This window comes from Marinobacter pelagius, assembly GCF_900114925.1.
In the GTDB taxonomy this organism is placed as follows: Bacteria; Pseudomonadota; Gammaproteobacteria; order Pseudomonadales; family Oleiphilaceae; genus Marinobacter; species Marinobacter pelagius.
The window spans coordinates 115344-172184 of record NZ_FOUR01000004.1; the positions used below are offsets into that span (position 1 = coordinate 115344).

General features: G+C 58.9%; 56 protein-coding genes (2 of these 56 running past the window's edge). 34 read left to right on the plus strand and 22 right to left on the minus strand.

The annotated features are described in order from the left end of the window. The 3 genes in view from queF to BM254_RS09960 are tightly spaced (at most 14 nt apart) and all read right to left on the minus strand, a layout consistent with a single transcriptional unit that may run on beyond the window. Nucleotides 1-15, minus strand: partial view of an NADPH-dependent 7-cyano-7-deazaguanine reductase QueF gene (gene queF, locus BM254_RS09950; protein ID WP_092002572.1) — the start only. 810 nt of this gene lie to the left of the window's left edge; only the first 15 of its 825 coding nucleotides appear in the window; its start codon is at nt 13-15; its stop codon lies beyond the left edge, outside the window. 14 nt (nt 16-29) lie between these two features. Further along, nucleotides 30-803 carry an ABC transporter permease gene (locus tag BM254_RS09955; RefSeq protein WP_092002575.1) on the minus strand — a complete coding sequence of 258 codons (774 nt, stop codon included), beginning with the start codon at nt 801-803 and terminating at the stop codon, nt 30-32. Next, nucleotides 800-1750 (minus strand): ABC transporter ATP-binding protein, encoded by a 951-nt coding sequence (locus BM254_RS09960; RefSeq protein ID WP_092002578.1) that lies wholly within the window; start codon nt 1748-1750, stop codon nt 800-802. Before BM254_RS09960 ends, BM254_RS09955 begins: the two co-directional genes overlap by 4 nt. A 251-nt stretch (nt 1751-2001) precedes the next feature. Between BM254_RS09960 and BM254_RS09965 the strand changes: the two genes are divergently transcribed. After that, on the plus strand, nt 2002-3120 hold the full coding sequence (locus tag BM254_RS09965; protein ID WP_092002581.1) for an organic solvent ABC transporter permease: 1119 nt from the start codon (nt 2002-2004) through the stop codon (nt 3118-3120). Here BM254_RS09965 and BM254_RS09970 read toward each other — a convergent pair. Beyond that, nucleotides 3110-4432: an HD-GYP domain-containing protein gene (locus BM254_RS09970; RefSeq protein ID WP_281248047.1), complete on the minus strand. Its 1323-nt coding sequence runs from the start codon at nt 4430-4432 to the stop codon at nt 3110-3112. The genes BM254_RS09965 and BM254_RS09970 overlap by 11 nt on opposite strands. Nucleotides 4433-4581: 149 nt before the next feature. Next, a complete protein-coding gene (locus BM254_RS09975) occupies nt 4582-5172 on the minus strand; it encodes a hypothetical protein (protein WP_245777422.1) in 591 nt (196 codons plus the stop codon). A gap of 190 nt (nt 5173-5362) precedes the next feature. Here BM254_RS09975 and BM254_RS09980 point away from each other — a divergent pair, with 190 nt between their 5' ends. Together BM254_RS09980 and BM254_RS09985 are read left to right on the plus strand one after the other, a co-directional pair. Continuing rightward, on the plus strand, nt 5363-6379 hold the full coding sequence (locus BM254_RS09980; RefSeq protein ID WP_092002587.1) for a Fe(3+) ABC transporter substrate-binding protein: 1017 nt from the start codon (nt 5363-5365) through the stop codon (nt 6377-6379). Nucleotides 6380-6540: 161 nt separating this feature from the next. After that, a complete protein-coding gene (locus BM254_RS09985) occupies nt 6541-8229 on the plus strand; it encodes an ABC transporter permease (protein ID WP_092002590.1) in 1689 nt (562 codons plus the stop codon). A gap of 25 nt (nt 8230-8254) precedes the next feature. On the opposite strand, the gene BM254_RS09990 is transcribed toward BM254_RS09985, so the two are convergent. Then, nucleotides 8255-8740 (minus strand): thioesterase domain-containing protein, encoded by a 486-nt coding sequence (locus BM254_RS09990; RefSeq protein ID WP_092002593.1) that lies wholly within the window; start codon nt 8738-8740, stop codon nt 8255-8257. A 143-nt stretch (nt 8741-8883) separates the two neighbouring features. Beyond that, nucleotides 8884-10551 (minus strand): AMP-binding protein, encoded by a 1668-nt coding sequence (locus tag BM254_RS09995; protein WP_092002596.1) that lies wholly within the window; start codon nt 10549-10551, stop codon nt 8884-8886. Between the two features lie 263 nt (nt 10552-10814). On the opposite strand from BM254_RS09995, the gene BM254_RS10000 reads away from it, so the two are divergent. The 3 genes from BM254_RS10000 to BM254_RS10010 all read left to right on the plus strand — a co-directional run bounded on the left by BM254_RS10000 (nt 10815) and on the right by BM254_RS10010 (nt 13564). Beyond that, nucleotides 10815-11789, plus strand: coding sequence for an ABC transporter substrate-binding protein (locus BM254_RS10000; RefSeq protein ID WP_092002599.1), 975 nt, complete (start codon nt 10815-10817; stop codon nt 11787-11789). A 68-nt stretch (nt 11790-11857) separates the two neighbouring features. Then, on the plus strand, nt 11858-12760 hold the full coding sequence (locus BM254_RS10005) for an ABC transporter permease (protein ID WP_092002602.1): 903 nt from the start codon (nt 11858-11860) through the stop codon (nt 12758-12760). Between the two features lie 9 nt (nt 12761-12769). Then, nucleotides 12770-13564: an ABC transporter ATP-binding protein gene (locus BM254_RS10010; protein ID WP_092002606.1), complete on the plus strand. Its 795-nt coding sequence runs from the start codon at nt 12770-12772 to the stop codon at nt 13562-13564. 79 nt (nt 13565-13643) lie between these two features. On the opposite strand, the gene BM254_RS17785 is transcribed toward BM254_RS10010, so the two are convergent. Continuing rightward, nucleotides 13644-13796 (minus strand): hypothetical protein, encoded by a 153-nt coding sequence (locus BM254_RS17785; RefSeq protein ID WP_175497250.1) that lies wholly within the window; start codon nt 13794-13796, stop codon nt 13644-13646. A gap of 304 nt (nt 13797-14100) precedes the next feature. Here BM254_RS17785 and BM254_RS10015 point away from each other — a divergent pair, with 304 nt between their 5' ends. The 7 genes from BM254_RS10015 to BM254_RS10045 all read left to right on the plus strand — a co-directional run bounded on the left by BM254_RS10015 (nt 14101) and on the right by BM254_RS10045 (nt 20614). Beyond that, nucleotides 14101-16239, plus strand: a complete 2139-nt coding sequence (locus BM254_RS10015; protein ID WP_092002610.1) for an adenosylcobalamin-dependent ribonucleoside-diphosphate reductase — start codon at nt 14101-14103, stop codon at nt 16237-16239. A gap of 28 nt (nt 16240-16267) precedes the next feature. Further along, complete coding sequence (locus tag BM254_RS10020) at nt 16268-16966, plus strand: TSCPD domain-containing protein (RefSeq protein ID WP_092002613.1); 699 nt, start codon at nt 16268-16270, stop codon at nt 16964-16966. 295 nt (nt 16967-17261) lie between these two features. Continuing rightward, the gene (locus BM254_RS10025) at nt 17262-17774 is read left to right on the plus strand and encodes a DUF6680 family protein (protein ID WP_139227059.1); all 513 of its coding nucleotides are present in this window, start codon (nt 17262-17264) and stop codon (nt 17772-17774) included. Between the two features lie 22 nt (nt 17775-17796). Beyond that, a complete protein-coding gene (locus BM254_RS10030) occupies nt 17797-18678 on the plus strand; it encodes a putative phage abortive infection protein (protein ID WP_092002620.1) in 882 nt (293 codons plus the stop codon). An 83-nt stretch (nt 18679-18761) separates the two neighbouring features. Then, nucleotides 18762-19721 (plus strand): 5'-nucleotidase, encoded by a 960-nt coding sequence (locus BM254_RS10035; RefSeq protein ID WP_092002623.1) that lies wholly within the window; start codon nt 18762-18764, stop codon nt 19719-19721. A gap of 54 nt (nt 19722-19775) precedes the next feature. Beyond that, nucleotides 19776-20315: a CPBP family glutamic-type intramembrane protease gene (locus BM254_RS10040; RefSeq protein WP_092002626.1), complete on the plus strand. Its 540-nt coding sequence runs from the start codon at nt 19776-19778 to the stop codon at nt 20313-20315. Between the two features lie 68 nt (nt 20316-20383). Then, entirely contained in the window at nt 20384-20614 is a 231-nt protein-coding gene (locus BM254_RS10045) for a ChaB family protein (RefSeq protein ID WP_092002629.1), read from the plus strand. Between the two features lie 75 nt (nt 20615-20689). Here BM254_RS10045 and BM254_RS10050 read toward each other — a convergent pair whose 3' ends face one another. After that, nucleotides 20690-21013 carry a thioredoxin family protein gene (locus tag BM254_RS10050; protein ID WP_092002632.1) on the minus strand — a complete coding sequence of 108 codons (324 nt, stop codon included), beginning with the start codon at nt 21011-21013 and terminating at the stop codon, nt 20690-20692. Nucleotides 21014-21107: 94 nt separating this feature from the next. Between BM254_RS10050 and BM254_RS10055 the strand changes: the two genes are divergently transcribed. The 10 genes from BM254_RS10055 (at nt 21108) to BM254_RS10100 (ending at nt 28259) form a co-directional block, all read left to right on the plus strand. After that, the gene (locus tag BM254_RS10055) at nt 21108-21374 is read left to right on the plus strand and encodes a DksA/TraR family C4-type zinc finger protein (RefSeq protein ID WP_092002635.1); all 267 of its coding nucleotides are present in this window, start codon (nt 21108-21110) and stop codon (nt 21372-21374) included. 158 nt (nt 21375-21532) lie between these two features. Further along, nucleotides 21533-21967, plus strand: coding sequence for a GFA family protein (locus BM254_RS10060; RefSeq protein WP_092002638.1), 435 nt, complete (start codon nt 21533-21535; stop codon nt 21965-21967). A 71-nt stretch (nt 21968-22038) separates the two neighbouring features. Then, the gene (locus tag BM254_RS10065; RefSeq protein WP_092002641.1) at nt 22039-23067 is read left to right on the plus strand and encodes a DUF2235 domain-containing protein; all 1029 of its coding nucleotides are present in this window, start codon (nt 22039-22041) and stop codon (nt 23065-23067) included. Between the two features lie 95 nt (nt 23068-23162). Further along, entirely contained in the window at nt 23163-23495 is a 333-nt protein-coding gene (locus tag BM254_RS10070; RefSeq protein ID WP_092002643.1) for a YnfA family protein, read from the plus strand. A 176-nt stretch (nt 23496-23671) separates the two neighbouring features. Continuing rightward, entirely contained in the window at nt 23672-23911 is a 240-nt protein-coding gene (locus BM254_RS10075; RefSeq protein WP_092002646.1) for a hypothetical protein, read from the plus strand. 126 nt (nt 23912-24037) lie between these two features. Then, entirely contained in the window at nt 24038-25294 is a 1257-nt protein-coding gene (locus BM254_RS10080) for an MFS transporter (protein WP_092002648.1), read from the plus strand. Continuing rightward, nucleotides 25291-25983: an aspartate/glutamate racemase family protein gene (locus BM254_RS10085; protein ID WP_092002650.1), complete on the plus strand. Its 693-nt coding sequence runs from the start codon at nt 25291-25293 to the stop codon at nt 25981-25983. Before BM254_RS10080 ends, BM254_RS10085 begins: the two co-directional genes overlap by 4 nt. Before the next feature lie 13 nt (nt 25984-25996). Beyond that, nucleotides 25997-26746 carry an SGNH/GDSL hydrolase family protein gene (locus BM254_RS10090; protein ID WP_092002653.1) on the plus strand — a complete coding sequence of 250 codons (750 nt, stop codon included), beginning with the start codon at nt 25997-25999 and terminating at the stop codon, nt 26744-26746. Nucleotides 26747-26782: 36 nt separating this feature from the next. Beyond that, nucleotides 26783-27409 carry a class I SAM-dependent DNA methyltransferase gene (locus BM254_RS10095; RefSeq protein ID WP_092002656.1) on the plus strand — a complete coding sequence of 209 codons (627 nt, stop codon included), beginning with the start codon at nt 26783-26785 and terminating at the stop codon, nt 27407-27409. Beyond that, nucleotides 27390-28259 (plus strand): AraC family transcriptional regulator, encoded by an 870-nt coding sequence (locus BM254_RS10100; protein WP_092002662.1) that lies wholly within the window; start codon nt 27390-27392, stop codon nt 28257-28259. The genes BM254_RS10095 and BM254_RS10100 overlap by 20 nt, the downstream gene beginning before the upstream one ends. On the opposite strand, the gene BM254_RS10105 is transcribed toward BM254_RS10100, so the two are convergent. Both BM254_RS10105 and BM254_RS10110 read right to left on the minus strand, forming a co-directional pair. Continuing rightward, nucleotides 28218-28811, minus strand: coding sequence for a LysE family translocator (locus BM254_RS10105; protein WP_092002665.1), 594 nt, complete (start codon nt 28809-28811; stop codon nt 28218-28220). The two genes, BM254_RS10100 and BM254_RS10105, sit on opposite strands and share 42 nt — an antisense overlap. Before the next feature lie 81 nt (nt 28812-28892). After that, the gene (locus tag BM254_RS10110; RefSeq protein WP_092002668.1) at nt 28893-29804 is read right to left on the minus strand and encodes a pirin family protein; all 912 of its coding nucleotides are present in this window, start codon (nt 29802-29804) and stop codon (nt 28893-28895) included. Between the two features lie 169 nt (nt 29805-29973). On the opposite strand from BM254_RS10110, the gene BM254_RS10115 reads away from it, so the two are divergent. After that, entirely contained in the window at nt 29974-30540 is a 567-nt protein-coding gene (locus BM254_RS10115) for a CBS domain-containing protein (protein WP_092002671.1), read from the plus strand. A 73-nt stretch (nt 30541-30613) separates the two neighbouring features. Here the strand turns inward: BM254_RS10115 and BM254_RS10120 are convergent, their stop codons facing one another. Beyond that, nucleotides 30614-32632, minus strand: coding sequence for an oleate hydratase (locus BM254_RS10120; RefSeq protein ID WP_175497251.1), 2019 nt, complete (start codon nt 32630-32632; stop codon nt 30614-30616). Between the two features lie 140 nt (nt 32633-32772). Here BM254_RS10120 and BM254_RS10125 point away from each other — a divergent pair, with 140 nt between their 5' ends. The 5 genes from BM254_RS10125 to BM254_RS10145 all read left to right on the plus strand — a co-directional run bounded on the left by BM254_RS10125 (nt 32773) and on the right by BM254_RS10145 (nt 37437). Next, nucleotides 32773-33804 carry a threonine aldolase family protein gene (locus tag BM254_RS10125; protein ID WP_092002673.1) on the plus strand — a complete coding sequence of 344 codons (1032 nt, stop codon included), beginning with the start codon at nt 32773-32775 and terminating at the stop codon, nt 33802-33804. A 54-nt stretch (nt 33805-33858) separates the two neighbouring features. Continuing rightward, nucleotides 33859-34647: an alpha/beta fold hydrolase gene (locus tag BM254_RS10130; protein ID WP_245777423.1), complete on the plus strand. Its 789-nt coding sequence runs from the start codon at nt 33859-33861 to the stop codon at nt 34645-34647. Nucleotides 34648-34775: 128 nt separating this feature from the next. Next, nucleotides 34776-36350: a glutamate synthase-related protein gene (locus tag BM254_RS10135; RefSeq protein WP_092002679.1), complete on the plus strand. Its 1575-nt coding sequence runs from the start codon at nt 34776-34778 to the stop codon at nt 36348-36350. 16 nt (nt 36351-36366) lie between these two features. Continuing rightward, the gene (locus BM254_RS10140) at nt 36367-36873 is read left to right on the plus strand and encodes a methylated-DNA--[protein]-cysteine S-methyltransferase (RefSeq protein WP_092002681.1); all 507 of its coding nucleotides are present in this window, start codon (nt 36367-36369) and stop codon (nt 36871-36873) included. A 159-nt stretch (nt 36874-37032) separates the two neighbouring features. Next, nucleotides 37033-37437, plus strand: coding sequence for a bacteriohemerythrin (locus BM254_RS10145; RefSeq protein ID WP_092002684.1), 405 nt, complete (start codon nt 37033-37035; stop codon nt 37435-37437). 13 nt (nt 37438-37450) lie between these two features. On the opposite strand, the gene BM254_RS10150 is transcribed toward BM254_RS10145, so the two are convergent. Then, nucleotides 37451-39505, minus strand: a complete 2055-nt coding sequence (locus tag BM254_RS10150; protein WP_092002686.1) for a dehydrogenase — start codon at nt 39503-39505, stop codon at nt 37451-37453. Nucleotides 39506-39661: 156 nt separating this feature from the next. Between BM254_RS10150 and BM254_RS10155 the strand changes: the two genes are divergently transcribed. Next, nucleotides 39662-40681 (plus strand): class I fructose-bisphosphate aldolase, encoded by a 1020-nt coding sequence (locus BM254_RS10155; protein ID WP_092002689.1) that lies wholly within the window; start codon nt 39662-39664, stop codon nt 40679-40681. Between the two features lie 9 nt (nt 40682-40690). Here BM254_RS10155 and BM254_RS10160 read toward each other — a convergent pair whose 3' ends face one another. The 7 genes from BM254_RS10160 to BM254_RS10190 form a co-directional block, all read right to left on the minus strand. Further along, nucleotides 40691-41686 carry an MBL fold metallo-hydrolase gene (locus BM254_RS10160; RefSeq protein WP_092002691.1) on the minus strand — a complete coding sequence of 332 codons (996 nt, stop codon included), beginning with the start codon at nt 41684-41686 and terminating at the stop codon, nt 40691-40693. A gap of 157 nt (nt 41687-41843) precedes the next feature. Next, nucleotides 41844-42821, minus strand: a complete 978-nt coding sequence (locus BM254_RS10165) for a tRNA dihydrouridine synthase (RefSeq protein ID WP_092002694.1) — start codon at nt 42819-42821, stop codon at nt 41844-41846. 137 nt (nt 42822-42958) lie between these two features. Beyond that, nucleotides 42959-45130 carry a catalase/peroxidase HPI gene (gene katG / locus BM254_RS10170; protein WP_092002696.1) on the minus strand — a complete coding sequence of 724 codons (2172 nt, stop codon included), beginning with the start codon at nt 45128-45130 and terminating at the stop codon, nt 42959-42961. A gap of 490 nt (nt 45131-45620) precedes the next feature. Continuing rightward, entirely contained in the window at nt 45621-47513 is a 1893-nt protein-coding gene (htpG, locus tag BM254_RS10175) for a molecular chaperone HtpG (RefSeq protein WP_092002699.1), read from the minus strand. 224 nt (nt 47514-47737) lie between these two features. Then, nucleotides 47738-48172: a PaaI family thioesterase gene (locus tag BM254_RS10180; protein WP_092002703.1), complete on the minus strand. Its 435-nt coding sequence runs from the start codon at nt 48170-48172 to the stop codon at nt 47738-47740. Further along, nucleotides 48169-48639: a PaaI family thioesterase gene (locus tag BM254_RS10185; RefSeq protein ID WP_092002705.1), complete on the minus strand. Its 471-nt coding sequence runs from the start codon at nt 48637-48639 to the stop codon at nt 48169-48171. The genes BM254_RS10180 and BM254_RS10185 overlap by 4 nt, the downstream gene beginning before the upstream one ends. An 18-nt stretch (nt 48640-48657) precedes the next feature. Continuing rightward, complete coding sequence (locus BM254_RS10190) at nt 48658-49395, minus strand: DUF599 domain-containing protein (protein WP_092002707.1); 738 nt, start codon at nt 49393-49395, stop codon at nt 48658-48660. Nucleotides 49396-49557: 162 nt separating this feature from the next. On the opposite strand from BM254_RS10190, the gene BM254_RS10195 reads away from it, so the two are divergent. The 4 genes from BM254_RS10195 (at nt 49558) to BM254_RS10210 (ending at nt 53662) form a co-directional block, all read left to right on the plus strand. After that, complete coding sequence (locus BM254_RS10195; RefSeq protein ID WP_245777424.1) at nt 49558-50832, plus strand: M48 family metalloprotease; 1275 nt, start codon at nt 49558-49560, stop codon at nt 50830-50832. A 172-nt stretch (nt 50833-51004) separates the two neighbouring features. Further along, the gene (locus BM254_RS10200; protein WP_092002713.1) at nt 51005-51550 is read left to right on the plus strand and encodes a hypothetical protein; all 546 of its coding nucleotides are present in this window, start codon (nt 51005-51007) and stop codon (nt 51548-51550) included. Then, nucleotides 51551-52738 (plus strand): iron-containing alcohol dehydrogenase, encoded by a 1188-nt coding sequence (locus BM254_RS10205; RefSeq protein WP_092002716.1) that lies wholly within the window; start codon nt 51551-51553, stop codon nt 52736-52738. A gap of 153 nt (nt 52739-52891) precedes the next feature. Beyond that, the gene (locus tag BM254_RS10210) at nt 52892-53662 is read left to right on the plus strand and encodes a substrate-binding periplasmic protein (protein WP_092002719.1); all 771 of its coding nucleotides are present in this window, start codon (nt 52892-52894) and stop codon (nt 53660-53662) included. A gap of 6 nt (nt 53663-53668) precedes the next feature. Here the strand turns inward: BM254_RS10210 and BM254_RS10215 are convergent, their stop codons facing one another. Both BM254_RS10215 and BM254_RS10220 read right to left on the minus strand, forming a co-directional pair. Continuing rightward, nucleotides 53669-56155 carry an ABC transporter permease gene (locus tag BM254_RS10215; protein ID WP_092002723.1) on the minus strand — a complete coding sequence of 829 codons (2487 nt, stop codon included), beginning with the start codon at nt 56153-56155 and terminating at the stop codon, nt 53669-53671. After that, a protein-coding gene (locus BM254_RS10220) for an ABC transporter ATP-binding protein (protein ID WP_092003134.1) crosses the window boundary here: on the minus strand, nt 56155-56841 show its 3' portion. Its footprint extends 33 nt past the window's final position; only the last 687 of its 720 coding nucleotides appear in the window; its start codon lies off the right edge, out of view; its stop codon occupies nt 56155-56157. The genes BM254_RS10215 and BM254_RS10220 overlap by 1 nt, the downstream gene beginning before the upstream one ends.

Below are 56841 nucleotides of genomic sequence, written 5' to 3' on the forward strand. Positions count from 1 at the left end.
GTTATGCAAAGCCATATTTGTTCCTGAAATCAGTGGCGGATGCCCTTGCCGCGCTCGAGCATACGCAGGGCAACGAACGCCAGTACAACGATGAAGACCAGAATCATACCAAGAGACACGAACGGATTAACGTCCGAAACTCCCAGTATGCCGAAGCGGAAGCCGTTCACCATGTACAGGATCGGGTTCGCCATGGACACGCCCTGCCAGAACCCCGGCAGCATGTCGATGCTGTAGAAGACACCACCCAGGTACGTCAGCGGGGTCAGCACGAAGGTGGGCACAATCGAGATGTCGTCGAACTTGGTCGCCAGCATCGCATTGATAAATCCGCCCAGGGCAAACAGGGCCGAGGTCAGGAACACCGTCACCACCACCATCGGAAAGCTGTGAATCGACAGCTGGGTGAACGCCAGGGACAGCGCCGTGACAATAACGCCGATACCCAGGCCACGGGCCATGCCACCGGTCACATAGCCGGCGAGGATCACCCAGTTCGGCACCGGGGATACCAGAAGCTCCTCGATGCTGCGCTGGAACTTCATGGAGAAGAAGGACGACACCACGTTGGCGTAGGAATTGGTGATCACCGCCATCATGATCAGGCCAGGCACGATGAACTGCATGTAGTTGAAGCCGCCCATCTCGCCGATCCGAGAGCCGATCAGGTTACCGAAGATGATGAAGTAGAGCGTCATGGTGACCGCCGGCGGCAACAGCGTCTGCGGCCAGATCCGGGTAAACCGGCGTACCTCACGCAGAACGATGGTGTAGAACGCGACCCACAATGCATCAAGCTTCATGCCGCACCCTCCACGTTCTTGCGGGCTTCGGCGGCATTCTCTTCCACCATCCGGATAAACAGTTCCTCAAGCCGGTTGGCCTTGGTCCGCATGCTGACCACCTTGATCCCGAGCTGATCCAGCTGGGCAAATACCGCATTCAGGGCCTGACCTTTCTCCACGTCCACTTCCAGGGCTCCCTCGTCATTGATACGGCAGATGACATCGTCCAGCTCCGGCACACCGGAGAGCTCTTTCTCGGTGTCCAGCACGAAGGTCTCCACGCTCAGCTGCTGCAACAGCTCACGCTTGCTGGTGTGCTTGAGAATCTTGCCATGGTCGATGATGGCAATGTTCCGGCACAGGGCTTCCGCCTCCTCCAGGTAATGGGTGGTCAGGATGATCGTGGTGCCCTCCCGGTTCATCTCTTCCAGGAAGGTCCACATGGACCGGCGCAGCTCGATATCCACGCCGGCGGTGGGTTCATCGAGAATCAGCAGTTTCGGCTCATGTACCAGAGCCCGGGCAATCATCAGGCGGCGCTTCATGCCGCCGGAAAGCATACGGGCCGGCGTGTTGCGCTTGTCCCAGAGCCCCAGCTTCTTGAGATACTTCTCGGCGGACACCGAGGCCCGGCTGAGAGGAATACCGTAATAGCCCGCCTGGGTGGTCACGATGTCGAACACCTTTTCAAACTGGTTGAAGTTGAACTCCTGGGGCACAACCCCGAGGTTCAGTTTCGCATCCGCCAGGTTGGTGTCGATGTCATGGCCGAACACGCGGACCTTGCCGGCGGTCTTGTTCACCAGTGAGCAGACGATGCCCAGCGTCGTGGATTTGCCGGCGCCATTGGGGCCCAGCAACGCGAAGAAATCCCCTTCCCTGACATGAAGATCAATCCCTTTCAGGGCCTGGAACCCGTCACCATAGGTCTTGGTGAGGCCCTCAATTTCCAGTGCGTTGGTCATAGCTCATCCCGGATCCGATGGATTTCGGTGGCAGCCCGCACAGCCGCCCACGCCAAAAAGTAGAGTGCTATTCATTGTGGCAACCTCGTGAAATTCAAGGGTATGCCGGGTAGCTCCGGCAAAACCGCCAAACTGCGACAGGAATCGCGATATCGGCCAATCGCCATCCCTATAATGCAGTTACAACAACTTACAAAACGCTGGCCAGACTCTCCGCCGCCAGCTTTCAAGACCGGGATGTACGCCGAAACATGAAATTCGTTCACCGAACTGCGCCCCTGACCGTCCTCCTGAGCACCCTTGCCCTGGCCGGCTGCCTGGGCAGCGATGACGGCGGCGGCACGGCCGCGGACACCGGCCAGCTCAATTTCAATGGATTCAGCGGCCTGGACTTCCGGACGGCGAGCCAGAGCGGCACCACCAACGTCGACGGCCAGTTCCGCTATTATCCCGGCGAGACTTTAAGCTTTCGGGTCGGAGATCTCGTCCTGGCAGACGGGGTCCCTGCCAGACCCCACGTTACCCTGCTGGAATTCTTCCCCGACCTTCGCAGCGCCCTCCAAACACCGACGGTCGACGCGGAAGGCCTTCGCACCCATACCCGGACGGAGCTGAACCTGCTGGACAATGGCCCGCTGATGAACATGACCCGCCTGCTGATGTCGCTGGACTGGACCCAGGGCGTGCAGGAAGACGAGGGCATCGAAATCCGCCAACGGGTGATCGATCAGCTGAACGCGGCCTTACCCTTGCTTGATGCTCCTATTGATTTCAACGTACCGACCACAGAGTTCACCGCCATGGGCACAACGCCCTCACCTGCGAACCAGCTACTGGCCAGGATCTGCTTCCATCCGAAGGGAGATGAACTCTGCGAATCGCCTCCCACCCCCGAGCAGATCCAGAATGCCCCGGAACGGCCGGAAAACGAAGAAGACTGGGACCCGGATGTGGAATACCGGCAGGACCTGCAGGCCAAGCGGAATCGAATCCTCGAAGCCATCCGGACCCTGGATGAGATCGACAACGAAGATGCGCGGACCTACCTGCGCCGGGAACTGAAGGACATCACCACCACTGTCAGCAACGGCTATTACCTGGATGAAGACGTGGCCAGCCACCCCGCCAGTGACACCGGAATCAAGAGCGTCCGGGTGCAACGCATCGGAGGCGACACGGCCCTCGCGGAGATCGAGGCCATCAGCACTCGCCCAGAGGATGTCACCATACACGCGTGGAGCTGGCAGAGTGCCGAGGTGGACTATTTCGTCAGTGGGGACAGCGGTGGTGAATCGGAACTGGTGATGAGCTTCCGCCCCGAAAACACCTACCGCTGGGTACGCAAGAGCCTGCGGGTGATTATCCGCTGATCAAACGACTGAAATTCCAGCGGGATTCCGCGCCGGTGACGTCATACCGAGAAGGATCCAGACCTTCCGAACCGTGCGGCAGACATTCCTTCACGATCAGCGCTTCGTTGACGTCCCGGCTTTCATTGTAACGGGCAAGGTCAATGATGTGCGCAGACTTCAGGGGCTTGTGCTCCTGGTCGGTCATCACCATAACCTTCGGCCACAACCGGCGTTCCGGGGAATGGGAAACCACGATGCCACGCTGGCCGTCGCTGAGTTCCACCAGGCTGCCTGTCGGATAGACACCAATCGCCTGGATGAAATTCTCCACCAGGTCTTCCTGGAACTCGATATTCCTCATGTCATACAGCAGGCTGACGGCCTTGGCCGGTGTCATGGGGTCGTCGCCACCATCCCGGGGACCGATCAGACTCTCGAAATACTCGGCAATACCGGCGACTTTCGCCATCAGCGGAATACGGGTACCGCGGACACCCTGGGGGAAACCGGAACCGTTGTGCCGTTCCCGGTGCCCGCCTACCACGCTGAGCACGGCACGGGACACGCCAGTGCCCTCGAGCATGGCGAGACCCTTCTCAACATAGGTGCGGTAACGGGCATAATCCTCGGCGCTGAACTGCCCTTCGTGATTCAGCAGGGAGCGCGGCAGAACCGTCTTACCAACCTGGGACAACAGGCAGCCCATGCCCAGGTGATTCAGGAGTCCTTCATTCAGACCGAGGTGACGACCGCACACCAGGGCCCAGATCGAGGTATTGAGCGAGTGGCGGTATATGTAATCATCGTGGGCACGGATCCGGCTCAGCCACAGCAGTGCATCGGGGTGACGAATCACACTGGCGACCATTTTTCGGGTTATCTCAGCTACCGGGCGAAGATCAGCCTCACCGCCTTCCTGCAGGGATTCGAAGGCACGCTCCAGGGCAAGCTCGGCGTCGTCGAGAAGTTGACGGGATACCTTGATTTCTTTTTTCAGGGTGGTGGTGGTCTCGTACGTGACCGGTTCCTGGATCGCGAGTGGCGGCAGCTTGAGCTCCTCGCGATCACCGCCTCGCCTGAGGGTACGGCGCCCGAAAGCCGGCTTGATCTCGCCCTGCTCGAATTTCGTGGTATCGCGCACTTCAGCGACGTCGATCATCACCCAGCGGCAATGGGATTTCAGCGCCCGGATGTCGTCCTCGGAGCGAATGTAGAAACCCTGGATCGGAAACGGTGTCTGGTGCCAGGGCCGGTCCAGATCGGACACAAACATGCCCACTTCCAAGTCATGAACCGCAACTTTTCTCTGTTGGACGCCCACGAGAGTCACCCCTGAAACTTATTCATTTTTAGATGTTTGACATTCTGAACCAGCTTACACAAGAGTCCATTACAGTTTCGTACCCCAAAAGATCCAGAAAGTAACGTAACGTAAACAGACTGTAACGCCGTGACCTGAATCACACCGCCCAGCCCTGCCTATTCGCAGGCGGATTCATCGAAGGCCGGTAGACTGGCACGCAGGGATCCGCGCGGTATTTTACGAGTATAGACAGTGTAAGGAACCGGCGACGCACGAAGATAATCCATATTTTCGGTCTCGCCTTCGCGCTCTGACTCAGGCGCTACCGGCTCACAGGCAACCAGTAGCTCAAGGCGACCCTCGATGTCTGCAATTTGGGCATTGCCCTGCCCCGGGTTCACCACGATGCAAGCCGATGGATCCAGGTCTTCCCGACGGACTACCACCCGATCCACCCCGGCTTCCGCGCAGGCCCGGATCCCGTTCCCGCACTTACCCGCATCATCGTGGGAGTCATCCCGTAAGCGCCATATCCGGGCGCTGCACTGGGTTTCCACCTTCAAAGCGGTGGAACGGTCGTCGAGGATCCACCAGTCCGGATACTCCGCCGACTCCCAGGACACCCGTACCTGGCGGGATTCACCCTGCGAGGTTTCGGCCGGAAACATGGCGAAATGGCTGTAATAACTGGCGCAGCCCGGCAAGACGGCGACCATTGGTATAAAAAGAAAGAAGACTCTGTACATCATCCCTGCTTTGCCAGTCATTCTGGAATCCCTGTATTACGAAAAACTTCATGTTTTTTAGAGTGTTCTGAAGAATACCACCATTTTGCCTGAAATATTCCAAAGGGGATATTGACTCTGCCGCCAATACAAATGAGAATGGTTGCTGTTTTTAGATGCTTGTGACTCTTACAAGCGAAACAAACTCATATCAGGCAGAGGTAACACCATCATGCGCATGAAACTGGCAGCAACTGCAGCGATGGCCCTGGCGGCCATGCCACTCTCCGCATCCGCTGACGGCGAAGTCAACATCTACTCCTACCGCCAGGCATACCTGCTTGAGCCGTTGCTCAACGCATTCGAAAAAGAGACCGGCATCGAGGCCAACGTGGTCTTCGCCAAGCAGGGCCTTGCCGAGCGCCTGGAGCGTGAAGGCCGCAACAGCCCGGCAGACGTGGTCATGACGGTGGATATCTCGCGCATCAACGAACTGGTCGAGCGCGATCTGGTTCAGGGCGTTGAAAACGATGTTCTGAACAAGAACATCCCGGAGAACCTGCGTCATCCGGACGGCAAGTGGTTTGCCCTGACCACCCGTGGCCGCCTGATTTTCGTCTCCAAGGATCGCGTGGAAGAAGGTGAAATCACCACCTACGAGCAACTGGCGGATGACAAGTGGGAAGGTCGCATCTGCACCCGCAGCGGCAAGCACCCGTACAACATTGCCCTGTTCTCTTCCATGATTGCCCACCACGGTGAGGCCGAAACCGAAGAATGGCTGAACGGCCTGAAGGACAACCTGGCCCGCAAACCACAAGGTGGCGACCGCGATCAGATCAAGGCCATTGCCGAGGGCGTGTGTGACGTTGCTATCGGTAACAGCTACTACTACGGCAACATGCTGCAGGACGAGAACCAGCGCCCGATCGCCGAACAGGTTCGCCTGGTGTTCCCGAATGCCGATGATCGCGGCACCCACGTGAACATCAGCGGCATCGCCCTGACCAACAGCGCGCCGAACAAGGAAAACGCCATCAAACTGATGGAATTCCTGTCCTCGCCGGAGGCCCAGCGCATTTACGCCGAGGCCAACACCGAGTACCCGGCCAACCCGGAAGTGAAGCCTTCCGGTTTGGTTGCCGAGTGGGGTGAGATCAACCCGGACCAGTTGTCCCTGCAGGAAATTGCCGACAACCGCAATGCCGCAGTGAAACTGGTTGACCGCGTTGACTACGACGGCGAGTAATCGCCTCGGAATGACAGCATGAGACGAGGGAAAGGGCGCTGCGGCGCCCTTTCCTGTGTCAGCCCTATCCGCTCCGAAAATGACGCCAGTCATTGCAGGGCAACTGACAGCTGACTACAATCCTCAATCTTTCTCAATTCCATTTGACAGACGGGAGCACTATGACCGAGGCCGTAACCGCCGCTGATCCGGGGCTTTCCCAGCCCTTGCTGGCAAAACGCGCTTCCCGTCGCTGGATCATTGCCGCCGCCCTGATCACCGCCATTGTGGCGCTCCCCGTGCTCTCGGTGATCTTCCTGGCCTTCTTCCCGGAAGAGAACATCTGGCCTCACCTCATCGACACCACCCTGCCACGCTACCTGTGGACCACCATCCAGCTGATGGTCGGCGTTGGCGCCATTACCCTCGCAATCGGTCTGTCCAGCGCCTGGGCAGTGACCATGTGTGAATTTCCGGGGCGCAAGTTCTTCGAATGGGCCATGCTGCTGCCCTTTGCGGTTCCGGCTTACGTGATTGCCTATGTCTACACCAGCCTGCTGGACTATGCCGGCCCGGTTCAGCGCACTCTGCGCGACTGGTTTGGCTGGCAGAATGCCTCCGACTACTGGTTCCCGGAGATCCGCAGCCTGGAAGGCGCCACCCTGATGATCGGCCTGGTGCTCTACCCCTATGTTTACCTGCTGGCCCGGGCCGCCTTCCTGGAGCAATCGCCGTCCCTGTTTGCGGTCAGCCGCAGCCTCGGCCATTCGGCACTGAGCACCTTCTTCCGGGTGGTGTTGCCCATCGCCCGGCCTGCCGTCGCCGTTGGCCTGTCCCTGGTGTTGATGGAAACCCTGAACGATTTCGGCACCGTCGATTTCTTTGCTGTCCAGACTCTCACCGCCGGGCTTTTTGATACCTGGATGAATCTTGGGAACCTGGGCGGTGCTGCGCAGATTGCCACCACCATGCTGGTGTTCGTGGTGATTCTGGTGACTCTTGAGCGCTACTCCCGTCGCCGGCAGCAGCAATATGCCGCCCGCGACAACCGTGATCCGATCCGCCGCTTCACAATGTCTTTCCCCCGGCAGCTGATCTGCGTTGCCGTTTGCGCCATCCCGTTCGTCCTCGGTTTCGTAATACCCGCCGGAACCCTCGGACTATACGCCTGGGAATATTTCGAAGAGAGCTGGAACCCGGACTTCGTGCAGAACACCCTGAACAGCCTGTTCCTGTCCAGCGCTGCCGCCCTGACCACCCTGCTGATCGGTGTGATCCTGGCTTACAGCCGGCGCCTGCATAACACCCGTGGCATGCAGATTCTGATGCGGCTCTCCAGCCTGGGCTATGCCATGCCGGGGGCGGTTCTGGCGGTGGGCGTGATTGTGCCCCTGGCGGGCTTCGATAACTGGCTGGACAGCCTGATGCGCAACACCTTCGGTTTCAGCACCGGCCTGCTGCTCAGCGGCACCGCTTTCGCACTGGTGTTTGCCTATACGGTCCGCTTCCTGGCGGTGTCTGCCGGCAGCGTGGAGAGCGCCCTGCAGAAGGTCACGCCCAGCATGGACATGGCCTCGCGCTCACTGGGCTACACGCCGGGCAAGACCCTGGTGAACGTGCACCTGCCGATGCTTCGGGGCACCCTGCTGACCGCCGCCCTGGTGGTGTTCGTGGATTGCATGAAAGAGTTGCCGGCCACGCTCATCCTGCGGCCGTTCAACTTCGAGACCCTGGCGACCTACGTGTACCAGTTCGCCTCGGACGAGCGCCTGTTCCACAGCGCCCTGCCCTCATTGATCATTGTCCTGGCGGGCATTGTGCCGATCATCCTGATGAGCCGCTCCATCTCCAACACCCGGAGCATTGCCTAGGACCAGGCGGCCTGGAATTGCGGAATTACAGGTCCACCCTGGACCGCACATCCTGAACCACAAAACGACCCTGGAACACCGCCACCGGATCAGTCTTCGGCAGTACCGTGGGCTCACCACAGAACACTTCAGCGGTCAGATCCAGCCGCCCCTTGCCATGGCGGGCAAGACTTTTGCGGAAGCGCTCGGGAATCTCCTCCCCGGGCAACCGGCACACCACATAGAAATCGCTGTTGACCGGTTCAAGGTAATCGATGTTGCCACTCTGCACGACCACGGCGCCTCTGAGCCCGAGATCGGCAAGGGCCAGCTCGGTGAGGCTCCAGGCCGCGGTTACCGCAGCGGAGTAAACACTGCCACCAAAACCGGTGCCCTGATGGTTGCGGTTGGGCTCTAGCGGTGCGCTCAGCACCAGGGCATGGCCGTCCCAGGAATGCAGCTGAATACCCAGCGCACGGGACAGGGGAATATCTTCGTTGATTCGTTTCTGGAAAAGGGCCAACTGGGTCATAACTTCCTCCTGATTAACAGAAGTTTAGGCCCGAGCCGGCGTTTTCAACATGCGACTAACGTCGGCCAGATATAGCCGGATAAAGAAAGGGCCCGGGAAATCCGGGCCCTTTCGTTGGAGCGATGGTGCGGAAAAGCGCTGCTTTACTGCCAGATCACAGGCTGCTTCTGGGCGTACCAGCTGTCCACTTTTTCCTGATAGGCATCCTCCACCACATTCCGCTTCAGTTTAAGCGTCGGGGTGAGGAAACTGTTCTCGATCGACCACTCATCGCTGACCACGGTGATGAACGCCAGTTGCTCGTGGGGGTCGACAGTCTTGTTCACGTCCTGGATCAGGTTCCTGAAGCTATCCTCCAGCTGCTTGCGGTAATTCTCGTCCGCAAGCTTCGGCCGGGCCTCCTCACCGAGCATCACCAGGGCGTGGGGCTGGGTCTGGTTGGCACCGGAAACACACACCATCTCGATGGCGTCGTGGGACATCAGACGGTTCTCGATGGGCGCAGGCGCAATGTACTTGCCCTTGCTGGTCTTGAAGATTTCCTTGATGCGGCCGGTGAGTTTCAGGCGGCCCATCTCGTCGATCTCGCCCTTGTCACCGGTCTTCAGGAAGCCATCCTCGGTAAAGGTTTCCCGGGTTTTCTCCTCGTCCTTGTAGTAGCCCATCATGGTGGCCGGGCTCTTGACCAGCACCTCACCTTCCTCGCTGATCTTTGTTTCCACACCCGGCAGGGACTCGCCCACATAACCGGTACGGGTCCGGCCCGGCTTGTTCATGTGGGAGTAGGCAAAGTTCTCGGACATGCCGTAACCCTCAAGCAGCTCCAGGCCGAGATTGCGGTACCAGTCCAGCACATCGTGGGACAGCGGCGCCGAGCCACTGCCGGCCAGCTTTACCTTGTCCAGGCCCAGACCCTTGAGCACCTTCTTCTTGATCAGCCGGTTCACCAGCGGGATCTTCATCAGGCGATCCATCTTTTCCTTCGGCAGCTTCTGCAACACGCCGTGCTGGAACTTCACCCACAGGCGGGGTACCGACAGGAACAGCGTGGGCTGAGCCCGCTGCAGATCCTGGACAAAGGTATCCAGGGACTCGGCGAAATACAGCTGAAAGCCGGAGTACAGGGAGCCCAGCTCCACAAAGGTGCGCTCGAACACGTGGGCCAGCGGCAGATAGGACAGCATCCGCTCGTTCGGGCCGACGCCCAGGGTCTCGATGCCACCGGCGGCGGCAAACGCCATGTTGTTGAAACTCAGCATCACGCCCTTGGGCCGGCCGGTACTGCCGGAGGTATACACGATGGTGGCCAGCTCCTCCGGATCACGCTGAACGTTCTCCTCCAGCGGCGGGTACTTGCTGACGATATCGTCCCAGGTCTCGAAATCGTTGGGCGGGCTCAGGGGGTAGGAAATACAGCGCACAGACTCGGGCACGCCGGGTTTCATCATGTCCCAGTCGTCCAGCTTGCCGACGAACAGCACCTCGCACTCGGCATGGTTGAGGATGTAGTTGACGGTATCGGCGTTCAGCGTGGGATACAGGGGAACGGAAATGTGGCCGGCCATCCAAATGGCCCAATCTGACATGACCCACTGGGCGCAATTCTTGGAAATGATGCCCACCCGGCTCTTTTCCGGGAGGTTCAGGGATTTCAGATAGGCGGCCATCCGGCGCGCCTCTTCGACCGCACGACCCCAGGTGTATTCCACCACCTTGCCATCGCCCACGGGCTGGGTCATGTAGAGGTCGTTCTTCTTCGCCTTCTCCCAGTGATAAACCATATCCAGGGGAAGCTTGTTTGTTGTGTCCATGGACCTTCCTTATGCGTCACAGTGCTTTTAATTGTTCGCCTTATCAGGCGTATTATTAGACTTTCGTAGGGTATTTCAACATACATCGGCCCGTCAAAACGTGACGGGCGCAAAATAATTAGAACTTACAACTTCTTCGGGCAAAAACCTCTCTGCCTGCAAGTTCCCCTACCCCCTACGGCCCCGGGCTGTGATAAACTCTCGCTCTTTCCGGACGTCAGACCCGACACACCTGAAACCACCAAAAACTCGGAGATGGGTATATGGCCAAGAGAACTCTGCGCACTCTTCTGGGTGCCTCCCTGCTGGCAGCGGCAAGCCTGGTACAGGCCCAGGACGCCAAGACGGTTGCCATCACGCAGATCGTCGAACATCCGGCTCTGGACGCCGTTTACCAGGGCGTGAAGGACCAGCTGGCCGAGCAAGGCTACAAGGAAGGCGAGAACCTGACCGTGATGCACGAGAGTGCCCAGGGCAACTCCGCCATCGCCTCCCAGATTGCCCGCAAATTCGTGGGTGAGAGCCCTGATGTGATCGTCGCCATCGCCACTCCGTCCGCGCAGACCGTCGCAGCGGCCGCCCGCGAAATCCCGGTGGTGTTCTCGGCGGTGACCGACCCGGTCGGTGCCAAGCTGGTTCAGAGCCTGGAAGCCCCCGGCGCCAACATCACCGGCGTCAGCGACATGCTGCCGATCGACAAGCACCTGGACATGCTCCAGCGGGTAATGCCGAATGCCAAGCGCATCGGTACCGTCTACAACCCGGGTGAAGCCAACGCCGTCTCTCTGGTCAACATGCTCGAAGAGCGTCTGGCCGAGCGTGGCCTGGAACTGGTCAAGGCTGCTGCCACCAAGACTTCCGAGGTTCTGGGTGCTGCTCGCTCCCTGGTGGGTGAAGCCGACGCCATCTACCTGACCACCGACAACACCGTGATCAGCGCCGCAGAAGCAGTGATCTCCGTGGGCGAGCGTGCCGATATCCCGGTGTTCGCCGCTGACACCGCCACTGTCGAGCGTGGCGCCGTGGCCGCTCTTGGCTTCAACTACTACGAGCACGGCCGCCAGACCGGCAAGATGGTCGCCCGCGTGCTTGAAGGTGCGGAAACCGCCACCATGCCCGTTGAAACCATGGACACCCTGGACCTGTTCGTGAACCCCGCCGCCGCCGAGCGCATGGGTATCACCCTGTCCGAAGATTTCGTCAAGGAAGCGAAAGAAGTCGTCAAAAACGACAAGTAAACGCCCTGACCAATACGGGCGGACCCCACAAGGGCCCGCCCGTTTTTCTTTCACAGTGAATACTACCCATGCTCAGTGAAATCGCTTTTTACGGCGCCCTGGAAACCGGCCTCATCTATGGCCTGGTTGCCTTCGGCATCTACATCTCTTTCCGCGTTCTCGACTTCCCCGATCTCACCGTTGACGGCAGCTTCCCGCTGGGTGCCGCCGTGGCCGCCATGCTCATCATCGCCGGCTGGAATCCCTGGATTGCCACCGGTGCGGCCGTGCTTGCCGGCATGGCCGCCGGTGCCGTGACCGCGCTGCTTAACGTCAAGCTCAACATCCTGAACCTGCTGGCCTCGATCCTGACCATGATCGCCCTGTACTCGGTGAACCTCCGGATCATGGGCCGGCCCAACGTGGCGCTGTTGACCGAGGAAACCGTACTCACCCCCTGGTATGAACTGGACCTGGCGTTCCACCAGGTGCCGGTACTGCTGTTCGTGGTGGTGGTCTTCATTTCACTGATTCTGCTCTGGCGCTTCATGAAATCCGAAACCGGTCTGGCCATGCGTGCCACCGGCGCCAACCCCCGGATGGCCCGGGCCCAGGGTATTGCTACCGGCGGCATGATCGTTCTCGGCGTTGCCCTGTCCAACGGCCTGGTGGGCCTCGCTGGCGCGCTGTTTGCCCAGAGTCAGGGCGCGGCGGATGTGACCATGGGTGTCGGCGTGATCGTTATCGGCCTGGCCTCCCTCATCGGCGGTGAAGCCCTGGTTACACCCTCCACGGTTATCCGGGCACTGATTGCCTGCGTGGTGGGCGCCATCATCTACCGCCTGGCCATTGCCTTTGCCCTGAACGCCGACGTGCTTGGCCTGCAGGCCCAGGACCTGAACCTGATCACCGCCGTGCTCGTGACCCTGGCCATTGTGTTGCCGGGCGTGCGCAACTCCGTAATCGGCAAACTCACCCGCAAAAAGGCCTGAGGAATCGACATGATCAGTGCAAGCGATCTCCGACTGACTTTTGGCAAGGGAACGCCGCTGGAAAACCCCGCACTCCGGGGCATGAGCCTGACCGTCAACCAGGGTGAATTCGTCACCGTGATCGGCAGTAACGGCGCCGGCAAATCCACCTTCCTAAACGCCCTTGCCGGCGAGGTAATTGTGGATACGGGCCAGATTATCGTGGACAACCAGGACGTTACCCGCCTGCCCACCCACAAGCGTGCGGCCCGGGTGGCCCGGGTGTTCCAGGACCCGCTCGCGGGCACCTGCGAGAATCTGTCCATCGAAGAGAACCTGGCCCTCGCCATCAAGCGTGGCCAGCGCCGTGGGCTGACCTCGGCGGTCAAGAAACAGTACCTCGGCCAGTTCCGGGAAAGCCTCTCCTCCCTGAAACTGGGGCTGGAGAATCGCCTGGGCGACAAGATGGGCCTGCTCTCCGGGGGTCAGCGCCAGGCCGTGAGCCTGCTGATGGCCAGCCTGACCCCTTCCAGCATCCTGCTGCTGGATGAGCACACCGCTGCCCTGGACCCGAAAACCGCTGCCTTCGTGCTGGAACTGACGGAAAAGATCATCGAGGAGCAGAAACTCACTGCCCTGATGGTCACCCACAGCATGAAACAGGCACTGGAAGTCGGCACCCGTACGGTGATGCTGCACCAGGGCCAGGTGGTGTTCGACATTGCCGGTGAGGATCGGGAAGGTCTGGAAGTGAAGGACCTGCTCGGGCTGTTCGAGAAACAGCGCGGCCTGGAAGTGGACGACGATAGTCTGCTGCTGGGCTGATTCTCCCTCCGGAACCGAGTAACAGAAAGCGGGGCGAGCAATCAGCCCCGCTTTTTTGTTGCCCGAATCCGGATCTGCATCACATTTTGGCGGTTTTCTGACCACAATATGTAGTGTTTTTGAGCAATCTTTCCCAAGCGTCGGTTTTTACGCGGCTTTCGGTATTTTCAAGCCCTCTTCCATTGATTTTCTTTGCCCCGCATCCCCAATCAATAGTTGCGTTCTTATTCACACAATACTATATCCTGTTATACTCCTTGAAAAATAAGCCCATATATAGGGCCACAAGGACAAACCGGACCTGCCCACCCGGCAGGCGCGAAAGGGCCTCAGCCAGGGCCGCAGCAACGATCACACAACGGGAACGGCCATAAAAGCCGGCAGGGAAGACCCCCACATCTTGTGGTCTTCTTCCCTATCAGCCCAAGCCGGGCCCGCAAGACACAGAAACTGACAGACGCAACACGACTCAAAGGGGTATGGCACCGGAGACGGCGCCATCGAAAAGAGACATACTGGAAGAACCGAGGGTGGCAATGAACGCTAAGGCACAGGCAGTGATCACAACGATTCCCATGCAGGAAGCTTCACTGGATATCTGGAGCAGCAAATACCAGCTGAAAACCAAGACCGGTGAACCCGTCGACAAGGACATCAACGCCACCTACGAACGTGTGGCCAAGGCCTTGGCGGAAGTGGAAAACAAGTCCGTGCGCACCAAGCACATGAAGGACTTCATCTGGGCCCTGCAGAACGGCGCCATCCCGGCCGGCCGTATCACCTCCAACGCGGGTGCCGAAGCCCACAAACCGGCTACTTCCACCATCAACTGCACCGTCTCCGGCACCGTCCATGACTCCATGAACGACATCCTGGAGAAGAACCACGAAGCAGGCCTGACCCTCAAGGCCGGCTGCGGTATCGGTTACGAGTTCTCCACCCTGCGCCCCCGTGGCGCCTACGTAGCCGGCGCCGGCGCCACCACCTCCGGCCCGCTGTCGTTCATGGATATCTTTGACCGCATGTGCTTCACGGTGTCCTCCGCCGGTGGCCGCCGCGGTGCACAGATGGCCACCTTCGACGTTCACCACCCGGACGTAATCGAGTTCATCCAGGCCAAGCGTGAAGACGGCCGCCTGCGCCAGTTCAACCTGTCCCTGCTGATCACCGAGGACTTCATCGAAGCCGTGCGCAACGGCGACGACTGGCACCTCTCCTTCCCCGTCACCAAGAAGGAAGTGGAAGACGAAGGCCTGGACCTGAGCGATACCTCCCAGTACCTGTACCGCGATTTCCCGGTGCAGGACGGCTACGTGGTCAACGATGAAGGCAAGGTTGCCTGCCGCATCTACAAGACGGTGAAGGCCCAGTTCATCTGGGACACCATCATGACCAGCACCTACGACTACGCCGAGCCAGGCTTCATCCTGATCGACAAGGTCAACCAGATGAACAACAACTGGTTCTGCGAAGACATCCGCGCCACCAACCCCTGCGGCGAGCAGCCCCTGCCCCCGTACGGTAGCTGCCTGCTCGGCTCAGTGAACCTGACCAAGTTCGTGGAATACCCGTTCACCGACAAGGCCAGCTTCAACTACGAGAAGTACCGCAAGGTAGTGGGCATCTTCACCCGCATGCTGGACAACGTGGTTGAGATCAACGGCCTGCCGCTGGCCGAGCAGCGCCACGAGATCACCCACAAGCGCCGCCACGGCATGGGCATCCTGGGCCTGGGCTCCACCCTCGCCATGCTGCGTATGCCATACGGTTCTGACGAGTCCGTACAGTTCACAGAGGAAGTCGTGCGTGAGATGGCCGTGGAAGGCTGGCGCCAGTCCCTGGCCCTGGCCGAAGAGAAAGGCCCGGCGCCGATCATGGACGAAGAGTTCGAAATCACTCCGAAGATGATGACCAAGTGCCCGGAGCTGGCCAAAGAAGGCTACAAGGTCGGCGACATCCTCAAAGGCAAACTGCTGCACGCCCGCTTCAGCCGTTACATGCAGCAGATCGCCCACGTGGAGCCGGAACTGGTGAAACAGCTGGCCGAGAAAGGTGGCCGCTTTACCCACCACACTTCCATCGCGCCCACCGGCACCATCAGCCTGTCACTGGCCAACAACGCCAGTAACGGCATCGAGCCGAGCTTTTCACACCACTATGCGCGTAACATCATCCGCGAAGGCCGCAAGACCAAGGAGAAGGTAGACGTATTCTCCTTCGAGCTGCTGGCCTACCGCCACCTGGTGAACCCGGGCGCCATGCCGTTCTCCGACGACGAGGACAAGAAACTGCCGTCCTACTTCACCACCTCGGACGACGTAACGCCGAAGCAGCACGTGGACATCCAGGCAGCGGCCCAGAAGTGGGTAGATTCCTCGATTTCCAAGACGGCCAACGTTCCGACAGACTTTGCATACCAGGACTTCAAGGGCATCTACCTGTACGCCTACGACAAGGGCCTGAAAGGTTGCACCACCTTCCGCTTCAACCCGGAAGCCTTCCAGGGCGTACTGGTGAAAGAGAAAGACCTTGAGAACACCCTTTACGAGTTCACCCTGGACGATGGCAGCAAGGTGACCCTGCGCGGTAACGAACAGGTCGAGTACGACGGCGAAATCCACAACGCCGCCAACCTGTTTGATGCGCTCAAAGAAGGCACCTACGGCAAGTACTGATCCGGGAACCGACAACAGGACAACGAACATGACAGTCAAAATCAGCAACAAAATCGTCGGCTACCGCGTTAAGAAGGCCGAGACCGACACCCCGAACGAGCACCAGGCGCAGGTACAGGCAGAAACCAAGCCGGTCCAGATGAACGAATACATCGAACGGCCGGACTTTCTGCTGGGCACCACCTACAAAATCAAGCCGCCGGTGGCCGAGCACGCGATGTACATCACCATCAACGACATCCTGCTCAACGAGGGAACGGACCACGAGAGCCGACAGCCCTACGAAGTGTTCATCAACTCCAAGTCGATGGAACATTTCCAGTGGGTTATCGCCCTCACCCGCGTCATCTCCGCGGTGTTCCGCAAAGGCGGTGACGTCACCTTCCTGGTAGAAGAGCTGCGCTCCGTGTACGACCCCAACGGCGGCTACTTCAAGAAGGGCGGCGTGTTCATGCCCTCACTGGTGGCCGAAATCGGCGCCGTGATCGAGAAGCACCTGAAGGCCATCGGCCTGCTGGAAAGCGAGGAAATGAGCGAAACCACCAAGCGCATCCTCGCCGAAAAGCGCGCCGAGTTCGAAGCCAGCCAGAGCACGGCGACGAATGACGAAACCAGCAACGACTACCCCGCCAACGCCACCATGTGTGGCAAGTGCAGCACAAAGGCGGTGATCGTGATGGACGGTTGCGCCACCTGCCTGGCTTGTGGCGATAGCAAGTGCGGTTGAGGTGAATCAGTGGTGAGTTAGTGAGAAGGCCCGGGGTGAGAACTTCGGGCCTTTTTGTTTGGGGTTGGCGAATGCGTGATTGAAAGCTGGCCTTGTTTTAACCAATCAGTTTTGCGTGTCGGTATTACAGTTTTTTGAAATGTGTCATTTTTAATCGGCTGATATTGCGTTATTTTTATCGTTAGCTTGCTTGAACACTGATAGATCTTAATAGATAAAACGTGGCGATCTCGATTTGGAGTGCTGAGTATCGATATCAGTTAAGTTTTTTCACGCATGAGAAGCGGGAGAGTTTGTGGAAATCCTAACCTTAATCGCAATATTTCTTGGACCAATTGTAGCTGTCCAAGTTAGTCAATATTTAGAGCGCCGGCGTCAAAAACATGCTGGTAAAGAATCGGTTTTTAAAACTCTCATGAGAACTCGCGCGACAGTTCTCAATCCATCTCATATTGAAGCTCTTAACATGATAGATGTTGAATTTTATGGAAAGAATAAGAAGGACCGAGCAGTTGTCGCTGCATGGAAACTCTATCTCGACAATCTCGCGGACTACAGTACACCAGACGATGTTAAATACGCTAAGAGAAAAGATCTATTTCTTGATTTATTGTACTCCATGGCACATGCGTTGAATTACGACTTTGACAAAGAACATATCAAGAACACGAGCTATATTCCCCAAGGGTACGTAGATGTAGAAAATGAACAGCATCTTATTCGTAAGGGAATGCTAGGAATACTGCGAGGAGATATCGTTGTGCCAATTCGTGTCACGACTTTTGAAGATTCCAAGAAAAGTGACTAGGCGAGGCCAACTGATCAACCAGATGCTGGTATTGGCATCCACTCCAATCGAGGCTTGGGCTATAAAAATGAGTTATTCTAACAGATCTAATTTTCCAAGATGGCTTATCTTTGTTGCAATTTTTTGTGTGGTTTCCGGCCTTATTGCAGTGATTACTTATGGCCTGAGTTTTGGGCCAGATCTGTCGGACGATGCGCAGGAATGGGCTCTATTCGGCGATTACTTGGGTGGAGTTCTAAATCCAATATTTGCTCTCGCTGCTCTGTTTGCACTTTTATATACAATTTATTTGCAGAGCACAGAGCTAAGAAACTCGACTGAACAGCTTAGAAAGTCCGCAGAAGCCCTCGATTCACAAAATAACGTATTGAGGAAACAAAGCTTCGAGTCTACCTTTTTTCAGTTGTTGCGCCTTTATAACGAGATTGTTGACGAGCTTCGGGTTACAGTTCGAGATCCCTTTATGAGAAGGCAAGGTCAGGAATCAGAGTACGAAAACAGAAATGCGTTACTCTATTTAAACAATAATTTAAAAGATAAATATATTGAGAAAGTTCGCCGCGGAGACTTTCCGGATATACCTGAAGTCGACGCTATTAGCCAAGAATATGATAATTTTTACAGTCAAAACGCTCAGCACTTGGGTCACTATTTTAGGACCATGTACAATATATTGAAATTTATTGAGTTTAGTGCCGTCAAGGAGCAAGACAAGTTCATATATGCAAACCTTCTTAGAGCACAACTCTCCAAGCAAGAATTGGCGCTTTTGCTATACAACTGCATAAGCCTCTACGGCAGAAGAAAAATGCTTCCACTGGTCAAAAAATATCGGTTGTTAAAACATATTGAGGACGATTCTGTAGCAGATGTTGAACATATAGGTTTGATCGATACTATCTAACCAGGGCGGATTCGGCTTGCGGCCTGCACCGGACGCCCCTGTCGAGACACCGATTCGCCCAGCCTTATAATTGAGAGGAATTCATGCCTTTTGACCTATCGGACACATTGGTGGTCGGAATTTCTGCAACTGCGCTATTCGATTTAAGCGAAGCCGATTCCGTCTTTCGAAGAAAGTTTGAATTGAACAGAGAAGAGGCAATTGAAGAATACCGTGAATACATGGCCGAGCGTGAGTCTGAAGGACTAGAGCCTGGCACAGGATTTCATTTGGTGAAGGCCCTTCTCTCGCTAAACCAATTTCAGCCCAGTGATAAAGCCCCACTTGTTGAGGTTGTAGTCATGTCTCGCAATAGTCCTGAAACAGGGGTGCGAGTTTTTCACAATATCCGTGAATACGAACTTGACATAACACGCTCGGCCTTCACGGGAGGTGAATCAGTTGTTGACTACTTAGAAGCCTACGATGTTGACCTTTTCCTCACTACAAACTCGAAAGACGCTCAACGCGTAATTGATAGCGATAGCTGTGCTGTGGCATTGGTAAAAGAGCCTCCTGCGAATATGGAGAAAATTCCGGACGGCCAAGTCCGACTCGCATTCGATGGAGATGCGGTATTGTTTAGTGATGAGAGTGAGATCGTCTATAAAACTAAGGGCTTGAAAGGTTTTCATACTGTTGAGGACAGAGAACAAGACAACCCCTTAAATGACGGTCCTTATGCAACTCTGCTCCGTAAGTTGTCGCGTCTTCAGGATAGGCTTCCCCATACTGTAGAGTTTTCTCCTGTTCGTGTAGCAATCATCACAGCAAGAAATAGCCCTGCCGAGATGAGAGTAATTAAGACCTTGAGGCACTGGGGCGTCTACGTTGATGAAATATTTTTTCTAGGAGGGTTAGACAAATCAAAAATAATTAAGGCATTCAAAGCACATATATTTTTTGATGATCAAGATGTTCATTTAGAGTCTGCTGCAAAATACACCCCGGCAGGAAAAGTGCCTTATAAGTCAGGGTCACCATTGAATGACTCGGACGAGTAGTTATAACAATGATGGGGAAATCAGGACCGTTCTATTTTGTGAATCCGCAACCCTATGACTTCAACAAAGCCTGTAAAGTACCTCAGTAACAACCTTGGCCAGGCCTTCCTTACCTCCCCTTTTCAGGCCCCATTGAAAGCCTGGGCACTGATACCAGTGTTCGCAATCATATCGGTATCCGTTGGATTCGGCGCCGGTTTATTTCAATTCGGGTGGCTGGATTCGCCAATCACGCCCGTGCTACCCATCATATTGTTCGTGTTCCCGTCGCTGCTTGAAGAAGCCTTCTTCAGGGGCGTACTTATACCGAGAAACATCCTGGCGTCGGGGCACGTAAAGGCTGCCTGGAGTGTGTCAATCAGCACACTGGTCTTCGTTCTGTGGCATCCGTTCAATGCGCTGGCGTTTAACCCCACCGCTGTTCCTCTTTTCCTGAATCCGTGGTTTCTGGTTATCGTAGGCGCTATGGGAATTACCTGTGGCTACGCCTACGTGCTTTCCCGGTCTATCTGGGTTCCGGTCATCATTCACTGGGCTGCGGTAACGGTTTGGGTGCTTTTTCTTGGCGGCAGAAATCTTGTGCTGGAGTTGTAACCTTTTCCCGGCCCGGGGCTGCCAGCTGCTAGTCTGTCAATGAGGGAAACATTTGAAGGACGAGACCAATGCCATACGAGAGCAATTCGGAATTGCCAGCCAGTGTACGCAACAATTTGCCAGCCCATGCCCAGGAGATTTATCGCAAGGCGTTCAATTCCGCCTGGGAAGAATACAGCGATCCTGAAGATCGCCGTGGCAATTCAGGACGGGAAGAAACGGCCCATAAGGTGGCCTGGGCGGCGGTAAAAAAGGAATACCACAAGGAAGGTGACAAGTGGGTGAGGGACAAAACCTGAGGATAGACCGGGAAAAACCTGTTTCCACTCCAAAACCGGACAAGGTTTTTTACATCTGTCATTGCTGGGACGTCCTCATAGAATTTTCTTCAGTGCACCCTCGATGTCGCCGCTATTTTCCGGGCGGACTAACCGCGCCATTTCTTCACCATCCTTCAGAAAAATCAGCGACGGCCACAGCTTAACGCCAAATGTCCGCCCCAACCTCCGGCCTTTGCCATCCTCAACTTTCACATGCGGAACGTCTGGGTGATTGTCCATGGCCGCCTTGATATCTGCCTGCGCACCCTGGCAGAAGCCGCACCAGTTGGTACCGAATTCGATTACCATCGGGCCCGTGGTCTGGTCCAACTCGTCACGGCTTAGGGTTTCGGGTGTATATTGGCTGGTATAGGACATGGTGTTTCCTCGTTGGGTTATCGGCAACCTTGGAGCCCCTGCACTCGAATGATACCGTTTGGTGGTTTCAGTCATCCAGACTCCGGAGGAACCCATGGCAGGTGGATGGTCACGTGATGGTGCGGTTCAGGAACAGATCGACGCAAGCGTTGATGACGAAATTCAGCGCGCACGCAGCCAGTTAGCCGGAGGCGAGAGTGCCACGGAATGCGATGAGTGTGGCGCCCCGATTCCGGAAGCCCGGCGCAAGGCCATTCCCGGTGTCCGGTTGTGCATCGACTGCCAGTCGGCCCAGGAAAAGCAGCAGACCCACTCTGGCAGCATCAATCGCAGAGGCAGCAAGGACAGCCAGCTTCGATAGCCTGTTGGTTTCGCCAGTAATCGGGCACCCCCATGGCTACCGGAATCACCGCAACTGAGGTGCGGGGGAAGGCCTTTGGCTTTAAGCCGCTGAAACAACCGCTTATATTTGCACTTAACCCATACCGGGTCCTACTCCACTCTTAATCGGAATACCCCATGAACGGCAAATGCCTCTGCGGCGAAGTGCAATTCGAAATCCAGAGCGATCTCCCCAACCTCTACCAATGCCACTGCTCGCTGTGTCGCAAGGCCACCGGATCTGCAGCCAACGCGGCCACCTTTGTTCACCAGCAAAACTTCCGCTGGCTCTCAGGCCAGGACAGGATCACCTCGTTCCGGAAGCCAACCGGCTATCGCAGCGATTTCTGCTCCGTGTGCGGCAGCCCGGTGCCCAATCAGCTCAGAGGCGCGGAGCTGGTCTGGATACCTGCCGGTTTACTGGAGGAGAATTTCGATGCGGCGGTGAATGTCCATCTTCACCTCGACTCGGCGGCGGCCTGGGAGCGCGATTCTGAGAACTGCGTCCGGCTGGGCGCTGGCCCTGAGAGTCTGGATGCTTTATACAAGGCATTGCAGGAAACAGGTGGCTGATTTGCCCACCGGTATGGGAACGGGATAACAGCCCCGCAAAACAGGGAAGTGGATGACAGGAGGTCACCCCCATGAAACGCATCGCGATCTGCTTTGACGGCACCTGGAACCGGCCGGAGGAGAACATTGGCGAGGACTTCCCCACCAATGTGTTGCAGTTTGCCCGGGCCATTCGGCCTGCAGATGGCAACGGGGTGGAACAGGTGGTTTTCTACGACTGGGGCATCGGCTCCTATCACGATGAGATCCGCGCCGGGGCCACGGGCTATGGGCTTGAAAAGAATGTGATGGATGGTTATCGCTTTCTGGTGCACAACTACGAGCCCGGCGATGACATCTTTCTGTTCGGCTTCAGCCGGGGCGCCTACACCGCCCGCAGCCTGTGCGGGATGGTCAACAACTGCAGCATCCTGCGTAAGGAAAACGCCTACCTGATCGAGAGCGCCTTCAGGCTCTACAAGACCAAGAAATACAAACCCAATGACGATCACTCCATGGCCTGGAAGCGCAAATATTCCCTTGAGGAACGCACCCCCATCCGGTTCGTCGGCGTTTGGGACACGGTGGGCGCCCTGGGGCTGCCGTTCACCTTCTTTGGCCTGATCAAGGACAAGGACCTGTTCTACGACCGCAAGATCGGCAGCAATGTCCGGGTGGCACGGCACGCGCTCTCTCTCGATGAACAGCGGGAAGACTTCGAGCCGACCCTGTGGGAGCCCAAACCGGGAACCGATCTTGAGCAGGTGTGGTTTGCCGGCGTGCACTCCGACGTTGGCGGCGGCTACGGCCCGGACAAACAGGACCAGATCCTGGCCGACATTCCCCTGCTCTGGATGGCGGAGGAGGCGGAAAAACACCAGCTGGTTTTCAATAACAACCTGCCAAGCCGGACCCACCCCACCGCTGAACAGCACAACGAGTACAAGGGCAAATACAAGCTGCTGGGCAAACTCGTCCGGGAAATACCGGCGCCGGACAGGAACCGTACATTCGTTCATTCCAGTGTGAAGCAGCGGTATGACAGCGGTTACCGCAGTGAGCCGATTGAGCAGTACATCAGGAAGCACAGCCAGTGGCCGCCATTGTGGCCGACCCGTTAGGCACAGAGTGCTCTGGACCCGGCGCAGCCGCCGTCAGTAGACTGATCGATCTATCCGGCTAACAGCCGCCAGCCAATCAACAGGAGCCCCACCCAGTGCCTGAACTGAAAACCCTCGGTCTGTTTGTCGTCACCGCCCTGGCGGAGATCGTCGGCTGTTACCTACCCTATCTCTGGCTTCGCGAAGGCAAAAGCATCTGGCTACTGGTACCCGGCGCCCTCAGCCTCGCACTTTTCGCCTGGTTACTGTCACTGCATCCGACGGCGGCTGGCCGGGTGTATGCGGCTTATGGCGGGGTTTACGTCTTTATGGCGATACTGTGGCTCTGGGCGGTTGACGGTATCCGGCCTACCGGGTGGGACATCCTGGGCTCGGCCGTCGCGCTGTTGGGTATGGCGATCATCATGTTTGCGCCGAGGAGCAGCTAAGCTGGTTGCCAGGGCCACGGCACGATCAACAAGGTAAACCGGTAATAGAACATCTCACCCTGTATAAAAGTTGATCGTAATAGCAGCAGCGAGAACCAACTCGTACTATTTTCTAGTGAGTGACCAGCAGAATGGTTTTTGTCTGGTCTCCCATACACACAGGGAGCTCACTTCCAATGAATAATCAGCCCGATGTTGGAGAAAGAATCAGTGCCGGCGAGTCCGCCAGCATTGAGAACACCCATACCGACAAGCTCTCGATCAGCCTGTTCTGTGGTGACGCTTGCCGGGTCGATATCGATCTGGCGCCCGGCCAGGCCCTGGAGTTTACCGCCGGCAATTCGGACGCGAAGGTTGTCCTCCATCATGGTGATCCTGCTAACCTTCTGATCATCAAGCCTGAATCCGCATCCTGAAATACGAGGTCGGCCAGCGCATTCGGGGTGCCCGGTTCACCAAGGTGAAGCCAGTCCGGGTTATTAGTACAGACAGGAACCGAAACGGACCGAAAGCCTGAAATTTTTCTACAAGGCGGAGGCGGAATGAAGTTTCCTTCGAGTACAGGATTTGCAATTTTCGGGGCTGCGCTGATCGCAATCAGCTATGGGCTCGCACGCTTCGCCTTCGGTTTGTTTGTGCCGCCGATCCGATCCGAGCTGGAGCTGTCGGCAGAAGTCATCGGTATTATCGGCGCCCTGCCCCTCATCAGTTTTCTGTTTGCCACGATGATCGCACCCTACGCTGCCGATCGACTTGGCGCCCGCATTTCGGCGGTGATTTCCGGTGGTTTCGGCACCGCAGGGCTGGCACTGATCAGCCAGTCCACCGGGGCACTATCCCTCGGCGTGGGTGTCTTCGCCTGTGGCATCTGTACCGGCCTGATGATGCCGGCGCTTACCGCCGCTATGCAGGCTCTGGTGAAACGTTCGCTGCATGGCCGTGTGAGTTCGGTCATGAACGCCGGCACCAGCATTGGGGTAGCCGTTGCCGTACCCACGGTACTTTTTCTGGCCGGCGCCTGGCGCTATGCGTATCTTTCATTCGCCATCCTGGCCGCTATCGGGGTGGTGGCCACCTGGTTCTTCATTCCTTCGGTATCTCGGGTGACGCCGTCAAACGCCGCGCCGCCGCCTCCGATCAGCGCTCTGCAGTGGGCGCGCCTGTTCCGGCTCGCGCTGTTTGCTTTCGTGATGGGTTTTGTTTCCGCCGCCTACTGGATCTTCGCACCGGATCTGGTGGTCAATCTGGGCGCCCTGTCGTCCGACGCCACCGGCTGGCTGTGGCTGGCCGTGGGCATTGCGGGTCTCGGAGGTGCCGTGGTGGCAGACCTTGCAGATCGCAACAACCCGCCCATCACCCAGGCCCTGATGCTGATGATGCTGGCTGCGAGCCTGGCCTTGCTGGCCGCCAGCCCCGATCAGCTGGCCATCGCGATATTCTCCGCGCTGGTCTTCGGCCTGGCTTATATGAGCCTGACTGGGCTCTATCTGATGACCGGCATCCGCCTGTTGTCGGGCAGGCTGTCCATGGGGCCGGTTCTACCCTTCATGGCGGTCTCACTCGGGCAGGCAACCGGCTCGCCCGTGGTGGGTATGCTGGTGAATGAATTCGGTTATGGCGATGCCTTTGCCATATTTGCCGCCATCGGCATTCTGGCGGCAATGCTGTCGCCATTTTATCCGCGCTCTATTGATGAGGAGTCCGAAGAAGAGGATGAAACCGGCCTTCAGGCTGCTTATGATAATCAGCTTCAGCTCGAGGAAGATGAATCGGTGAAAGTTACAGGTTCGACCGTATGAAAACGATTGGCCTGCTGGGCGGGATGAGCTGGGAATCAACCCAGACCTACTATCGGCTACTCAATGAGGGTGTGAAAGCGCGCCTGGGCGGGCTGCACTCTGCAAAGCTCATTCTCTACAGCGTCGATTTTGCCGAGATCGAAGCGCTCCAGCACCAGGGCAACTGGGCAGAGACTGCGCGCATTCTGTCCCAGGCCGCTCGCGCGCTTGAACAGGCCGGGGCGGATTTCCTGGTGATTGGCACCAACACCATGCACAAGGTGGCACCGGAGATTGAACAGGCCATCGGTATTCCCCTGCTTCATATTGCCGATGCAACTGCCGGAGTCCTGAAACGGGATGGTGTTTCCAGTGTGGGACTGCTGGGAACGCGGTTTACCATGGAGCAGGACTTTTACCGGGCGCGTCTGGAACAATCTGGGATAGGTGTCATCGTTCCGAACGAGTCTGAACGGGAATTGATTCACCGGGTCATCTATGAGGAGCTGTGCCAGGGTGCAATCAACCAGGAGTCAAAGCAGGCTTACCTGGAAATCGTCGCTTCCCTGGCAGACCGGGGCGCGGAGGCGGTGATCTTGGGCTGCACCGAGATCGGCCTGCTGATCCAGCAGGAAGATACGCCAGTCGCCCTCTACGACACCACCGAAATCCACGCCGCTCAGGCCATCGAGAAGGCGCTTGCTACTTGATCGAGGTTTACCCATGCACCTTCCCTTCTGGCTAACCACCGCACTGTTGTTCCCGGTACTGCTGTACCAGGGCAAACGTGCCCGGCGGGAAACGCCACGGCTCCCGGAAGCCCAGGGCTCCCCAGGCGGCCAGTACGGCGAAGGGGCGCCGGTGTTCCGGGTTCTGGTTATCGGCGAATCCACGGCCGCAGGCGTGGGTGTCTCCACCCATGACCAGGGCTTCGCCAGCCAGCTGGCGTTGCAGTTGCACGAACGCTCCGGACAGACCATCGCCTGGCATACCTTCGGAGTGAACGGCATTCGTCTGGGCGAGCTCAATAACAAGCTGGCAAATGCTGACCTGCCGGAGGCTGATGTGGTGTTGCTAAGCATGGGCGTTAACGACACCACCGGATTCACCCCGAGGTTCCGGTTCCGCAAGCAGCTGCTGGACCTTCGTAACCTGCTCGCCCAACGCTACCCGGCGCCGTTATACCTTCTGAGCGTACCTCCAATGCACTTGTTTACCGCACTCCCCTCACCCCTCAGGCATGTCATGGGTTGGCGGGCGCGGCAGCTGGATCGCCTGTACCAGGAACTGGCGCACCAGGCTCCGGAGGAATTCCGCTATCTGACCTACCCGACCATTAACGACCCCTCGATGCTGGCCAGTGATGGCTATCATCCGAGTGAGAAGGGTTACCGGGCGATTGCCGGGGCGCTGGCGACCGGAGAACTGGAATTACCTTATTCCAACTTGAACTCAAGCACAGACGCCGCATAATCGGGTAAGTTTCCCTAACCAAAGACGGCCAGATTCATGAGCAAAGACTACTTCGCCCACAAGGCAGATACTTACGAGCAGAATCGCGACCGCGTCGATAACGTCTCCAACATCGCCAACACCATCCTTGAGAAGGCGCATATCGAACCCTCCATGCATCTGATGGATTTCGGCTCCGGCACCGGGCTGTTACTGGAGCGGATCGCCCCTCACGTGAAGAAAATCACGGCGGTGGATATTTCCCCTTCCATGAACCGCCAGCTCTCTGAAAAACGGGCTTCACTGAACTGTGAGCTGGAGATCAAGGAGATTGACCTGGAAAAGCAGTCCATCGACGAGCGTTTCGACGGCATCATCTCCTCCATGACCATGCATCACGTCAGGGATATTGAGGCCATGTTCCGGCGTTTCCGGGAACTGCTGAAGCCGGGTGGCTTTATCGCCATTTCCGATCTGGACAAGGAAGATGGCACCTTCCATAGTGAAGACACCGGCGTTTTCCATTTCGGTTTTGAGCGGGACGAAATCGCCCGTGCTGCCGAGCAAGCCGGGTTCTCTGGAGTTGAGGTAGTCTCCGCCAGCGCCATCGAAAAAGAAGATCGGAGCTTTCCGGTGTTCTTGCTGACTGCGAGCACCACCTCAGATGACAACAGCCACCGGTAAAAGCAAACCAGTTTTCTGGCGAGACGATCGTCTGCCCCATGTGGAACTCCGCAAGGTAGGCGACGGGCGTGAGGTTTGCTATGAACCTCATACCCACACCCAGTGGTCGATCGGTGCCATCACCGGGGGCAAAAGTACCTTTCAGTACCGGGATAATCAGTACCGGGTCCAGGCCGGGGACCTTGTGCTGGTGAACCCCGAATGGGTCCACGCCTGTAACCCCATCGACAACCAGCCCTGGGCCTATCTGATGTTGTATGTGGATACCCGGTGGCTGACGGATCTGAGGTTTCGCGCAGGGCTCCTCCAGGAACCCCATTGGCAGGACATATCGACGGCAACAATATCGGACCCGATCTGGTTCGAACGCTACTGCGGCCTGGCTCAATGCCTTCTGGAGCCAGGGCATGAGCTGCTTGAGAAACAATCGAAGGTCGTGGAATTTCTGTCAGACCTGATGCACGAGCTGGCGAGACAACCGCTCGCAACAACGCCAAAAACGCCCGGGATTCTCACCGGCCTGGCCCGCTATCTGGATGACCACGCAACGGATGATGTCTCGCTGGACACTCTGTGCGAACTGTCCGGATTCAGCCCGGGCCACCTGATCCGGGCGTTCAAACAACACTTCGGGCTCACTCCCCATGCCTACCTGGTAAACCGTCGCGTTCAACTTGGCCGCCATGAACTTAAGAATGGCACCGCCATTGCCGAGGCAGCTCTTAACGCTGGCTTTGCCGATCAACCCCACTTCCAGCGTGCCTTCAAGCGGCTGATGGCGGCAACCCCAAACCAGTACCGGCGCGCCTCAGGCGATCACAAGGTACAGGCAACTCGCCGCCAGCAGTAAAGCCAGCACCCGGTTTACAGTTGCCAACACCACGGGCTGCTGAACCTGTTTCCGGAGAAAGGCCCCCGCATAGACCCAGCACGCCAGGGAGAGCCAGCAGATCGGCAGGTACACCGAGGCGAACAACAGCACCTGGGGCCAGTCATTAGCGCTGGTATAGGCGCCGATGCCGGATGCCGAGGCTAACCAGGCCTTGGGATTGAGCCACTGCATCAACGCCCCTGTCCCGAAACCGGGCGCTTTGTCAGTTCCCCTCTCGGGCAAGTGGCCGCTGTCTAGGGCCAGTTTCACACTCAGATACAACAGAAAGGCGACCCCCGCCCATCTCAGCAATGCCTCAAAGGCCGGCACCAGGGTCAGGAGAGAATAAAGTCCCAGTCCAACCGAGATGAACAGCGCAATAAAACCAATGGTGGCACCGCTTACGAAGATCAGCCCCCGCGAGACGGGGTAACGGGTTCCACTGCTGAGGCATACCAGGTTAACTGGCCCCGGCGATATGGATGCGGCCAGGGCAAATGCCGACATGGGTAGAATCAGTGAAAGGCTCATTTCAAAGGGTCTCCGTTCAGGTTACAGACGAAGTCTGCCCTGAACGACATTCCTGGTATTGAACAAAATTGCGGCCATGCGCTAGTAGGGAATGAATTCCTCCTCGTCCCCCACAACCTTCGCAAACCGCCCTGCCCGCCAGTCGTCCTTTGCCTGCTCGATACGCTCCTTACTTGAGGAGACGAAGTTCCACTCGATATAGCGCCGCCCCACGGGCTCACCACAAATCAGGGCAATGCGGGTGTCTTCCGCAGCGGTGATACAAACACCAGGCTCCGGCGCAAACACAGTCATGCTATGGGTTGGTAGTTCAGAGCCATGGGCCTTGAGGGACCCGCTCGCCACATACACTGCCCGCTCAGGGGCATCGGGCAACTCCAGACTCTGGCCGGCCTTCAGGGTGGCCTCCAGGTAAAGGGTTTCACTGAAGCTGCGCACCGGGGAGGATACTCCATAGGCGCTGCCGATCATGACCCGAACCGGTACACCGTTGATATCAATTGCTGGGATGTCGTCGCTGGGGTAATGATGGAACGCCGGGTCGGTTTCCTCGTGTTCCTCCGGCAGTGCCAGCCACAACTGCAACCCGTGCAACTGGTGGTCTATCGCCGTGACTTCGGGGCGTTCCCTTTCCGAATGAGCGATGCCGCGGCCGGCAACCATCAGGTTAATATCACCGGGCCGGATCGGCTGGAAACTGCCCACGGAATCCCGGTGCAGTATCTCGCCTTCGAACAGGTAGGTCACGGTGGCGATACCGATGTGCGGATGCGGGAGGACATTGATGCCCTCCCCCGCACGAAATTCCGCCGGCCCCATTTCATCAAAGAAGATCCAGGGGCCGACCATTTTACGCTTCGCGGTAGGCAGCAAGCGGCGTACCGAGAACCCGCCCAGGTCCGCGACACGGGGTTTCAAAATCGTCTCGATGGCACTGCAAGGCGTATCGATGGCATCGCAGCTCTGTTCTGCGAACTTTAAAATGTTACTCATGGAACCCACCCCCGGTAGTAATAGACTAAGCTTAACGCACCGGAAAATCCGGAGGCCAATCGCTTCGACCTGGGTCATGGACAACAGCCAGGTCTGAGCACACATTGGGCTTGGCATCGTTCCCTCAAAGGACCTGGTGCAGCCTTCAGGACGGATACCCCATGGAAGTATGCAGGATCCGATGTCGCAAGGGCGTGTTACTGACGGCATTCATTTAAATGCGATCCCCAGGACGGAGGATATTGAAATGAAAGTCAACGAAGTAATGGTTACCGAAGTGGCGAGCTGCTCGCCACAAACTTCCCTGCAAGACGTCGCCATGATGATGTGGAACAACGATTGTGGCGCCATCCCGATGGTGGATGATCAGGAACATCCACTGGGCATTGTTACCGACCGGGACATCGCCATGGGCGCTGCGCTTCAATCCAGACCGTTGTGGGAGCTTCGCGCAGAGGATATTGCCAGCCATCGGGAATTGTTCTGTTGCGGGCCAGATGAAGACATCAACAAGGCCCTCCAGTTGATGGAAGCGCGCGAGGTACGGCGCCTTCCTGTTGTCAACCAGTTCAACCAGCTGTGCGGTATGGTGAGTATGGGGGATATTGTGTCTTTCACCGGTGCCGAAAACGTCTCAAAAGCCGGCGACAAGCACATCTCCTCGAAGGAGACCATGGAATTTTTAAAGCACGTCAGCGGCCATCATCCCAGCCATAAGGCTGCTGCAGCCGTCTGAGAAACCAACCTGTTCCCGATGCGACCCCGGCCTCAACTCACAGGTTCTGCCGGGCCGCATCCGGGAAGACAGGTCAGAAACGCCCGCGAATATTCTCAATCACGCTCTGAATCCGGTCCCTGGCTTCATTCAGGGTTTGGCTCTCACCAAGCAGGTCCCGGACTGAGTTGAGCTGTTGCTCGAACAAGCCGTGTTTTTCCACGTCTCCGCTGTCCTCATCCTGCCCCAGTGGCAGGATGTGCCGGAAGTAGGTCCCTCCCAATACCCGCCTGAGCAGCCCCTCGCCGAGGAAGGGTTCGTCGTTGTTGAGGGTGCGGGTGGCGCGCAGCAGGCGGCGGATGTCGTACTGTCCGGGATAGATGTCCGGCACCTGTTTGGGAATCTCCAGCAGGCTGTAAACGCCAACTCGAGCCGTCCGGACCGAGCTTTCCAGGGTGAAGACCACGTCGTTCGGGGTTTCCACGAACTGCCCCATCAGGGCGAGGTTGGTGCAGCCTTCCGGAACGATCTCGGGGCGGTCGCCCTGGGCCCTCGGCATGAACTGGGAGGTGATGTAGGGCATCAGGGCAATCCGGGTTTTGGTGGCCGCGATGACGTCGTCCACCTGATCGATCAGGCCGAGGTGATAGCAGAATTCCGTCAGCACTTCCCGACCGGTGCATTCCGGCATGGGCTTTTTGACGTAATCGCCGGGCTTGTCCATGAGCAGGGCATATACCCACAGCACGATCACGTCATCCGGCTGATCGGGGAAATGCGGTTGGCGATTGCACGTGAAGCTCATCAGCCAGGATGAGTCGGTGAAGGTGATGATGCCGCCGGTTGCCGTGAACCCGGAGTACGGGTCGTTCACCGAGAGCTCCTTGAGCTTGTCCATCAGGGGTGACGGCTTGCAGGTCAGGGTCACCGATTCCCAAGTGGATTGCGGCACGTTGCCACAGAACTTCTCGGGCCGGCCGAACACCTCGGACTGGCTGGCCAGGTTCTTCCACAGCTGCCAGCCCGAAGCCTCGCCCGGTTCCTTCTTGTCCTTCAATACCGGCGCAGTGTCATCGTCACCGTAGGCGGTATCCTCGGTCATCGAGCCGGTGGTGACGAACACCAGGTCCCGTTTGCGCACCCGGATGGTTTTTTCACCCTGCCCGGTCTCGCACTCGATCCCGGTAACCGTGCGGTGCCCTCCCCTGGTACTCAGTTTGAGGTTCGAAACGATGGTGTCGTACTGGATCTTCACGCCCTGCTCTTTGAGCCAGTTCATCAGCGGGCGGACGAAGCTGTCGTACTGGTTGTAGCGGGGGAACACCAGCGAGGTCATGTCATTGAGCCCGTCCATAAGGTGCAGGAACCGGTGCATGTACAGCTTCATTTCCAGCACGGAATGCCAGTTCTGGAAGGCGAACATGGTGCGCCAGAAGGTCCAGAAATTGGTCTCCAGGAAGCCCTCGCTGAACCAATGTTCGACGGTGACGTCGTCCAGGTCCTCCTTGCGGGCGAGCAGCAAACGGATAACCTCCAGCTGCTGCTTGCGGCTCAGACCCATGGTGGAGAAATCTCCGATCTGACCCTGCTTTTCCAGCAGGCGGGCTTTTGACCAGTTCTTGTCCGGATCGTTGATCAGGCGGTACTCGTCGAGCACTGTGAACGGCTCGGGCATCTCCAGGGCCGGAATCTCGGAGAACACATCCCAGAAGTTCTGGTAGGTCATCTCCATTTCACGGCCACCCCGGACGATGTAACCCTCCTCGGCATTGCCGGCTCCGTCCAGGGAGCCGCCTTCAATCGGCCCCTCTTCGAGAAACACGATGTTCTCCGCCGGCATGTGGCCGTCGCGGATCAGGAAGAAGGCCGCCGCCATACCGGCAATGCCGCTGCCGATGATGTAGGCGCGGCGGTCCTCGATGCCTTCGGTGGGCAACGGCCGGTGATTGACATAGGTCCCGTGCAGGTCTGCCGGCGGCAGGGGTGTGTCGATCCCGTTGTGCAGGTGCGTGGCGGTGGCATCGGGGTTCGGGTTGACCCCTCGCGCTTTCAGGGCGCGAATGTGAGCATCCAGGCTGGGGTTCGGGGCTTTTCGGTTCTGCGAGTCCGTCACGCTGACTTCTCCTTTGTGGTAATGGCTATTCCTATAGTGAATCCCATAAGCTTGAACGACCGATGACACACGTCAACTCGAAGTCAGTTGTCAAAAAACGGTAATCTGTTATCCCAATCCCCGAGACAGGAGTACTCAGCGTGTCCGATTCCGAACAGTTCGCCAGCGATAACTACAGTGGTGTCTGCCCCCAGGCCTGGGCTGCCATGGAGCAGGCGAACCGGATGGACGAGCCCGCTTACGGGGAGGACAGCTGGACCCAGAAAGCCGCGGACGGCCTGCGCACGCTGTTCGATACCGACTGCGATGTGTATTTCGTGTTCAACGGCACTGCCGCCAACTCCCTTGCCCTGGCCTCTATTGGTCAGTCCTTCCACAGTGTGATCTGCCATGAGCTGGCGCACATCGAAACCGACGAATGCGGTGGCCCGGAATACGCCTCCAACGGTGCCAAACTCCTGCTTGGCGAAGGGTTGGATGGCAAACTGACGCCGGAGAGCATCGAGCACCTGGTGACCAAGCGCACGGACATCCACTACCCCAAACCCAAGGCCCTGAGCCTGACCCAGGCCACGGAAGTGGGTACGGTCTATACCCCGGAGGAACTGAAAGCCATCCGTGCCGTGGCAGACAAGCACCGGCTGAACATCCACATGGATGGTGCCCGCTTCGCCAATGCTGTGGCGGCGCTGGACGTGCACCCTTCCGAGATCACCTGGAAAGCCGGCGTGGATGTACTGTGTTTTTCCGGCACCAAGAACGGGCTGGCCCTCGGTGAAGCCGTGGTGTTCTTCAACCGGGACCTGGCCGAGGACTTCGAGTGGCGCTGCAAGCAGGCCGGGCAGCTGGCCTCCAAGATGCGGTATATTTCCGCCCCCTGGTGCGGGCTGCTGGAGAACGAGGTCTGGCTGGCCAACGCCCGCCACGCCAATGCCTGCGCCGCGCGACTGGACAAGGGTCTGGCCGGGTTGCCGGGGGTGAGCCTTCGCTACCCGAGACAGGTGAACGGCGTATTCGTGGAGATGCCGGAACCGGTCCAGGCCGCACTGCGGGCAAAGGGCTGGCGCTTCTACAACTTCATTGGCGGCTGTGCCCGACTGATGTGCTCCTGGTCCACCAGCGAGGGCCAGGTGGATCGTTTTCTCGCTGATCTCCGGGAATTGGTGGCCTGATTACGGCCATTCCGCCCGTTTGACCAGAAAATGAATGAATCTGGAGAACCTGTCTTGAACGTTCAGGACCGTTTTGTTGATGTACCCGGGGGTGAGCTGTTCGTTCGCTCCTGGACTCCCGCCGGGGCCGAAGACCGTGCGCCCATGGTGTTGTTTCACGATTCCCTCGGTAGCGTGAAGCTCTGGCGGGATTTTCCCGAGGCGTTGGCGCGCCGGCTGGAACGGCCGGTGATTGCTTACGATCGCCTGGGTTTCGGCCAGTCTTCCCCGCGTGAGGGGCTGCCATCCCAACGCTTTATCGAAGAAGAGGCGGAGATCTATTTTCCGGCCCTGAGGGAGGCCCTGGGCTTTACCAGGTTCCTGCTGTTCGGCCACAGCGTCGGCGGCGCCATGGCGATCATCATTGCCACCCGGTTTGCTGGGGACTGCGAACTGGTAATTACCGAAGCCTCCCAGGCCTTTGTGGAAGAACACACCCTGGACGGCATCCGCGCCGCGAAAGCCCAGTTCGAGAAACCCGGGCAAATGGACAAACTGGCTCGCTACCATGGCGACAAGGCCCGCTGGGTGCTTGAGGCCTGGACCGGGGTCTGGCTGGACTCCAGCTTCCACCACTGGAACCTGGAGCCTTTCCTGCCGCAGGTGCACTGCCCGGTTCTGGCCCTTCACGGCGACCACGATGAGTTCGGCACCCTGGAGTTTCCCCGGCGCATTGCCGAAGGGGTTCAGGGGCCCTCCGCCCAGGGCATCCTCGAGAACTGCGGCCATGTTCCCCATCGGGAGCAGCAGCCGAAAGTCCTCGAGACCGTTGCCGCCTTCGTGACAGAGCATCTGGCGAAATAAACGGAATCCCGCCCATTGGCGGGATTTTCCCTCGTCAGCCACACTTTCCCATGCACTGGTCCGATCATCGGTCGGACAACGTACACCTGCGTATCCTCTACTCATTCAACGGTTCAGGAGCCTGTACCATGGGGAAGCCAGTCATTGCCGACAACAAGCCCACCAAGGTCAAGCTGGAGAAAGGCGAGGAGTATTTATTCTGCGCCTGCGGACGCTCCGATAACCAGCCATTCTGCGATGGCTCCCACGCCGGGACCGGCATCAAGCCCCAGCGATTCGTCGCCGAAGACAACGAAGAGGCAGTGCTCTGCCAGTGCAAGCAGACCGGTAACCCTCCCTATTGTGACGGCACCCACCAGCAGTTCAGTGACGATCTGGTGGGCAAGGAAGCACCGGAAGGCTCCGATGATTCAGAGGAGTCCGGTGACTCCGGGAATCAGGGCAAGGCCCCGAAGGCCAAGGCAACCAAAGAGGAACCCACGGTGGAGTTTATCCACCAGCTGGCCCGGGAAGGCCTGGACAGCATGGGCAGCCATGGTCCGGTCACCGCCATGGGAGTGCCGCGGCACAGCCTGCCACACTGGGACGACCTGCAGATCATGGTGGCCCAGATGGCCAGCAAGCCGCTGATGGAAGATACGGAGGTCGCCACCGAGCTGGTGGTGGGTCCGGAAGCGAAGAAGCCATTGACGTTGAGGATGCCCCTGCTGGTTTCGGACATGAGCTTTGGCGCCCTGTCCGAGGAAGCCAAGATTGCCCTGGCCCGGGGTGCGGAACTGGCCGGCACCGGTATCTGTTCCGGCGAAGGCGGCATGTTGCCGGAGGAGCAGCAGGAGAACTCCCGCTATTTCTACGAGCTGGCCAGTGCCAAATTCGGCTATGAGGAAGACCTGCTCAAGAAGGTCCAGAGTTTCCACTTCAAGGGCGGCCAGGGCGCCAAGACCGGCACCGGCGGCCACCTGCCCGGCAACAAGAACACCGGCCGGATCTCCGAGGTGCGGGGCATTCCCGAGGGCGAACCGGCCGTGTCACCGCCCACCTTTGAAGATCTGAGTTCCGTGGCGGATTTCCGGGATTTCGCCGAACGGGTCCGGGAGATCACCGGTGGGATTCCGGTGGGCTTCAAACTCAGCGCCAATCATATCGAACGGGATATCCAGTTCGCCCTCGACGCGGGCGCCGATTACATCATCCTGGATGGCCGTGGTGGCGGCACCGGCGCGGCACCGGAGATTTTCCGGGACCACATCAGTGTTCCGACTATTCCTGCTCTGGCTCGCGCCCGTCGTTACCTGGATAACCACGGTGCCAGCGGTCGGGTCACCCTGATTGTGACCGGCGGCCTGCGGATGCCCATGGATTTCGTGAAGGCCCTGGCCCTGGGCGCAGACGGCATCGCCATTGCCAACAGCGCCATGCAGTCCATCGGTTGTGTCGCCGCGCGCATCTGCAACACCAACAACTGCCCGGCCGGTATTGCCACCCAGAAAAAGGACCTGCGCCAGCGCCTGGACGTGGACAAGTCCGCCCATCAGCTGAAGAACTTCCTGCAGGGCTCGGTTGGCCTGATGCAGGTGATGGCCCGAGCCTGCGGCCACGACAGCCTGGGCAAGTTCTCCATTGACGACCTTTCCACCTGGAATCGGGATATGGCGCTGCTCAGTGGCGTGAGGTACGCTGGAGTACTGGATCCTTCCACCTGATTGAAGGAGGTGCCCCGTGATCCGTTACGCAATTGACCACTGCAGCCTTGGCTGGGTCCTTGCCGGCGCCAACGACAAGGGCCTCTGCTGCATCGAGCTGGGCGATGACCCCGATTCGCTGCGTTCTGCGCTGCAGTCCCGCTTCCCGGATACCACGCTGGAGCAAGCCACCGACAACCTCGGTGGCATGTTGCCGAAAGTGGTCCGATTTATCGACGGGCCGCAGTCCGGGCTCGATCTGCCCCTGTGCATCGAGGGCACCGTTTTCCAGAAAACGGTGTGGGAAGCGCTTCGCGCCATCCCGGCGGGTGAAACCGTCAGCTACACCGAACTCGCGGCAAAAGTCGGCCGCCCGAAAGCAATCCGGGCGGTTGCCGGAGCCTGCGCAGCGAACCGACTTGCGGTCGTCATTCCCTGCCACCGCGTGGTGCGCAGCGACGGCAACCTGAGTGGCTATCGCTGGGGTGTCGATCGCAAGCGCGCCCTGCTGGCCCGTGAAGCCTCCCGGAGGGCGGCTGCCTGAGCACCCGCCCTGTCCGGATATTGCAAATCTTCTTATCCTGACCACTGTTCGGGCCAGCACCGCCAGTCTTCCTTGACGTCAGTCAATATCCCGATGAATGCCTGTTCATAGGATGTCCTTGAACACATAACTATAAACAGAAATACAGGGGAGATACCGATGACATTCTGGCCGTGGAGTAAAGAGCTTGAAGTCGGAATCGGAGAGATTGATGAGCAACACAAGTGGCTGGTGGATCTGACCAACCAGCTGCATGACGCACTCGAGGGAGGCGCGGACCAGGAGAAAACCAGCGAGATTCTCGAATCGCTCATGGATTACACCATGAACCACTTCATCGTGGAGGAGGACCTGTTCCTGCGCCTGGGCTACCCGGAAACGGACGCCCACAAGGCCGAGCACAACAAATTCACCGGCCAGATCATGAACCTGATCGAGCGCCATGAGAACGGTGACTCAGCCGGTGAGGAAACCCTGGAACTGTTAAAGGACTGGCTGACCCACCACATCCTGAAAGTGGACAAGGCCTACGTGGAGCACTTCCGCGCCAACGGAATCAGCTGAACCCGGAGCCCGCCTACGCGGGCTCTGTTGCTTTTGCCGCCAGGGTACGCACCCGCTCGAAATCTTCCTCGGTAAAGACCCCGTTCACACCCGAGATGGAGGCCAGCTCCATGCCGTGCTTCAAGCCGAGTTTGTAGATTTCCCGTACCTTCTCCCACTCGATGTTCCGGCCAAGGGTGAAATTCTCGAAACGCCCTTCCAGGGCCAGCACGATGGTCTCCGCCAGGCAGGCATAGGCGATGCCTTTGGGCAGCCCGATGTCTTTCATCTTCGGGTTCCCCGGCAGCTGGATTTCCCCGGATTCGATCACCAGCACATCCGGACGTTTAGCCACGTCTTCCGCCGGAATATCCAGGGGCCGGGCAACGTCGGTGATCACGCAACCGGGCTTCACTTTCATGATGTCCAGGATGCGTTTGCCGGCGCCGGAGGTGGCGGTCACGATCATGTCCATATCCGCCAGATCCCGGTTGGTGGTGGCGGCAACATGAACCACCGCGCCCGGGGTTTCCAGTTCAATGCTTTCCTTGAGGGCGAGCAGTTTCGCAGCCTCGGGAGCCACCATGTAGATTTCATCCACCGCCTTGGCTAACAGTCGGGCACAGACCGAGCCAATGGCCCCCGTGGCGCCCACCACCATCGCCTTGCCGGCCATTTTGCCACTTTCACCGACATGGACACGGCCCACTTTCTTTGCAGCGTCATGGGCGGCCCAGAGGGCTCCTGAGGCACTGTAGCTGTTACCCGTGGTGATCGGTAATGGCGCCCGCTTGGCCACCGTGATGCCCGCATCCCCTACCACCTTGGTGAACGCGCCGAGCCCCATGATCTGGGCGCCCAGTTTCTTGGCCAGCTTGGCAGCCGCCAGCAACCGGCTGTAGGTGAATTCCGGGCCATGGGCCATGATTTCCCGGGGCGTGCCGCCCACGGTGATGAGCCAGCCTTCCACCTCATCGCCCGTGGGTGAGCGGATGCCGGAAACCTTTGAGTAGACGAACGGCGGTGTGTAGGCAATCGCCTTCTCCACCAGATCCATCACTTTCGGCGGCGACACACTGGCCACCCAGTCCAGTGGCGGGGTCTTGGTCAGGTACTGCTGGGACAACGGGTGAATCACGAAGGCAAACCGGTTTACCCGCCGGTAGCCGTTCGGGTACAGGATCCGCGGTTCAATGCCCAGGCTCTGGATGACATCCAGGAAGTCGTCCGCGCCCAGTTGCTCAGGTGTACGGGACAACGCGGCGCTGATCATGGCTTCCATCACGTTCACTCCGATGGGACGGCCCTCCAGCCAAGGGCTGTAGTCCACCACCATGGCCACGCGCCGGGAGCGCATCCAGTCCAGCACCGAGTCGGTAACCCGAGAGGTGATGATGGTTTTGCCGTCCAGCTCCTTCTCGGTGAAAGACTCAAGGTCACCGATCGCACCCACGATCACATGGGAGTCCCGGACTGCACTGTGCAGGGAGCCGGCCACCAGGTTCTCACCCAGGCGGTACAACGGGCTCTGGTGCAAGGCGTTAATGGCTTTGACCGCCATCGGCCGGAACATCAGCGGCGCGGTGAGGCGGGTGTAGGTCTCAAGCTGGCCGAGGGAGGTCAGAACCCGGGGCACTCCGAAATCCAGGTAAGGATCCGCGAATTGCAGGTTATCGGTGTGTTCGGACAGGGACCTGGCAATCCGGTAGCCGGCCTGGCCGTTCAGGAAGAGCACCCGGGCATTGTCGAAAAAATGCCCCAGTTCAGTCTGGGTGTGGCGAACGGCCCATTCCTGCAGGATGCCGCGCAAGCCGGCGCCCGTGGTGACCGGTTTGTCGGGCACGCAGGCTTCCAGTCTGGCGGTTTCCGGATGCTCCAGTTGTTCCCTGCCCACCTGGTAATGGTCGTGAATCATGCTTAGGCCGATGGCATCCGCCTGGGGGTGCACGGACTCCAGGACGGATTCGGCCTTTTCGATGTCGCCGTCCGTGCCGATACGGATCACCCGGAACTTCTGCCCAAGGAATTCGGTTTCCATCTCGTAATCGTATTCGGACGATCCCTGGCTCACACTCACAACCGTTTTCATAGCGGTTTTTCATCCTTCCTGTAGCTGGTGTAACTAGCCTAATCCAGACTGATTCGGTATGTCTTAGCGTAGGTCAAATTTGCGCCCTTCGTACAGGGTCTACAATTACCCGAAACATCCCACAGTACACCGGTGTTGCCGGTAAAGGAGAACCCAATGAGTATTCAGGAAGAGTTGACCGCAACCATCGCGGATCTGGTCCAGCCCGGCAAAGGCATCCTGGCCGCCGATGAGAGTACACCCACCATCGCCAAGCGTTTCAAGGCCGTGGGCGTGGAATCCACGGAAGGAAAGCGCCGGGAGTACCGGAGCATCATCTTCTCCACCCCGGATCTGGGCAAATACATCAGCGGCGTCATCCTGTATGAGGAAACCCTGGAGCAGCTGAGCCTGGAGGACGTGGCCATGCCTAAGCTACTGGCCAGCCAGGGCATTGTTCCGGGCATCAAGGTGGACAAGGGCAAGGGCCCGCTGGTCAACGCGCCGGGAGATGAGATCACCTATGGCCTGGATGGCCTGGAGTCCCGCCTGGAGGAGTACAAGAAGCTGGGCGCCCGGTTCGCCAAGTGGCGGGATGTGTTCCACATCTCCGATACCCTGCCCTCACGGCAGGCGGTCAAGGCCAATGCCGAGGTGCTGGCCCGCTACGCGGCGGTGTGCCAGTCCATGGGCATCGTGCCGATTGTCGAGCCGGAAGTACTGATCGACGGCCACCATAGCATCGAGCGGGCCGGGGAAGTCAGCGAAGCGGTACTCCGGGAGGTGTTCAAGGCGCTGTACCGGCACCATGTGGATCTGGAAACCATAGTACTGAAGCCCAGCATGGTGACCCCGGGCAAGGAATCACCTTCGGCCAGCCCGGAACAGGTAGCGGAACACACACTGATGATTTTCCGGCGCGCGGTACCCGCGGCAGTGCCGGGGATCTTCTTCCTGTCAGGCGGCCAGACGCCGGCGGAGGCCACCGTCAATCTCAATGCCATCAACAGCATGGGTTACCATCCGTGGGAGCTGAGCTTCTCCTACGGGCGTGCGCTGCAGGAGCCGGCCCAGCAGGCGTGGGCGGGTGACCTGGCCAATGCCGACAAAGCCCAGGCCGCCCTGCACAAGCGGGCCAGGCTCAATGGCCTGGCCCGCTCCGGCGATTACTCTCCGGAGATGGAGAACGAAGACTGAGGCCCTTGCCTAGTCGCAGATATCCACGCATTTGCCGTTGCCATTGAACGCCATGGTCCGGCCACTGAGCGGGATGTGTACGGGCACATTCACGGCATCACGGAAGGCTGCCGTGCGGGTGCCCTCTTTCACCTTGCCCCCTTCGGTGGCCGGTTCATTGGCGTGGGACGGAATCACGGCCCTGGGTTTGATCAGATCATTGATGACGTAGGCAGCCTCAGTCGGGCCGGTGGTGAAGGTGTCCCCGATGTTCATCACCACCAGTTCGGCACCGTAGTGGTCGGCCACCACCATTTTCTGCTCGGCAGTAATGCCGGTATCACCGGACAGATACACCACCAGCCCGTTGGAGAAGGTCAGCACATAGCCTGTGGGCGGTCCGACACTCGCAGACACACCGGCGGCTTTCAGGTATTCGGCCAGCGGCCCGGTCAGGAAGGATGGCGACACGCCGTTACTGTGCACGGCAGGCACGGTTGTGATCTTCACACCGCCCACGTCTTTACTGGCACCGAAGCGAACCAGCTGGGATTTCGATTTGTCCGCACCGGCGGCTTCGAGCTTGGCGGCAAAGAACGCCGGCATTTCACTACCGGTGACGATGGTGGCCTGCTTCGCGACGGCGATATCCACGGTATTGGACTGAGGCAGGGTAACTACCGGAAACTCCGGTGAGCCGCACGCGCCCCGGTTCACCGCCTCGATGCGGCGATCACCCACGTGGTCACCGTGCATGTGCGACACCAGCACCACGTCGATGTCACCGAGCCGTGGATCGTCGGCTCCGGCCACGGTGCGGCCGGCATCATAGAGAATGCGCGTGCCATTGGGGTCCTCGAACACCATGGCGCGGTCCACCACACAGAACTCGCCGTCATGACTTCCCAGAGGCGTTACCTTCACCTGCCCGTCGTCCTGGGCCTGTGCCAACCCGGCTCCCGCCACGAACAGACCTGCACTTGCGGCGATGCCCACCAAGGCCCGCCTGACTAACCCGTTATTCATGAGATGGCGTCTCCTATCCCGTTCTTTGTTATTGGTCTGTGTTAGTACGGTCAAACTGCCTGTTCGTACCAGTGTAGACCCGCAGGCGAATCCGGGGGACGCAAAAAAGCCCCTCGAAAGGGGCTTTCCGGGATTGAAAGGTGTGAAACGAGAGCTGTCAGGCCGCCTGCTCTTTCAGGGCACCCGAAGGCAAGGACTGCTCCAGGCACGCCAGCATCGGGGCCACCTCACGGATCTTGCGGGCTTGCGGCCACAGGTACTCTGCCTCGGCAAAGCCCTGGCGCAGGAAATTCAGCCATTGCTTGATGCGACCGGTCACGTACCGGTCCTCAAGGCGGGTCTGCAGCGCGGCGGCGTATTCCCGCACCAGTGCCACGGCTTCCAGCCAGGTCATCGGTGTGAAGGTGTCGCCACGCTGGGAGGCCTTGATCTGAGCGGCCAGATCCGGACGGGCAATCAACCCTCGGCCGATCATGACGTCTTCACAGCCGGACACTTTTCGGCAACGCCAGTAGTCCTCGACGGTCCATACCTCACCGTTGGCAATCACATGGGCTTTGACCGCTTCCCGCACCCGGGCAATCTCCTCCCAGTAGGCAGGCGGTTTGTATCCGTCCACCTTGCTGCGGGCGTGAATCACGATCTCGGACGCACCGGCGGCTTCCAGGGCCTGCCCACAGGCGACGCCCATGGACCGGTCGTCATAGCCCAGGCGCATCTTGGCGGTCACGGGGATTTCTGCCGGCACTGCTTTGCGTACGGCGGCGGTGATTTCGTGCATCAGCTCCGGCTCGCGCATCAGCACACAACCACCCTTGTGCTTGTTCACGGTCTTGGCCGGGCAGCCGAAGTTGATATCCACCTGGGTCGCGCCCAGCTCGGCCGCTTTCAGGCCGTGGCGGCCCATCTGCTCGGGATCTGATCCCAGCAGCTGCACAGCCACCGGTGTGCCCACCTCGGTCGCGCAGTCTTGATGCAGTTCCGGAGCATATTTGTAAAAAATCCGGGGCGGCAGCATGCCGTGGGTCACGCGAATGAATTCGGTCACGCACCGGTCAATCCCGCCGACTTTGGTCAGGGTTTCACGAATAGGTGCATCGACCAGCCCTTCCATCGGGGCAAGGATGATTCGCATGGAGGCTCCAGCGGTTTGACCAAGAGAGGTATAGGTTATGGCTGATCAAAAATCAGGCGGAGCGGATTGTAAGGAATTCGGGGGGAAGTTGGTAGCCGGGCATCCCGAAACAGGATGCCCGGCCGGGTACTGCTGGTTTACTTCTTCACGTCGAAGCGGTCGTTGTTCATGACCTTGGTCCAGGCGTCAACGAAGTCCTTGACGAACTTCTCCTCGTTGTCGTCCTGGGCATATACCTCGGCGTAGGAACGCAGGATGGAGTTGGAACCGAACACGAGATCAACACGGGTCGCGGTGAACTTGGTGTTGCCACTCTTGCGATCCACGATGTTGTACGAGTTCTTGCCAGTGGGCTCCCAACGGTTTGCCATGTCAGTGAGGTTCACGAAGAAGTCGTTGGTCAACTGACCAACGCGGTCCGTGAACACACCGTGCTTGGTGCCACCGTGGTTGGTGCCCAGCACCCGCATACCACCGAGAAGAACGGTCATTTCCGGCGCGGTCAGGCCCATCAGCTGGGCGCGGTCCAGAAGCATCTCTTCCGGCTTGACCACGTAGTCCTTCTTCTGCCAGTTGCGGAAGCCATCGGCCAGCGGCTCGAGCGGCTCGAAGGACTCGGCATCGGTCATCTCGTCGGTTGCATCGCCACGGCCCTTCAGGAAGGGTACGTGGACGTCATGGCCGGCAGCTTTCGCGGCTTTCTCGATGCCCAGGTTACCGCCGAGCACGATCACGTCTGCGACGCTGGCGCCGGTGTCAGCAGAGATCTGCTCGTAGACCTTAAGCACCTTGGCCAGACGATCCGGCTCGTTACCTTCCCAGTCCTTCTGCGGAGCCAGGCGGATACGGGCACCGTTGGCACCACCGCGCATGTCGGAACCGCGGTAGGTACGGGCGCTGTCCCACGCGGTGCAGACCAGCTCGTTGAGGCTCAGGCCGGCTTCTTCGATCTTCTCCTTGACGACTTCCTCGATGTAGTTGGTCTCGCCCTGGGGAATCGGATCCTGCCAGATCAGGTCTTCAGCGGGTACGTCCGGGCCGATGTAACGGGACTTCGGACCCATATCCCGGTGAGTCAGCTTGAACCAGGCGCGGGCGAAGCAATCCTTGAAGTACTCCGGGTCCTTCATGAATTTTTCGCAGATCGGCCGGAACGTCGGATGCATCTTCATGGCCATATCCGCATCAGTCATGATCGGGTTATGGCGCTTGGATGGATCCGTCGCATCCACCGGCTTGTGCTCTTCCTTGATGTCGATCGGCTCCCACTGGTTGGCGCCGGCAGGGCTCTTCTTCAGTTCCCACTCATAACCGAACAGCAACTCGAAGTAGCCCATATCGAATTGGGTCGGGTTGGTGGTCCAGGCACCTTCGATGCCTGATGTGATGGCATTGGCTGCCTTGCCACCCATGTTCGGGTTGTGCCAGCCAAGACCCTGCTCGTGCACATCTGCACCTTCAGGCTCGGGACCAAGGGCTTCGGCATCACCGTTACCGTGGGTTTTACCAACAGTGTGACCACCGGCGGTCAGGGCTGCTGTTTCTTCGGCATCCATGGCCATGCGGGCAAAGGTTTCAAGAACCTGGTCACCGCTCTTGATCGGATCAGACTGGCCGTTCACACCTTCCGGGTTCACATAGATCAGACCCATCTGTACGGCGGCCAGCGGGTTTTCCATGGTGTCGGGCTTGTCGACGTTCTCATAGCGGCTGTCGGACGGCGCCAGCCACTCTTTCTCAGCACCCCAGTAGATGTCTTTTTCCGGGTGCCAGATGTCCTCACGGCCGTAGGAGAAGCCGAAGGTCTTGAAGCCCATGGACTCGTAGGCAATGTTGCCGGCCAGGATGAAGAGATCGGCCCAGCTCACCTTGTTGCCATACTTCTTCTTCAGGGGCCACAACAGCCGGCGGGCTTTGTCGAGGTTGCCGTTATCGGGCCAGGAGTTGAGGGGCGCAAAACGCTGGTTGCCAGTACCACCACCACCGCGGCCGTCAGCCAGACGGTATGTGCCGGCAGCGTGCCATGCCAGCCGGATCATCAGACCACCGTAGTGGCCCCAGTCCGCCGGCCACCAGTCCTGGCTGCTGGTCATCAGCTCGTGCATGTCCTTTTCGAGAGCTTCGTAGTCGAGCTTTCTGACTTCTTCACGGTAATCGAAGTCTTCCCCCATCGGGTTCGTCTTGCGATCGTGCTGGTGCAGGATGTCCAGGTTCAGGGACTCAGGCCACCAATTGGTGTTGTCCTGCGCATGGGCTGTACTGCTTCCGTGCATGACCGGGCACTTACCGCCAGTATTATTGTCTGTCATCGTACTCTCCTGTCTTGCTGCATTGGCAAACGAGCAATTTAGTGATGGAAACACCACTCAATATAGTTCATTCACATTGTGCTGCTTGAATGTTTCCTACCGCGTTAATAGCAACTCCCTATAGCTTTTCCCGTTACGCCGTCGACCCGTCCCGAGACCTTGCCTGTGGCCCTATTGGGCGATGGCATAGTTCCCGAAATAGTCCGTCAGAATAGCGAGAGCGCCTGACCACAATACGGAAGGAAGACTCTTCTCGGATGACATCGGACTGCTCCTGCGTTAACGAGAACGATTTCACCTTAGCGCGGGGGACCGAGGAAGGAACAATTAATAAAAAATAAATTTTTGAGAGTTTTTGTTTATGAGTGATGACATGGGGTCTGAAGAAAGCGTTCTTCTGACCCCGAGTTTCAGACCGAGCTTGGGTGGAATGAAAAAGGGGTCAGATGAAAGCTTTCATCTGACCCCGGTGTGTTTACGGCCTTCCCCCTCAGTTAGCCAGCTCCAGCAACAGCCGGTTCAGCCGGCTCACATACGCGCCGGGGTCCTTCAGCTGCTCGCCGCTGGCCAGGGTGGCCTGGTCGAACAGGACGGCGGAGAGTTCGTTGAAGCGCTCTTCGCCCTTCTCGGTCTCCAGGCGCTGGACCAGCGGGTGGTCCACGTTGATTTCGAAGATGGGTTTGCTCTCCGGCACTTTCTGGCCGGCGGCTTCCATGATCTTCTTCATCTGGGCGCCCATGTCGAACTCACCGACCACCAGGCACGCGGGAGAATCGGTCAGTCGGTTGGTCACCCGCACTTCCTGAACCCGGTCGTCCAGGGCCTTCTTGATGCGCTCCACCAGATCCTTGTGCTCCTCGGCTGCCTCTTCCTTGTGCTTCTTGTCCTCTTCGGTCTCGACTTCACCCAGGTCCAGGTCACCGCGGGCGACGTCCTGGAACTGCTTGCCGTCGTACTCGCTGAGGTAACCCATCATCCACTCGTCGATGCGGTCAGACAGGATCAGCACCTCGATGCCCTTCTTCCGGAATACTTCCAGGTGCGGGCTGCTCTTGGCGGCGGCGAAGTTGTCACCGGTGATGTAGAAGATCTTCTTCTGGCCATCTTTCATCCGCTCGATGTACTCGTCGAGGGAGACGTTCTGGGCAGCTTCACCGGTATGGGTGGTGGCAAAGCGCAACAGACCGGCAATCTTCTCGCGGTTGCTGAAGTCCTCGGCCGGGCCTTCTTTCAGAACGGTACCAAACTCGTTCCAGAATGCCTGGTAGTCCTCCGGCTGCTTCTTGGCCAGCTTGGAGAGCATATCCAGTACCCGCTTGGTCATGGCGGTGCGGATGCTGTCAACGGTGCTGTCGTTCTGCAGAATCTCCCGGGAGACGTTCAGGGACAGATCGTTGGAATCGATCACACCCTTGGTGAAGCGCAGGTACAGCGGCAGGAACTGCTCGGCGTCGTCCATAATGAATACGCGCTGGACATACAGCTTCAGGCCACGGGGCGCTTCCCGGTTGTACAGGTCAAACGGAGCACGCTTGGGGATATACAGCAGGCTTGTGTAATCCAGCTTGCCCTCGACCTTGTTGTGGGACCAGGTCAGAGGATCCTCGAAATCGTGGGCGATGTGCTTGTAGAACTCCTTGTATTCCTCGTCCTTGATCTCGGTACGTGGCAGAGTCCACAGGGCGGTAGCGTCGTTGACGGTCTCGTCCTCGCCCTTCTTGTCCTCTTCCTCGGATTCGGATTTCATCACCACCGGGAAGGAAATGTGGTCGGAGTACTTCTTCACCAGGCTGCGCAGTTTCCAGCCGTCGGCAAACTCCTTGGCGTCGGTTTTCAGGTGCAGGACGATCTGGGTCCCGCGCTGCTCGCGGTTCACCTGCTCGATGGAAAACTCGCCGTCGCCCTTGGATTCCCAATGCACGCCCTCTTCGGCCGGCGCACCGGCACGGCGGGTAAACACGTCTACCTTGTCCGCCACGATGAACGCGGAGTAAAAACCGACACCAAACTGACCGATCAGCTTACTGTCCTTCTTCTCGTCGCCGGACAGCTGCTTGAGGAACTCCGCGGTACCGGACCTGGCAATGGTGCCCAGGTTGGAGATGACATCGTCCCGGCTCATGCCGATCCCGTTATCGGTAAGGGTGACGGTACCGGCGTCCTTGTCGTAATCCAGGCGGATTTTCAGCTCGGAATCGCCCTCGTACAGTTTGTCGTCCTTCAGGGCGGCAAAGCGCAGCTTGTCCTCGGCATCCGAAGCGTTGGAAATCAGCTCACGAAGGAAGATTTCCTTGTTCGAATAAAGGGAATGGATCATCAGGTTAAGCAGTTGCTTAACTTCCGTCTGAAAACCCAACGTCTCTTTGTTTGCTTCTACCGTCATGGCGTTTTTATCTCCTGCCTAAGGTAACTCACAGTTCTGGGAAGCGAGTGCGGATGCGTTGCCGAAACCGTGCGGAGCCATGGATGGCGGAGCCGAGCGTACAGGGACGTATTCACAGCGTGTTTCGGCAACGCATCCGCACTTGCTTCATGCACGGAATTAATCTGTGAGGGAAAAATGGGGCCACACCGGGGCATTTCAAGCCCCGGATTGGTCAGGCAGGATCAGTCTTCGAGGAGGAAGTGGGCCCGGGCGGTGGCGATGGGCTCGGAACGGGATTTCTGCCAGGCGGTGACCATCACGTTGGCCACGCGGTTGCCCTGGCGGGTCAGGCGGCACTCGGCGAAGGTTTCCCGGTTAAGGCCGGCGCGGAGATAGTCAAGGGAAAAATCCACGATGCGGGGCATGCGCAGGGATTCCCGGGACATGATCAGGTAGATGTTCGCAGACATCTCCATGAAGCCGCCGATCACGCCGCCATGGATGGCCGGCAGGATCGGGTTGCCCAGGTTGGAGTCCTTCTTCGGCAGCCGGAAGATCAGGTCGTCGCCGAAACGCTCGCACTGCAACCCGATCCAGGTGGCGTAGGGGATGCTTTCGAGCATACGGGAGAAGTCCCCGGTTTCCTGGGTGTAACGGAGGATTTCCGGATCGGTCATTTGGCACCTCCGGCGATCAGGTCACGATAGTGTTTTGGGCTGGCCTCTTTGCCGATGCGCATGAAGGTGGCCACGCAGTTGGCGATGGTTTCCCCGCCATCCTGGTACGCCTCGCACCGGGTGAAAATGATGTTGCGGGTAATCCGGTAGGTTTCGGCACGGGCGTAGACCGGTTTGTGGGGATGCGCCGGGCGCATGTAGTCCACCCGCAGGTCGAGGGTCGGGCACAATTCGAAATCTTCCAGGGCGCAGAGAATCACGCAGCCGGAGGTGGTGTCCATCAGGGTGGTGATCGCACCGCCGTGGATGACACCGGTGTCCGGGTTACCAATGATCCGGTCGCTGTAGGGCAGGCACAGGGTCAGCGTACCGTCACCGGCGTCGGTGACTGACAGGCCCAGCTCACGGGCCTGGTTCAGGGTTTCGATAAACCGGGTCACACGGTCTATTCGGGTTTGATTATCCATTCAGGAGAATCCTGTTGATCAGTTGGTTTTGGTCTTGGGCTCGGCCTTGCCCGCTGCCGGCTCCTCGAACACTTTTCCGGAGCGCAGCGCCTCGAGGGCGTCGGAGCAGAATTCCCGGCGGTAGAGAACAACCACCACAATGGTGGAAGCTGCTATGAACGCAATGGGGTGGAAGAACCAGGCAACCACCGCCAGCGCGTAGTAGAACGACCTCAACCCCAGGTTGAAGGCATCCCCGGCCATGTTACAGATCTTGCCGGCACTGCGGGCAAAGGCCTCCCGGGCTGCCGGGCTGGTCTTGGTGTCCTCGGCCAGGGGTGCACTGCCCACCATCACCGCGACGAAGTTGTACATTCGCATGGACCAGGTGAATTTGAAAAAGGCGTACACAAACACCACCAGCAGGACAACCAGCCTCAATTCCCAGACCTCACGGGTTGGCACCGCGCTGAAGGGCATGGCAGCAAACACTTCCATAGCTTCACTGGTGTAGCCGAGCGCGGTGATGATACCGGCCAGGATCAGCAGACAGCTGGAGGCGAAGAAAGCGCCGTTGCGCTCCAGGTTGCCCACCACCGACGTGTCGGACATCCGATTCCCGCGCCTCAGCATCACCCGCATCCAGTCTTCCCGATAGAGGTCCAGGGTGTTCGACAGGCAGGGCCGGTCTGACGCCCTGCGCTTGGAATACTGGGTGTAGCCAACCCAGCAGATGAAAAACCAGAGCAGCGAGGCAAGCTCGAGCAGATTGTTCATGTAAGGCCTTAGTCGGGAATTGGCAACATGGAAAGGAATCAGTCACCTATAATACGTCAACACAGGGCGCCTCTCCAGAAATCGGGCGTTTTCAGGTCCACCCAACCGTGTAATCATGTGGAAAACCAATTTCCGCCAGGCACCCAGGTACAGGAGGTAACCGTGCGTCTTTCCATATCCCGATTCGGGCTGGTGTTTCTTGCTCTCGCTTTCGTTGCAGGGTGTTCTGTTAACCCCGTCACTGGCGAGAAGCAACTGTCCCTGATCCCCGAGAGCCAGGAACTGGCCATCGGTGCCGAACAGTATGTGCCGACCCAACAGACCCAGGGTGGCCGGTTCTACATCGACCCGGAACTGAATCTCTACGTAAGCGAGGTGGGCAAGAAGCTTGCACAGGTAAGCGATCGCCCCGACCTGCCCTATGAATTCGTGGTGCTGAATAACAGCGTGCCCAACGCCTGGGCCCTGCCCGGCGGCAAGATTGCCATCAATCGGGGGCTGCTCACCAAGCTGGACGATGAAGCCCAACTGGCCTCGGTGCTGGGCCACGAGATTGTTCACGCCGCAGCCCGCCACAGTGTCCAGCGAATGCAGCAGGCCCAGTTGATCAGCCTGGGCGTAGCCGGCCTCGGGTTTGCGGTGTCCGATAACGAGTGGGCCGGCCTGATCATGGGCGGCGCAGCACTTGGGGCACAGCTCGCCCTGGCCCAGTATAGCCAGGGGGACGAGCTGGAGTCGGATCATTACGGCATCAATTACATGAAAGAGGCCGGCTACGATCCCCAGGCGGCGGTGGAGTTGCAGGAGCTGTTCCTGGAGCTGAGTGAGGGCCGTGACCAGGGCTTCATCCAGGGCCTGTTCGCCACTCACCCGCCTTCGGCCAAACGTGTGACGGAGAACCGGGAACTGGTCAGCAAGATCGGCGCCGGCGGTTATCGGGGCGCCGATGTCTACCAGCGTAAACTGGCCAAGCTGAAGGAGCTGCAGCCGGCCTATGACGCCCATGACGAGGCCCTTAAACTGGCCTCGAACAAGGACTACGACGCCGCCCTCGGCAAGATCAACGAGGCCATCCGCATCCTGCCACGGGAAGCCATGTTCTATTCCCTCAGAGGGCGCATTTACCAGCAGCAGAAGGAAATTGAGAAGGCTGAGGCGGATTTCGACAAGGCGGTTTCCCTATACCCGGAGATGTTCGAGTATCAGCTGCGAAACGGCCTGAATGCCCTGGCCCTGAACAAGGTCGACAAGGCAAGGAATCACCTGACCAAGGCCAATGAGGTGGTGCCCACATCCATCGGCTACCTGCGCATGGGAGACGTCGCCGTCAAGCAGAACCGCCGTGACGAGGCCGTGGCCTACTACAGCCAGGCCGCCAAGGCCGGCGGCGACGTGGGCGAGGAAGCCAAACGCAAGCTGGCTGCGATCACCCAGTAGCGCCCTCTCCTCGTCTCAAACGAAGCCGGGAACCGCGACAGCGACCCGGCTTTTTTATTGTCCAATCACCAGTTGCCCCAGCGACGGCAAATCTTCGTCACTGCCTGCATTGACTTTTAGAGCATTAACTCTAAAAATCAGGGGTATCAACAACAGACAATGGACGACGGCCATGTTGCTCAAACGTATCCAGCCGATGGTGTTCCAGGCGCGCCGACTCTATGTGGACATAATGTTCCAGGTAATGGGTCGGGCCCTGCAGGCAGTCAGTGAAGTCGACGAAACCGTGCAGAATGAGGCTCGGGCGCTTCCGAAAGGCCTGCTGTTCGAGATGATGGTGATGCCCGAGGGATCTCGGCTGATCGTGGAGCACACCGGGGACGGCCATTTTCACTACCACGGCCAGTCCGCGCCGCGACCGGTGGACCTGTCAATCCAGTTCAAGCACATCGCCCATGCCTTCCTGGTGCTGTCTTTCCAGGAAAAAACCTCGGAGGCATTTGCCAACGACCGGATGCTGGTGGACGGTGATGTCAGCTATGCGGTGCGTATGACCCGCGTGCTGAACAGGCTGGAGACCTTCATCCTGCCCAAACTGATTGCCAAGCGGGCGGTAAAAGAGTACCCCGCCAATCTGCACTTGCCGGAAAAGCTGATCAGTGCCGCCCGGATCTACCTGAAGGTTGCCACCAATTTTGTCGAGACAGTGAGACCCTAAATGAGCCAAAAATATTACGAGTTCTTCTGCCCGGTCAAAGTCATTGCCGGCAAGGCTGCCCTTGAGCACATTCCCTATGAACTGACCGGACTTGCAGCGAAGCGGCCGATGATCGTGACCGACAAGGGCGTTCGCGCCGCAGGCCTGCTGGACCCGGTGATTGCCGCCTGCGAGGAGAGCGGGCTGGAAATCGTTAGCATCTATGACGACGTGCCACCAGACTCCTCCACTTCCGTCGTCCGTGATATCGCCGGCATTTACCGGCAGGAAAAGTGCGATGCCATCATCGCCGTGGGCGGTGGATCGGCTATCGATACCGGCAAGGCCGTGAACATCCTGGTGTCCGAGGGCGGTGACGACATTGCCAAATACAGCGGCGCCGGCATCCTCAAGCATCCCCTGAAGCCGTTCTTCGTGGTTCCGACCACGGCCGGCACCGGCTCCGAGGTCACGGCCGTGGCGGTGATTACCGACGAGAAAAAGGGCGTAAAGCTGCCGTTCACCTCGTCTTTCCTGCTGCCCAATGCCGCCATCATCGACCCGCGGATGACCCTGACGCTGCCGCCTCACATCACGGCGGCAACCGCCATGGATGCGATGACCCACGCCACCGAGGCGTTCACCTGCATGGCGAAGAATCCTCTGAGCGACGCCTATGCCACGGCGGCCATCAGGAAAATCAGCCAGTCGCTGCTGAAGGTGATGGATAACCCCAAGAATGCCGAAGGGCGACTGGAGCTGGCCCAGGCCTCGACCATGGCCGGCATTGCGTTCTCGAACTCCATGGTTGGGTTGGTGCACTCCCTGGGCCACGCCACCGGTGCGATCTGCCACCTGCCCCATGGCCTGTGCATGAGTCTGTACCTGCCGTACGTGCTGGAATACAACCTGGAGTCAATCCGGGAGCCGCTGGGTGAGTTGCTGCTGCACCTGGAGGGTCCGGAAGTCTATTCGGCCACACCCGTAGCCCGTCGTGCCGAAGCCACCATCTCCGCCATCCGCAAGATGCGGGATCAGCTCTACAAGCGCTGCCAGCTGCCGCGGACCCTGAAGGAAACCGGCAAGGTGCAGGAGAGCCAGCTGGACCAGATTGCCGAGATGGCCCTCGATGATGGTTCGATCATGTTCAACCCGAAGGAAGTCACCCTGGAGGATGCGCGGGCAGTATTGCGCCGGGCCTGGGCCTGAGCAACGGGCCCTCGGGCCCGTTTGACCCAGCGCAAAAGAAAGAAGCGGAATAATTGAAATCGGCCGTCATTACGGTAACAATTGCACGACAAGCTGGCAGGGAGGTAGCCGGATTACCCTGAATAACGTTCACGACGCCATCAGAGTCCAAACATGACAGACCGCAAGACCTCCTCCCTGGCCTTGGCCTCCCTGTTTCTTTTGTCCACGTCCATCCTGTTCCCGGCAACCGCCAGCGCAACCTCCGAAAAACAGACACTACGTTTCAACGTTTCGCCAAACGGTTACCCGCCCTACCTCATCGTTGAGAACCGTGCGCCCTCGGGCATCATGTGGGATGTCATGTCGCTGATTGCGGACCGGCTCGGCTATGAACTGATCCCGGAGAAGATCCCCCGTAAACGGGTCGACCAGATGCTGCTTGACGGTTACATCGATGCCACGCCCCGGGCCCGGGAATGGACCGATGAGCCGGGCAAGTTCCTGTTTACTGATCCGGTGGTGGCCATCGAGGAAGTTTTCTTCATCCCGAAGGATTCCGAGCTGGCTTACCGGACTCCGGAGGACCTCTTCTCACGGACCGTCGTAACCCACCTGGGCTACATCTACCCAACGCTGGAACCGCATTTCGAATCCGGCAGGATTCGCCGCTTTGACGTGGCCCGGGATCGGGACATGTTCTTTTACGTGCTGCATGGAAACCGCTTCGACGCCGCCGTCGCCGACCGGCTGGTAGGCCAGTGGTTCCTTAGGAACGAAGGCTTGCGGGAGCATTTCCGCACATCCGCGGAGAGCATCAGCACCTTCGGATTCCGGATCATGCTGCGCAAGGACTGGCAGGATTTCGCCGACGAATTCAATCGGGAACTGGCCAGGATTCGCGAGAACGGCGAACTGGACGCCATCCTCGCGAATTACCGGTAACCAGCCTCACTCGAGCCGGCGCAACAACAGCATGGGCGAGACGCTCAGCACCGGCCTCAGCTGCCAGCGCCCGAACAGGGACAGCACGATAGCACTTATCAGCGGGATCGGAATGATGACCTGCCAGTGCCAGCTGAAGCTGCCCTCGAACATACGGAACTGCAGAGCGTAAACCGCGGCTTCCGCGGCAACCACACCCAGCAGACCGGCAAAGCCACCCAACACCGCAAACTCCAGCATGGTGCTGCGCACCAGCAGCGACTGGCGCCCACCCAGGGTGCGGAGCAACGCCCCTTCCCGCTGACGGTCCCGGAGTGTGGCACTGACCACGGCCGCCATCACCACCAGTGCAGCGGCCAGGATCAGGGCCAGAATCGCCTCGATGGCCCGGGTCACCTGCTGCACGATTTCCTGTATCCGGCTGATGATGTGATCGATCTCCAGAACCGATACGGTCGGGAACTGGCGCGAAAAGTCGTTAAGCGCCGTATTCTTCTCCGGTGGGAGATAGAAGCTGGTAATCCAGGTGGCGGGCAAACCTTCCAGGCCCCCGCCCGGCGGGAAGGCCATGTAAAAGTTCGGTTTCATGCTGTCCCACTGGACAGTACGGATACTGGTTACCGTTTCGGTCACCTTCTCCGACCCGATGGTAAAGGTCAGCTCGTCGCCCAGTTGCAGGCCCAGCCTTCCGGCCAGTTCCGCTTCCACCGAAACGCCGTCCTGGTCGCCATCGGCAAACCACTGCCCTTCGACGATCTCGTTGTCTTCCGGCAGCGAATCCATCCAGGTCAGGTTCAGCTCCCGGTTCAGGGCACCAATGCGCTCATCTTTGCTGACCGCTTCCTTCACCGGTTGACCGTTCAACTCGGTGAGCCGGCCCCGGACCATGGGATAGAGTTCTTCCAGAGGCTGTCCCTGTCCCTCCCAGAAACCGGCCACCTCATCGACCGTATCCGGTGCGATGTTGATCAGGAAATGATTGGGTGCGTCGTCCGGTAACTGTGCCTGCCAGTCATCCAGCAAGGAGGTGCGGACCAGTACCAGGGTGGCCGCGAGCATGAGGGTCATGGCGAAGACGGCAATTTGGGAAAGACTGGCGTTACGGTGCCGGTACAGACCCACCAGTGCAAGACGCCAGGCATTGCCGCCACCGCGGACGCGGCGCAATACGGTCACCATTCCCCATCCGAGCAGCCCGAGGGCCGCCAGCAGCAACACCAGACCACCGAGGAGTGATACCACCAGTGCCAGTTCACCGGCATAGAGCCAGACCAGCCCGAAGATGGCGACAATGGCCACCAGCATATCCGGCCAGGCCTCGCGGCCACTCTCACCGGGCTGACTGCGCAGTACCCGCATGGCCGGCACGTTCCGAAGCCGGCGAATGGGCGGATAGGCAAACGCAAACAGGGATACCAGTGCAGTGAGCAGCGCGGGGGCCAGTGCGGCCGGGTCCAGGGAGATATCCACCGGGCGCTCCAGTACATCACTGAGCATGGACGCCAGCAGCCAGAATAACGGGAGGGCCACCAGCAGGCCGCCGACAATGCCGGTCACGCCCCACAGCAGCAGCCGTCGCAGGTACAGCCGACCGATGCCGGCACCATTGAGCCCCAGGGTCTTCAGCAGTGCCACCGTGTCCCGCTGGGACAACGCATATTGCCGGCTGGCCACGGCCACCGCGACGGCGGCCAGTAATACCGCCAGGCTGCCACCGAGCAGCAGGAAGCGTTCGGCTCGCTGGAGTGACCGGGAGAAGGTCTCTCCATCCCGCACACCTTCCCATTCATGGCTGGGCTCCAGCTGCGGCTGCAGCCACTCGTAATAGCCTTCCAGGGCGGCTTCCTCACCGGCGAACAGATAGACGAATTCCACCCGGCTGCCTTCCTGCACGACACCCGTGGATGGCACGTCGTCCTTATGCATCATTACCCTCGGGGCCAGGGCGGACAGCCGGAAGCCGCCGTCCGGCTCCCGGATCAGCAGGCCGGAGACCGTGAGCTCCAGGTTGCCCACTTCCAGGGAGTCGCCGATTTCAAGTTCCAGAAGCCTCAGCAAGCGCGGGTTAATCCAGACCTCACCCGGCCCGGGACCGGATGACACGAGTTGGCGGGGACTGTCCGGTCCCTCCTGGACTTCTATTTCACCCCGGAGCGGATATTCATTGCTGACGGCTTTGACGGACACCAGCTGGAATCCCTCACCACCGAACACCATGGTGGAGAACTCCACCATCTGACCGGTTTCAAGGCCCCGGGCATCGGCCTCCTGCAACCAGGAATCCGGAATCGGACGCCCGTTTTCGGCTTCCAGCTGACGGTCGGCGGCAAGGAAGGAACTGGCGGACGTGACCAGTGTGCGCTGGAGCTGGCTGGCGAACAGCGCAATGGTTGCCACCGTGGCAACGGCAATCACCAGAGCCGCCAGCACCACCCGCACATCCCGTTCGCGCCAGTCGCGGCGCACGGACATGAGTTTCTGTTCAGCAGCCATCAGGATACCGGCTCCCCGAGCTCGTTGGGCTCGGTCAGTTGTCCTGCTTCAATATGGAACTGGCGCGCGCACCTGGCCGCCAGGTGCTCATCGTGGGTGACCATCACCAGGGTGGTGCCCTGCTCCCGGTTGAGTGCCATCAGCAGGTCCGAGACCGCCTGGCCGGTGCGGTTATCCAGGTTGCCGGTCGGTTCGTCCGCAAACAGCACCACGGGCTCGGAGGCAAAGGCCCGGGCGATCGCCACCCGCTGTTGCTCACCGCCGGACAACTGCCGCGGCGTGTGGGTCAGGCGCTCACCAAGGCCGACCCGCTCGAGCAGTTCCCGGGCTCGTTTCTCGGGATCCCCGATCCCCGCCAGCTCAAGCGGCAGCATGACGTTTTCCAGGGCAGTCAGCGCCGGCAGCAGTTGGAACGACTGGAATACAAAGCCGACCCGGCTGGCCCGAAGTTGCGCCCGCTCATCTTCGCTCAACTGGCTGATGGTGGCGCCGTCGAGTTCCACCGAACCCTCGGTTGGCGTGTCCAACCCCGCGAGCAGGCCCAGCAGGGTGGTCTTTCCGGAGCCGGACCGACCGACGATGGCTACTGATTCTCCACGATTGATTTCCAGGTTGACCCCCTGCAAGATCGTCAACGTATCGTTTTCCAGGCGCACGCGATGAGTGAGGTCTTTCGCTCGCAACAT

What these genes read in the sequence shown, in the direction of transcription:
- BM254_RS09955 (WP_092002575.1), bottom strand. Translation starts at nt 803, where the DNA reads ATGAAGCTTGATGCATTGTGGGTCGCGTTCTACACCATCGTTCTGCGT.
- BM254_RS09960 (WP_092002578.1), bottom strand. Translation starts at nt 1,750, where the DNA reads ATGACCAACGCACTGGAAATTGAGGGCCTCACCAAGACCTATGGTGAC.
- BM254_RS09965 (WP_092002581.1), top strand. Translation starts at nt 2,002, where the DNA reads ATGAAATTCGTTCACCGAACTGCGCCCCTGACCGTCCTCCTGAGCACC.
- BM254_RS09975 (WP_245777422.1), bottom strand. Translation starts at nt 5,172, where the DNA reads ATGACTGGCAAAGCAGGGATGATGTACAGAGTCTTCTTTCTTTTTATA.
- BM254_RS09980 (WP_092002587.1), top strand. Translation starts at nt 5,363, where the DNA reads ATGCGCATGAAACTGGCAGCAACTGCAGCGATGGCCCTGGCGGCCATG.
- BM254_RS09985 (WP_092002590.1), top strand. Translation starts at nt 6,541, where the DNA reads ATGACCGAGGCCGTAACCGCCGCTGATCCGGGGCTTTCCCAGCCCTTG.
- BM254_RS09990 (WP_092002593.1), bottom strand. Translation starts at nt 8,740, where the DNA reads ATGACCCAGTTGGCCCTTTTCCAGAAACGAATCAACGAAGATATTCCC.
- BM254_RS09995 (WP_092002596.1), bottom strand. Translation starts at nt 10,551, where the DNA reads ATGGACACAACAAACAAGCTTCCCCTGGATATGGTTTATCACTGGGAG.
- BM254_RS10000 (WP_092002599.1), top strand. Translation starts at nt 10,815, where the DNA reads ATGGCCAAGAGAACTCTGCGCACTCTTCTGGGTGCCTCCCTGCTGGCA.
- BM254_RS10005 (WP_092002602.1), top strand. Translation starts at nt 11,858, where the DNA reads ATGCTCAGTGAAATCGCTTTTTACGGCGCCCTGGAAACCGGCCTCATC.
- BM254_RS10010 (WP_092002606.1), top strand. Translation starts at nt 12,770, where the DNA reads ATGATCAGTGCAAGCGATCTCCGACTGACTTTTGGCAAGGGAACGCCG.
- BM254_RS10015 (WP_092002610.1), top strand. Translation starts at nt 14,101, where the DNA reads ATGAACGCTAAGGCACAGGCAGTGATCACAACGATTCCCATGCAGGAA.
- BM254_RS10020 (WP_092002613.1), top strand. Translation starts at nt 16,268, where the DNA reads ATGACAGTCAAAATCAGCAACAAAATCGTCGGCTACCGCGTTAAGAAG.
- BM254_RS10030 (WP_092002620.1), top strand. Translation starts at nt 17,797, where the DNA reads ATGCTGGTATTGGCATCCACTCCAATCGAGGCTTGGGCTATAAAAATG.
- BM254_RS10035 (WP_092002623.1), top strand. Translation starts at nt 18,762, where the DNA reads ATGCCTTTTGACCTATCGGACACATTGGTGGTCGGAATTTCTGCAACT.
- BM254_RS10040 (WP_092002626.1), top strand. Translation starts at nt 19,776, where the DNA reads ATGACTTCAACAAAGCCTGTAAAGTACCTCAGTAACAACCTTGGCCAG.
- BM254_RS10045 (WP_092002629.1), top strand. Translation starts at nt 20,384, where the DNA reads ATGCCATACGAGAGCAATTCGGAATTGCCAGCCAGTGTACGCAACAAT.
- BM254_RS10050 (WP_092002632.1), bottom strand. Translation starts at nt 21,013, where the DNA reads ATGTCCTATACCAGCCAATATACACCCGAAACCCTAAGCCGTGACGAG.
- BM254_RS10055 (WP_092002635.1), top strand. Translation starts at nt 21,108, where the DNA reads ATGGCAGGTGGATGGTCACGTGATGGTGCGGTTCAGGAACAGATCGAC.
- BM254_RS10060 (WP_092002638.1), top strand. Translation starts at nt 21,533, where the DNA reads ATGAACGGCAAATGCCTCTGCGGCGAAGTGCAATTCGAAATCCAGAGC.
- BM254_RS10065 (WP_092002641.1), top strand. Translation starts at nt 22,039, where the DNA reads ATGAAACGCATCGCGATCTGCTTTGACGGCACCTGGAACCGGCCGGAG.
- BM254_RS10075 (WP_092002646.1), top strand. Translation starts at nt 23,672, where the DNA reads ATGAATAATCAGCCCGATGTTGGAGAAAGAATCAGTGCCGGCGAGTCC.
- BM254_RS10080 (WP_092002648.1), top strand. Translation starts at nt 24,038, where the DNA reads ATGAAGTTTCCTTCGAGTACAGGATTTGCAATTTTCGGGGCTGCGCTG.
- BM254_RS10085 (WP_092002650.1), top strand. Translation starts at nt 25,291, where the DNA reads ATGAAAACGATTGGCCTGCTGGGCGGGATGAGCTGGGAATCAACCCAG.
- BM254_RS10090 (WP_092002653.1), top strand. Translation starts at nt 25,997, where the DNA reads ATGCACCTTCCCTTCTGGCTAACCACCGCACTGTTGTTCCCGGTACTG.
- BM254_RS10095 (WP_092002656.1), top strand. Translation starts at nt 26,783, where the DNA reads ATGAGCAAAGACTACTTCGCCCACAAGGCAGATACTTACGAGCAGAAT.
- BM254_RS10100 (WP_092002662.1), top strand. Translation starts at nt 27,390, where the DNA reads ATGACAACAGCCACCGGTAAAAGCAAACCAGTTTTCTGGCGAGACGAT.
- BM254_RS10105 (WP_092002665.1), bottom strand. Translation starts at nt 28,811, where the DNA reads ATGAGCCTTTCACTGATTCTACCCATGTCGGCATTTGCCCTGGCCGCA.
- BM254_RS10110 (WP_092002668.1), bottom strand. Translation starts at nt 29,804, where the DNA reads ATGAGTAACATTTTAAAGTTCGCAGAACAGAGCTGCGATGCCATCGAT.
- BM254_RS10115 (WP_092002671.1), top strand. Translation starts at nt 29,974, where the DNA reads ATGCAGGATCCGATGTCGCAAGGGCGTGTTACTGACGGCATTCATTTA.
- BM254_RS10135 (WP_092002679.1), top strand. Translation starts at nt 34,776, where the DNA reads ATGGGGAAGCCAGTCATTGCCGACAACAAGCCCACCAAGGTCAAGCTG.
- BM254_RS10145 (WP_092002684.1), top strand. Translation starts at nt 37,033, where the DNA reads ATGACATTCTGGCCGTGGAGTAAAGAGCTTGAAGTCGGAATCGGAGAG.
- BM254_RS10150 (WP_092002686.1), bottom strand. Translation starts at nt 39,505, where the DNA reads ATGAAAACGGTTGTGAGTGTGAGCCAGGGATCGTCCGAATACGATTAC.
- BM254_RS10155 (WP_092002689.1), top strand. Translation starts at nt 39,662, where the DNA reads ATGAGTATTCAGGAAGAGTTGACCGCAACCATCGCGGATCTGGTCCAG.
- BM254_RS10160 (WP_092002691.1), bottom strand. Translation starts at nt 41,686, where the DNA reads ATGAATAACGGGTTAGTCAGGCGGGCCTTGGTGGGCATCGCCGCAAGT.
- BM254_RS10165 (WP_092002694.1), bottom strand. Translation starts at nt 42,821, where the DNA reads ATGCGAATCATCCTTGCCCCGATGGAAGGGCTGGTCGATGCACCTATT.
- katG (WP_092002696.1), bottom strand. Translation starts at nt 45,130, where the DNA reads ATGACAGACAATAATACTGGCGGTAAGTGCCCGGTCATGCACGGAAGC.
- htpG (WP_092002699.1), bottom strand. Translation starts at nt 47,513, where the DNA reads ATGACGGTAGAAGCAAACAAAGAGACGTTGGGTTTTCAGACGGAAGTT.
- BM254_RS10180 (WP_092002703.1), bottom strand. Translation starts at nt 48,172, where the DNA reads ATGACCGATCCGGAAATCCTCCGTTACACCCAGGAAACCGGGGACTTC.
- BM254_RS10185 (WP_092002705.1), bottom strand. Translation starts at nt 48,639, where the DNA reads ATGGATAATCAAACCCGAATAGACCGTGTGACCCGGTTTATCGAAACC.
- BM254_RS10190 (WP_092002707.1), bottom strand. Translation starts at nt 49,395, where the DNA reads ATGAACAATCTGCTCGAGCTTGCCTCGCTGCTCTGGTTTTTCATCTGC.
- BM254_RS10200 (WP_092002713.1), top strand. Translation starts at nt 51,005, where the DNA reads ATGTTGCTCAAACGTATCCAGCCGATGGTGTTCCAGGCGCGCCGACTC.
- BM254_RS10205 (WP_092002716.1), top strand. Translation starts at nt 51,551, where the DNA reads ATGAGCCAAAAATATTACGAGTTCTTCTGCCCGGTCAAAGTCATTGCC.
- BM254_RS10210 (WP_092002719.1), top strand. Translation starts at nt 52,892, where the DNA reads ATGACAGACCGCAAGACCTCCTCCCTGGCCTTGGCCTCCCTGTTTCTT.
- BM254_RS10215 (WP_092002723.1), bottom strand. Translation starts at nt 56,155, where the DNA reads ATGGCTGCTGAACAGAAACTCATGTCCGTGCGCCGCGACTGGCGCGAA.